The following is a 57,671-nucleotide window of genomic DNA, read 5'->3' on the forward strand; positions in this document are numbered from 1 at the left end:
CACCAAAAGGCATATTCCCAAGCATTACTCACCCGTCCGCCGCTCGTCAGCAAAGTAGCAAGCTACTCTCTGTTACCGCTCGACTTGCATGTGTTAGGCCTGCCGCCAGCGTTCAATCTGAGCCATGATCAAACTCTTCAATTAAAAGTTTTTTCTGTTCTCATCCAATAAAGAATGAAGAACCTGCTCAATGAATTCTGAATTTATTTAATATCTTTCGATATTGAATTGACTGTGCCGAATAATTACCGAAATAACTATTCTGTTGGTCACTCAGTTTCTCTTTCGAGAAATCACATTGAGACTCTAAATTTTTTGCCTTGCTTACCTCTCTAAAAAGAAAGTTAAGTTCGGCTGTTAGAACTCAATCTGTACGAGTGCCCACACAGATGATTGCTTTATATTGTTAAAGAACGTTGCGATTAAAGTTAAACTTTATCTCGCTAGGGCTGCGCATACTACGCTTTCCTATTTTTTTGTCAATACTTAAATTTAAACTTTATAAAAATTCAAACTCAAGTTTTACTCGACTCACTGATTAACTCTTGCCCCGCTAAGCGTTGCTGTCTGCCTTCTCAGTGGGGTCGCATTATAGGGCGCGGCTGATTTTACGCAAGCGTTTTTTAAAGAAAACTTGAAATAAAGTACTGTTCGTTCGGTTTACGAGCTAAACACCTTGAAAGTGCTAGTTTAGTGAGCAACATAGATCCATACTGGCCATTTTATTAGCTCTGCTGCTATCATCAGATTCAATCACTTTCATTTTATTAGGTGTTTTTATGACTATCCGTTCTTATAAGGGAATAACCCCTACTTTTAATCAATCTGTTTATATTGATGAGTCCGCTGTTTTAGTTGGTAATATAACGCTAGGTAAAGATAGTAGTGTATGGCCATTAGTCGCAGCACGTGGAGACGTTAACTATATATGTATTGGTGAACGTACTAATGTACAAGATGGCAGTGTGCTACACCTTACTCGTCCAAGTAAAAGTAACCCTGATGGTTATCCGCTTATCATTGGTGACGATGTTACTGTTGGCCATAAAGTAATGCTGCACGGGTGTCGGTTAGGTAATCGTATTTTAGTCGGTATGGGCGCTATTGTAATGGATAACGCGATAGTTGAAGACGATGTGATTATTGGAGGCGGTTCATTAGTCCCACCAAACAAACGTTTAGAGTCTGGTTTCCTCTATGTTGGCAGCCCAGTAAAACAAGCCCGCCCTTTAACAGAGCAAGAGCTGAGCTTTTTAAAAGTGTCAGCCATCAATTATGTTGAGCTCAAAGATGAGTACCTAGCTGAAGGTTAATTCAGCACTGCAACAACAATCTCTCCCGCCGAGTTATACTCTTCATCTTCGATTAGTTGCTCGGCAATATCTTCATAGTCAAAACGTACAGCTTCAAAGTGCGCCTTAGCCGCTTGCTGATCTGCCAATGCTAGACTTTGCGTATCAATAACACATTTAACCATTAAGCCACTTACTTGGGCAAAAAACGTTAACTGCTGGCTTTGCACATTAAATTCAAATCGATCTATAAATTGAATTGCTTGATTCATATCAATTCTCCAGCTTTTAATGATCGCACAATAGGGAGTATTGCTGGCATTTTATCACGCCAAACAAAGTAAGCTTGTGCTGCTTGCCCAACGAGCATACCGCTACCATCGAGTACGCTAATATCGGCTTTGTAATCCTGTGCCCATTGCATAAACAGAGTGTTTTGTAGTGAATAAAACATATCATATACACATTTACAATTATTAAGGTGCTTTTTGTCGAGTGCTGGCAACTCACCCAACATACTACTAGATGTAGAGTTTACAATTAGTGAGTAATCACCTTCAGGTAAATCATCAAATCCATAGCCTGTCACTGCGCCATATTGAGCAAACAGCTGTGCTAATGCTTTGGCTTTTGCCGCGGTGCGATTGACGATGATGATTTCACTCGGCTGCTGTGCCAGTAATGGCAATACAACCCCTCGCGCCGCACCACCAGCACCAATCAGTAAAATACGTTTACCTTTAATAGAAACTTTATTTGCGAGCAAGTCATTAACAAAGCCAACACCATCGGTGTTATCACCTAATAAGCGGCCATCATCTAGCAGCTTTATTGTATTCACAGCACCGACAATGGTGGCAAGCTCAGTTCGCTCATCAACTAATTCATATGCTTGCTCTTTAAATGGCATAGTTACGTTGGCACCATTACCACCAGCAGCAAAAAAATCAGCAACCGCTATTTTAAAGCCATCTATTGGTGCTAGTATTGCCCGATAATCGATTTTCTCGCCCAATGAGGTTGCAAATTGCTTATGTATCGCAGGGGATTTTGAGTGTTTAATGGGATTTCCAAAAACTGCATATTTGTCCATATTCGAGCAACCTCTTTGTTTAGTAATATTACAGAGTAACTTACTGCTAATTAACGATGATAAAACTATGATTAAACGACTCTTTTCTAAATCGAAACAACCTGAGCCACAGCAAGCACCTACTCCCGAAAAAACGCCTTATCAAATGATGGGTGGAGAAGCTGGCGCATTTGCACTTGCAAATAGATTCTACGACATTATGGCCACCGATGATTACGCTAAACCGTTATATGATATGCATCCTCAACCATTAGATCGTATTCGCCAAGTATTTTTTGAGTTTTTATCCGGTTGGTTAGGCGGCCCTGATTTGTTTGTAGAAAAACATGGTCACCCTATGCTGCGTAAACGCCATATGCCTTTTCCTATCGATCAAGATTTACGCGATCAATGGATGTATTGTATGGATAAAGCGTTAGATGCTGAAATTGATAATCCTTTATTACGAGAAGGGTTACGAAAATCATTGGCGCAGCTTGCCAGTCACATGATCAACCAGCACTAAAGCGATTTTAATCTTTTAAGTTTGCGCTATATCAATGTCGTACTCTTCTAAATACAGATAATAACGCTATCTTGTTTAGAAGAGTATTATGCGCGTGAAATCCATCCAACATAAAATTTATGCATTACTGGCAATCACCGGCGTGCTAGTACTTTTTGCAAGTATTTTCAGTAGTTCAAATCAGCAACATACCCTTGCCCAGGAAACAATTGCCAGCAACATTAAGCTACTTGCTGATAATTACTTTGATTCCATCAATACCATGATGCTCACTGGCACAATGGCGAATCGAGAAATACTAAGCAGCAAATTACGTAATCACCCAAATATTGAAGATGCCCATATAATCCGTAGCCCCATTGTAAACAAACTTTATGGCCCAGGCGCTGCAAACCAAGCGCCAAGTAACGACGCAGAGATTGCAGCACTTAATGGAAAAGAAGACCTTTTCATTGAACAGCAGCAAAGTACGCGTTATATGACCTATTTAAAGCCGATGCTTGCAAGCAGTGATCATAAAGGAACGAATTGCCTTGGTTGCCATCAGGCGCAAGAAGGTGATGTATTAGGGGTTGTAAAAATTAGTTATTCACTCGCAGATATTGAAACAAAAGTAACGCGAAATACACTTATCAATACAGCCCTGCTATCTACGCTTTTTGTAACTGCTTTTTTATTATTGGGTTTACTCTTTAGAAGAATATTCATTAAACGCCTCAATAACATTGATCGCATGATGCACCTAGCCACTAGCAATAATGATTTAAGCCTCAAAATTGAGGATAACAATAACGATGAGTTAAGCTCCTTAGCAAATAGCTTTAATCAGATGATAAGTGCCTTTAAAGAAAATATTGCGCAAGTGTCACATTCATCAAAAGTGTTGATTCATTCTGCCGAAGCCATTTATGCCTCTGTCGATGCGACTGAACAATCAATATTAAGCCAAAAACAAGGAACAGACTCTGTTGCGGCTGCAATTAATGAACTGGAAAGCTCATCTAACGAAGTTAAAAATACCACTCACTTTGCTTCAGAAAAATCGGAGAGTAGTAATGTGCTTGCACAACAGAGCTTACGCGTTGCTGAGCATACGCAGGTAAGCATAAATCAACTCGCTGACGATGTTCGTAGCGCAGCCCAGCAAGTAAGTCAGCTACAAGCTCAAACCTTAGAAGTGGGAAAAGTACTTGAAGTGATCAGTAGCATTGCTGAACAAACTAATTTACTCGCGTTAAATGCTGCAATAGAAGCAGCAAGAGCGGGAGAAGCTGGTCGAGGCTTTGCTGTTGTCGCCGATGAAGTTCGCACTTTAGCAACACGCACTCATGATTCAACAGACGAGATTAAACGCACAATAGATAAGCTACAATCAGAAGCCTCGCAAACCGTCACTATGATGAGTAACTCGTGTGAAGAAGCTGATGATAGAGCGCTACAAGTCAAAAAAGTTGCACAGGCTTTAAAAGATATTTCCTCTCAGATGAGCGAAATTAATCAGCTAAATGTACAAATTGCTGATGCAACAGAACAGCAAAGCTTAGCTGCTGAAGAAATTAATCAAAGTGTTGTGGCAATCAGTGATAATGCGGAGCGCTCATTAGTCGATGCCAACGACAATCAAAAAATAAGTGAAGAACTATTATCGCTAGCTCGCTCGTTGGATGAGCAGGTCAGACGTTTTAAATTAAATTAAGGTGCGGCGCTAAATCAATTAGCGCCAACTCGGTATTATAATTGCCAGTCTCGGGCAACTAATTGCTCCGGTTCACTACTTAGCCATGCTTGTGGCCTCAAGTAGAATTGGTAAAGCTGCGCTTCAGGACTTTCAGCCCCTGGCGTATAATTATATTCCCAGCGCGCAAGTGGCGGCATAGACATTAAAATAGATTCTGTACGGCCACCTGTTTGCAAACCAAACAACGTACCGCGATCCCACACTAAATTAAACTCAACATAACGACCTCGGCGATAAAGCTGGAAGTCACGTTGTTGCTGTGTGTACTCGTCGCTTTTACGACGTTCTATAATCGGCACATAAGCATCGAGAAAGCCATTACCAACAGCTTGCATAAAAGCAAAGCTTTGCTCAAAGCCATGCTCATTCAAGTCATCAAAAAACAAGCCACCCACACCACGAGTTTCATTACGATGCTTGATATAAAAATATTCATCGCACCACTTTTTATAGCGAGGATACACGTCATCGCCAAAAGGAGCGCACAGATCATGCGCCACTTGGTGCCAATGCTTAACATCATCAAATACAGGATAAAAAGGTGTTAAATCGAACCCGCCACCAAACCACCAAATAGGTTCTTCGCCTTCTTTTTCTGCAATAAAAAATCGCACGTTTGCATGGCTAGTTGGTATATGCGGGTTTTTAGGGTGAATAACTAACGACACCCCACAAGCATGAAAACTACGTCCAGCGAGTTCTGGCCTATGTGCGGTAGCAGATGCAGGCATTGATGCACCAAACACATGAGAGTAGTTAACGCCGCCTTGTTCTATGATATTTCCATCACGAATGACGCGCGTTCGCCCTCCGCCCCCCTCTGCACGTTGCCAGCTATCTTCAACAAACTTAGCGTTCGCATCAGCGCGCTCTAAGCCTTCGCAAATAGTGTCTTGCAAAGCCATTAAATACGTTTTTACTTGTTCAAGCAGATTACTGTGCATGTTCATCCTCTAAATATTTTACCGGTCATTACGTCTTTAATAGTGCTTGGCTGAGTTCGGCCACCTAATGGCTCATCAACATAAAACGCAACCTGTTGATCAAATTCACTCTTCGCCATTTCAATGCTGGTTACTGTATCTTGCCCTGATAAATTAGCACTTGTCGACACTAAAGGCTTACCAAGTTCTTGGCATAAACGCTTAACCGTTGGGTGATTTGTTACACGTACCGCAATGGTATCAAACTGCCCTGTTAACCATTTTGGTGTATTTTTAGCTGCAGGCATTACCCACGTAATCGCCCCTGGCCAACTAGAAAAAATATCAGCGCGTTTATCCATAGGAATTTTTGCGTCATCAACATATTTTAGTAACTGACCATAATTATCAGCAATTAAAATTAAGCCCTTTTCGACTGGGCGTTGCTTGATCGCTAATAATTTTTCAACGGCGTGTTGGTCGTCTGGGTCGCAACCTAACCCATATACTGCTTCAGTTGGATAAACAATAACACCTCCTTGCTGCAAAGCAGTAAGGGCGGTTTTAGGCACAGAGGTTGAATCGGCCACAGGAATTCTCCACATACAAAAAGTTAAAGCTGCTAATTAGTCGCTCACCGTCAATTTATGCGAGCAATTTTTCTGGGGGCATTGTAGCACATCACTGTTCGCCATCTTCTTTTGTGTCATCACTGGCCACTGGCATTGTGGGCAAGTGTGTTCAATAGGTTTGTGATTTAAAGTGTACTTACAACTTGGGTAGCTGTTACATGAGTAAAAGATTTTTCCAAATTTATTACTACGTGCAACTAGCTGCCCTTTAGTACATTTAGGACATGCAGGTAATACGTCTTCATTTTCTTTAGGCTCGTCATGGGCAATATAATGACATTCAGGGTAGCCTGTACAACCAATAAACATGCCATAGCGACCATTTTTAACCACCAGCGGGTTTGCACATTCAGGGCAAGGGCTATCTTCTAGAACCTTGATTTGCTGAGTATCATGCTGTACTAAAGAGCGAATAAAGTCACATTTAGGGTAACTTGCACAGCCAAGAAAAGGACCTGACTTGCTATTACGAATAACTAACTCAGAACCACATTGAGGGCACACTTCGTACTCTTTTTCTAAGGCGTGTTGGTTTGCAGAGAAAAGTGAATGATCAATTTTGCTCATGTGTTTCCAAAGCGGTTGGTTAATTTTCGCCTAATATACCCAAACTAATTTAAGATACAAGCATACCCACCTAAATCCTCTAAAAGCACACGTATTGAAAAAGTCGATGTTTAATGTAAAACCTCAGCGGGCTCATTAAAAATAATTTTTTCCATTTGAGAATAAGCAAACTCGGAACCAGGCACATTAAATAGCACCATTAGTATTACCCATTTTAAATCATCAATCGTTATAAAAGGTTTATCTAAAGCACGTAAGCGATCCACGACCATTTCACGAACCGCACTATTTATAACCCCAATCTGCTCTATAAACATTAAAAAACCACGGCACTCAACACAAAGCATCTCACATTCACTCTCTGTAAAAATACGTACCGCATGTTGTGGATAAGCATTGAGATAAGGAATTTCATCACTGTGCTGTAGTTCAGCTAATTGCTCTAGCCAATTCAATGCTTTGTATATTTCGGGCTTATTGAAGCCCGCACGTAATAACTCATCTGTGAGTTCATTATGCTCAGCATAAATTTCAGCTTCACTATGAATATAATTTTCAAAGAGGTACATGAGGATATCGAACATGTTACTTCCCTTATATAAGTATCTATAATCTAGCGAACTCGGATATAGCCATCTAATACCCGCTCGACCCGGTCTTCAAGCTCAAGATCAAGTAAACGTGCTTGTACTTTATCTATCGGCCATTGGCTACGCTGAACAATTACATCGACTGCAGTCACTTCAAAACCTACACTACAAAGTACTTCGCATGTGGGTTCGTTAGTCGGCGCTTTCTCTATATTATATAGACTGTTTTGACAGGAAAAGCTTACTTCATCTAAAATATCACTGACATTTTCGACTAATTTTGCCCCTTGCTTTATTAAAAAGTGACTTGCTTCTGATAGCGGGTTTTTAATTGAACCTGGCACAGCAAACACTTCTTTATTTTGTTCCAGTGCATAGCGTACTGTAATGAGTGAGCCGCTTTTAATTTGCGCCTCGACAATTAATACACCGAGTGATAAACCCGATATTATGCGATTTCGGCGCGGAAAATTATTACCATTAGCGGCTGTGCCAGGTAAAAACTCACTCACTAATAAGCCATGTTCACATACTTTATCTGTAAGCAGCTTATGCCGTTTGGGATAATACACATCAACTCCTGTGCCAAGTACTGCAATCGTTTTACCGTTGCCCGCAAGCGCTCCTTTGTGGGCTGCACCATCAATGCCAAGTGCCATTCCTGAGGTAACAGTTAACCCTGCAAGAGTAAGCTGATGCGCAAACTCAGCCGCTATTTCTAGCCCTGATGGTGTAGCATGACGACTGCCAACAATCGCTATTTGTGGACTATTCAGTAGTTCTAAATTACCGCGGCAAAATAATAACAAGGGTGCACTAGCCACTTCTTTTAATAACGGGGGATATAAGGGGGAATCAAAATAATTAATTGCAGTTATATCTGACTGAGCAATTAATGTCTGATAGTAATCGACTTGCCGCCAATCAGTAGCAAGTAAGTTGCTAGCGATTTGTGAACTAAGGCCGCACTCTACTAACTGCTCGTGGTTAAGTTCAAATAAACACTCTAATGGCTGGTTTTGCGCTAGAGCCAGTAAAGTTTTAACACCCAAGCCTTTACATAAATAAAAGGCAAGCCAGTGTGCAAGCTTGCCTGAAGAATTTTCCATGCTCTCTCCTTAGAGCACTCAAACCTGATTTAATTTATAACTGCAAAATCACCGATGCGGATTGGGTGCTGGTTTTTTACGATTAAAGCGTAGCTAACTTTTTCATGTACTTTAAATACCATTAGCTCGCCAACTTTTTCTTTTGGCATATGCCACACTGTAGAGTTTTTATCTGGCTCAACCCCAAAAAATTCATCGCTCTTTTTCATGAATTTTTCAAGGCTATTAGAATCTTCTTCATAGCGAGGGCCATTACGTCCATCAAACACTGTAGGTGATTGACGTTCAATATCTAAAATATGGCCTGCTTTAATATTCTGCTCTAAACCTAAGTTTAGCACTACAATATCCATTGTGCTGAATTCTCTTAATCTACTTGTTGCTGCAATAATGTTACCTGTAATCGGCTCATCTGGGCGCTGCATTTTAAAATAAGCAGGTAATGTCTGCCCTTGCATTGCTGGCATTAAGAAATCAGTGGCTCTGATCTCCTGTTTAGCCTCAGTCACTTTAACAGAGGAAGGCACTCCTTGTGATAAATCACCTTCTCTGAATACGCGCCCTATACCCACTAATTGTGATTTATATGCCAGTGCTTTATTCGTCTCAGGATCAATATACGCTTTGCCTTTACGATAAATCGCATAAGCTTCATGCAATTTAAGCTCGCCTTTAACATACACAATATGACCTTCGGTGTTCATTTTAGTGTTTACATTAGCACCTAAAATATAAGGTTTTTCCGCTATCTCTTTTCTACTTAGCGCTTGCTCATAAGTCAAATAAGGGCGTAATAGCTCTAGTGGCAAAGTTGGGATTGCATTACGACCTTTTGGTGTAATTCGTCCATGTGGCGACAATTTTTTATAACCTGAATTAATCACTAAGCGTGGATTTCCGTGCTCATCATAAATCAAAGAAAGGGCATCGCCGGGATAAATAAGGTGTGGGTTATCAATTTGCGGATTCATTTGCCAAAGCTCAGGCCACAACCACGGCTTATTTAGATAGATAGCTGAAATATCCCAAAGCGTATCACCTTTTTTTACAACATACTGTTTTGGCGCATCTTTTTTTATATTTAATACATCGGCTACCGATGGAAATGCAGTACTTAGTGCCAACACTGCTGCGAATAATGGGTATTTCATTGAGCTTCCTTGTGGTGTTTTTTCATTATTATCAACCAAAACCTGTTAAAGGTGAACGCGAATGGCTAAAATAAGAGCATACAATACCCTAAATTAAGCACAAGTGAAAAAGGTTACTATGGCTAGGTTAGAAGTTTTAAGATTTCCAGATGAACGTTTACGTACAATTGCAAAAGAAGTAACGCATGTTGACGACCAAATTCGTCAAATTGTAAAAGACATGCTAGAGACTATGTACGACGAGAACGGCATTGGATTAGCCGCAACCCAAGTTGACATTCATCAACGCATTGTCGTCATTGATGTATCAGAAGAACGCAATGAACCCTTGGTGTTGATCAACCCAACGATTATAACCCAAGCGGGTGAAACAGTCAGTGAAGAAGGTTGTTTATCTGTACCGTATTCTTACGCAAAAGTTGATCGCGCAGAAACAGTATCTGTAAAAGCCCTTAATGAGAAAGGTGAAGAGTTCACTTTAGATGCTGATGAACTTTTAGCTATTTGCATCCAACACGAGCTTGATCACTTAATTGGTAAGTTATTCATTGATTACTTATCCCCGTTAAAGCGTCAACGTATTCGTAAAAAACTTGAAAAAGAAGCCAAGCTTGCAGCGCAATAAGTACCTTAGAATTAATTAGGAAGTTCAGTGACACAACCATTACGCATTATTTTTGCCGGTACGCCCGATTTTGCTGCGCGCCATTTACAAGCTCTTATCGATTCAGAGCATCAAATTGTTGGCGTATACAGCCAACCTGATCGCCCTGCTGGTCGCGGAAAAAAACTCAAAGCCAGTGAAGTAAAAGAACTTGCGCTGGCGCATGAATTACCTGTTTTTCAACCGTCCTCATTAAAAAGTGACGACGCACTCACTGAGCTAAACAACCTTAATGCCGACATTATGATTGTTGTTGCATATGGACTGCTGTTACCTAAAGCTATTTTAGATGCACCTCGCTTAGGCTGCTTAAACGTACATGGTTCAATTTTGCCACGCTGGCGCGGTGCTGCACCAATACAGCGTGCTATTTGGGCCGGGGATACTGAGACTGGCGTCACTATTATGCAAATGGATGAAGGCCTAGATACCGGCGACATGCTGCATATTAGCCGTTGCCCTATTGATGCGACTGAGACCAGTGCCAGCCTATACAATAAGCTTGCTGATTTAGGCCCAAGCGCACTCATCAACACCATCACTCAATTGGCTAATGGTGAAATTACACCACAAGTACAAGATGATGAACTGGCTAACTATGCTAAAAAGCTCTCTAAAGAAGAGGCAAACATTGATTGGACAATGGACGCTGCACAGATTGAACGTAACATTCGTTCATTCAATCCGTGGCCAGTGTGTTTTACCCAAATGGGCGAAAACACTGTAAAAGTATACCAAGCCAATGTTGTTGAACAAACAGGCCCTACAGGCACTGTTTTACAAAGCGATAAACACGGCATTGTGATTGCCTGTGGCACTAACGCACTTAATATCACGCAAGTACAACCACAAGGCAAAAAGCCAATGGCCATTACTGACTTTTTAAACGGCCGAGCAGACTGGGTAACTCCTGGTACAATATTAGGCGAAAACAATGAGTAAAGCTCCCAACGTACGCGCGCTTGCCGCCGAAACTTTATATAACGTCGTAGATAAAGGCGCATCTCTAAATCAAGAGCTGCCTTTTGCAAGCCAAGGTTTACCCCCTAAAGATAAAGCCTTATTACAGCAAATTTGTTACGGTGTACTGCGTTATTTGCCAAGCTTAGAGAATTATTGTCAGCATTTAGTTGAACAACCTCTCAAGGGAAAGCGCCGTATATTCCAGTTTTTGCTGTATGTTGGCATTTACCAACTACAACATATGCGTGTTCCACCTCATGCAGCTATCAGTGAAACAGTAAATGCTTTAGAGCAGCTAAGAGCTCTGGGTCTAAAAGGTTTGATCAACGCTATATTACGCAGCTTTCAGCGCCAGCAAGAAGAGCTAGAAGAAAAAGCCAAACAAATTCCGGTCTGTTTATACAACCACCCAAACTGGTTTATCAAACAAGTTACCGAAGCGTACCCTGACTCTTGGCAAGCACTGTTAGAAGCCAACCAACAGCAAGCACCAATGTGGTTACGTGTTAATCAAGCGCAATATAACACAGCTGAATATAGCGAGATGCTTACAGCCAATGATATCGCACACACATTAAATGCTGACTTTCCTGATGGCATTAAGCTAGATAAACCACGAGATGTTTTCTCATTACCCGAATTCGACACCGGCGCATGTTCAGTACAAGATGCTGCAGCACAATTAGCGGCACGCTTTTTAGATCCAAAAGCTGAAGAGCACATTTTAGATGCGTGTGCTGCCCCTGGTGGTAAAACATGTCATATTTTAGAGCTTGCTGATGCCGACGTACTTGCTCTTGATTGCGACGAAACACGCCTTGAGCGCGTAAAACAAAACCTTGTCCGTATTGGTCTAGGTGCTGATTTACAATGTGCTGATGCTTCTCAACCACACAAATGGTGGGACGAACAACAGTTTGATCGCATTTTATTAGATGTCCCTTGCTCCGCAACAGGCGTGATCCGCCGCCACCCTGACATAAAATGGTTGCGCCGTGCCTCTGATATCAATGATCTTGCAACATTACAAGGTGATATTCTAAATAACATTTGGCCGTTACTTAAGCCCGGTGGTACCTTAATTTATGCAACGTGCTCGGTATTACCACAAGAAAACCAATTACAAGTTGCTAAGTTTTTAGCAAACAACAATGACGTTGAGCATATTCCGCTACATGATAACGACACGCCAGCAAACCCAGGTCTGCAATTGCTGCCCGGTGAAAGCGACGGTTTCTATTATGCCAAACTTGTAAAAAAACACTCATAAGAAGCTCAAGTAAACCATGAAAATAATCATACTCGGTGCTGGACAAGTAGGCGGAACGCTCGCTGAAAACCTCGTAGGTGAACAAAACGAAATCACGGTTGTTGATATTGATGGCAACCGTTTACGTGAGTTGCAAGATAAGTACGACCTGCAAGGTGTGACAGGACACAGTGCACACCCAGACGTACTACGCCGCGCCGGTGCGGAAGACGCCGATATGATAATAGCAGTGACCAGTTCAGATGAAGTGAACATGGTCGCTTGCCAAGTTGCTTACAGTATATTTAAAACGCCCACTAAAATTGCACGTATTCGCTCAGAGCAATACCTAAAGTACCGTGAAAAGTTATTTCAAAATGATGATTTACCGGTTGATCACTACATTGCACCCGAGCAATTGGTCACCAAGTATATTCGTCGCTTGATTGACTACCCAGGGGCTTTACAGGTTTTGCAGTTTGGTGATGGCATGCTCTCGTTAGTGGCTGTTAAAGCATACTACGGTGGCTTATTGGTTGGTTATGCGCTATCAGCCTTAAAAGAGCATATTCCTAACGTTGAAACGCGTGTTGCTGCCATTTATCGCCAAGGTAAAGCAATAAAGCCACTCGGCACCACCGTTATTGAAGCAGATGATGAAGTATTCTTCCTCGCTGCAACTAAGCACATTCGAGCAGTAATGAATGAGCTACAGAAGCTCGAGCGTTCATACAAAAAAATTATGATCGCAGGTGGCGGTAATATCGGTGCAGGGCTTGCCCGTTCACTTGAAAAAAATCACAGTGTGAAATTACTCGAACGCAGTAAAGAGCGTGCCGAGCAGCTGTCTGAAATGCTCGATAACACAGTGGTGTTTTGTGGGGATGCATCCGATCAAGAGCTGCTATCGGAAGAGCACATAGAACAAGTTGATGTGTTTATTGCGGTGACTAATGACGATGAAGCAAACATCATGTCGGCCATGCTTGCCAAACGCATGGGTGCACAAAAAACCATGGTGCTTATTCAGCGCGGTGCGTATGTTGATTTAGTGCAAGGCGGTGAAATTGATATCGCCATTTCACCGCAACAAGCAACAATTTCAGCGCTGCTTACTCATGTTCGCCGTGGTGACATTGTAAATGTGTATTCTTTACGTAAAGGTGCGGCAGAAGCGATTGAGGCTGTTGCCCATGGCGACGAAAACACATCAAAGGTTGTAGGGCGTGCAATTGCTGATATCAAGCTTCCTGCAGGGACTACTATTGGTGCAATCGTTCGTAACGATGATGTATTAATTGCGCACGACGACACGGTTATTCACTCTGGTGATCACGTTATCATGTTTTTAATTGATAAAAAGCATATCAACGTCGTTGAAAAACTATTCCAAGTAAGTGCGATTTTCTTATAAGAAAATATGCTTTATGTACCGGTTCAATTAAAAAAGCAGCTTAAGTTAAGCTGCTTTTTACGTATATGAAGTGAAGTGTTCATTTTATTTTCCGCTAAGGAAAGCTTATTGTGCCTTGGCGAATTCTTCTTTTGATAACTCACCGTTTTGATCAGTATCTAAGTCTGCAAATATCTCTACAAGGCGTGTATTTACCGATGCCTCTTCTTTGGAAATAGCACCATTACCATCGGTATCAAATGATTCAAAGGTAACCGCAGCAAATGCTGCTGATGAAGCTGCAAGGGCCAAAATAGCAAATGTTGTATTAATATGTTTCATCGTTTTATTCCTCATAAATAAAAAGTAGTATTTTTACTTTTCATTATATTGGTATCGAAAATCTCTTTAAGAAATCACTTTATAAAAATTAAGCTTTTGCAAACTCTTCTACAGAAAGCTCACCATTCCCATCGGTATCTAGTTCAGAGAATAAGCTCATTAGCTCTGCATCCACTGATGCTTCGCTTTGGCTGATTGCGCCACTGCCATCAACATCTAACGTGTCAAAGTCGGTTGCAGCGAATGCTGCTGAAGATGATGCTAATGCGATAAGTGCTAATGTTTTATTTAATGTATTCATAGTTATATTCCTTCAAATTTACAATGCTTGGTTTCAAGCTCGCCAGCTAAACGCTGGAACTAAGGTTAACGTTACGCGTTCGAGAACTCTTCTTTTGAAAGCTCACCGTTACCGTCGGTATCTAATTCGGCAAATTTGCTCATTAAATCTGCATCCACTGATGCTTCGCTTTGGCTGATTGCGCCACTGCCATCAACATCTAACGTGTCAAAGTCGGTTGCAGCGAATGCTGCTGAAGATGATGCTAATGCGATAAGTGCTAATGTTTTATTTAATGTATTCATCGTTATATTCCTTCAATATTTATGTTTACGAACGCTATATAAACTACCGAGGGCAATCTCATTTCGTTCAATACAAGCTAACTACTACAACTTCGGTGCCAACTCTAAATAGTTGTTTAAAATCATGATGTTGACAGCTAAATAGGAAGGATAAAAAGGTTTAACCACTCTTTTTTGTGGCCAATTAGCAACAAGTCACTTTACATAAAAATTAAATCAATAATAATCAATGCTTTAGGTTTTTAATAAATGACACAGTTTTATCTTTCATACGCTTTTTTAGCTCACTTTTAGAGTGTCTAAAATCGTATTGCAACTGAATAGCCATAGTTTAAAAAATAAACCTGTAAAACAACAAGCTTAAGCCTTTGATTTTAATTGATTTAAAAATATATTTTAACAGAAAAGAAAATAACGGAGCTGGTTTTTGCTTAAAAGTGTGGTTTGTTGCCATTGTGCGAAATCACAATGGCAAAGCGGTTAAATTTTGCTTATAACCGAGTGTCTTCAAGATAGACAATGTCAGTGACTATTTTAGTTTTTACTGAGTTGGCAATAAAACACAATTCATGTGCTTGGTGATGAAAAGATTCCAGTTGTTCAAAGCTCAACGCTTGCCCCTCTGACGGTGTAACCTTCGGCTTTAATGTAACCAGTGTCATAGCGACTTTACCCGTATCGTCTTTTTCCATCACGCCGACAGCATTATCAATATAGCTATCAATTTTAATTTTATGTTTTGCAGCAATCGATAAAAAGAACAACATATGGCAGCTCGACAACGAAGCGATAAATGCCTCCTCTGGATCGACATTTTCAGCAACCGAATACGGTAGTGGCACTATATGCGGAGAAGATGATGCCGCCACGCTTAGACCACCATCAAACTCCCACTGATGAGATCGACTGTATTTGTTATCTATAAACAATTCATCTGCTTTACGCGTCCAGTCAATTTTCACTAGATACTCTGACATTTCAATTCCTCTTATTTAGATCACCCACGAAAATGCACTTAGCCACAATAGCTGAATACCATAAGATACACGCTGATAAACCCCTGCGTGCTTTCTTGCCTTAAACGCTTTAGCCAACAACACTAAAAAGTAAATTGTAAATCCGGCCGACACCGCTGAAAACCACCGAAAAATAACCGACACACTCTCACTAAAAACCACCAACAACGGCGCAATTAGCAATGAAAGTAACATAATAAAACCAGCCCAAGAGTGGATATTACAACTCACAGTTGGCGTTTTTATATAAGGATCTGCATCCATAGGGAAATAACCAGCCACCCAAGTTCCTATACCATGAACAATGACTAGCCAAGCAACTAGATTAATGAGAATAGATGCATCATCAAATGCAAGAACATGCCAGCCAAATAGGCAAAAAAGTATGCCTAGTGGGTAATTGTTTATAAGGGGAGATAATTTTTCTGTAGGGCTACCAGTGGCACCAAGCTCACTGCAAAATTGTTTTCTATGACTGTAATTTGGGTAAAACCGACCAGCCACATAAACACCTACCACAATCCATATACTGGCTATAATTGCGGCGTACGAAGAAATTAGCGATAACATTATTCACCTCCATGTATGAATTAACACCTTGATAATAAACTTATTTTCAAAACATGTATACCCAAGCCACCTCAATATGCGAGCGTCGCTTTTAAACTAACCCTCTGGGCGTTTCATAGGCGCTTACTCTCTACGTTGTTACTTCTTAAAAGGGACGACCATTATTGCAAAGTAACGCCTTGATATTAAGCCCCTGTGGAACGCTGAATTCTGCATCTTGAGGTGGTTTGGGTATAAACGTTCGATAAACAAACAAAAAAGCAGCCAGGAGGGTGGCTGCTTTAGAGTAAAATGATCAGGGAAGAATCAATTTTAAAAAATCATATTATGCTTTAGAGAACTCTTCTTTTGATAACTCACCGTTTTGGTCAATATCAAGCTCTGTAAATTTCCCCATAAGTTCGGCATCAACTGATGCTTCGCTTTGGCTTATTGCGCCATTGCCATCAACATCTAGCGTGTCAAAGTCGGTTGCAGCGAATGCTACTGAAGACGATGCTAGTGCGATAAGTGCTAATGCTTTATTTAATGTGTTCATAATTAATATTCCTTCAATGTACTATCAAAAAATTGGTTTCAATACTGGTTAAAGCCGTCCTTGCTATCCTTTATCATAGGTTCCTTTCCCATTTAGGTTGTCTTTGGCAACTCAGGATAAACTAAGTATTCAGGTATTAAGCTTGTGAAAACTCTTCTTTTGATAACTCACCGTTTTGGTCAGTATCAAGTTCTGCAAACTTTGCAGAAATAGTCGCATCAACTGATGCTTCCTGCTGGCTAACCACGCCATTACCATCAACATCTAGCGTGTCAAAGTCGGTTGCTGCAAATGCTGCTGAAGACGATGCGAATGCGATAAGTGCTAATGTTTTATTTAATGTGTTCATAATAAATATTCCTTGTAGATAAATTAAGAATGGAAGTCCTTTTCAGAGATCCCTTTAGTAAAAGAATGCCTATATTACGACTTTGAGAACTCGTCTTTAGACAACTCACCGTTACCGTCTGTATCTAGTTCAGCAAACTTTGCCATAAGCTCTGCATCAACTGACGCTTCGCTTTGGCTGATTGCGCCGCTACCATCAACATCTAACGTATCAAAGTCGGTTGCAGCAAATGCTGCTGAAGATGATGCTAATGCGATAAGTGCTAGTGTTTTATTTAATGTATTCATAATAAATATTCCTTCAATGTTTATGGTTTAGAACAAAGTAGTAATCATGTTTTCGTTCAGTACAACTAGACTATTACAACTTCGATGCCAACATTTATAAGCTCAACAAAATCAAAACCTTAAAGAGTTTAGCGCGGAATTTAGAGGTGTTTGTTGTGTTTTTTGTTGCTAAATAGCAACAAAATAAAGGAGGGTAAAATTAAAACTTAATTTATCAGTGACTTACGTAAAATGAAAAAGACACAAAACAGCATCAAAACGAAAAATCATTCTCTATGAGCATCTTTTGAAACACGGAAAAGCTTAATGTATATACAGATAGCTTGAAGTTAAATTTAATTTTAAAAATAAGCCATTGATAAGTAATGACTATTAAAATAATTAAACCGATTTTAAGAAGAGTTACATGATTTTCGCCATTTTGTTGCAAAATAGCGAAAATCATCAAATTTAAACAAGCGGCTCTAGGGCGTGTTGACCTTTGTGAATTGAAATTTGTTCGATCTAGGGGCGATTTAATCGCGGCGCGAGGTTTGTAACCTAGCGGGCTAAGCAAAAACCGAGCAAAGCTTCCGCGTCCTGCTCACACCCCTTACCTACATCCGTGTAGGTAACAAAGAGTTAATCGCCCCTAGGAAGAACCCTTTGGGCAGCGCATGTTTGGCATTTATACTGCTGAAAAATCAATCACGAAAGGTCAACACGCTCGAGCACTGAGAGGTCAATAAAGTGATCCTTCATGAAGGATTTCATTTCCTCTTCACTTGCCGTTAACTGAATACCAAACTGTGAGCCTGTAGCATGGGTTTTGATACTGCATATTTGTCCACTAAACTCTGTGACGCCTTTGTTATTTTTATCTAATACTATATTGCATTGTGTGTTCTTTAATTTAGTCAGGTCATCTTTGCCTTTTACATCAAACATCACACCCGTCACTGAGATATCCTTAATCACCCCATGTAATTCTCGCTCATCGCTGAGCTTTATTGTTGCAGGTAGTAATGTCGGAATACGCGTTTGTGAGCGTAACCTAAATAGCTGAACTTGGGTTGGGAAGTTTAAATAAATAAGTCGTGCTGGGTGCGATGATACCGACAGTATCTGTTGACGAAAAGCAATAACCTGCCCACCACCGCTTTCGAGCACAGCCCTAACAATGACAACAACACCGTCTTTTAAGTATTCACCAGCATTACTTAAACGCTTGGGCGAGGGATAATTTAATATAACGAATCTATCATTTAAAAAACCGACAAACTCCGTTTTAATACGCTTACTTGTGGTGGGTGTTAAAACCTCTACATCGACAATACTGCCAGCCGTTATGTGCGCTAAATTCTCTAAATTTAATTGTTGTTTTGTTTTTGGCATATCCTTTCCAACTACATATCAATGTTCTAATGCAACAAATGGCCTGAATACTTTTCAAGTCATAACTGATTAACCGCGCCAAAAGGTCGGGGTAAATAATACTAACAAGGTGAATATCTCTAAGCGCCCAAACACCATCGCAATCGTTAATAACCACTTGGCACCATCACTGATCGCGCCATAATGGGCAGCAACATCCCCCAAACCTGGGCCTAAATTATTTAAACATGCAGCCGTAGCTGAAAACGCCGTAATGTTATCCATACCAGTGCCCATTAAGGCTAACATGATTATTACGAACACTAGCGCATACGCAGAGAAAAACCCCCATACGGCCTCAACAACCTTATCAGGCAAGGCTTTACGACCCAGCTTGATAGAATAAATAGCCCGAGGATGAACCAAACGGTTTAACTCTCGCACGCCTTGCAGATAGAGTAAAAAGACTCTCACAACCTTCATACCGCCACCGGTCGAGCCTGCACAGCCACCAATAAAACTCGAAAAAACCAACAATATTGGCAAAAATAATGGCCACGCAGAGAAATTGTCCGTGGCAAACCCCGCGGTAGTACTAATCGACACTGCTTGAAAAAGTGCCTGATCGAGTGTTTCATCACCGTTAGCATAAACATTATTTGAAGACAGTACCGTAAAGCACACAACCACTAGCGCTAACTGTATAAATAAAAACACTTTAAACTCAGGGTCACGTAAATATACGTTGAGATTACGACTCGATACCGCAGCGTAGTGCAACGTAAAGTTAACAGCTGCGATAATTAAAAACACCACGCAGATAAAGTTAATTAATGGACTATCAAAGTGCCCCATAGACGCGTCATAAGTAGAAAATCCACCTATCGCAATTGTAGAGAAAGCATGACAAATCGCATCAAACCATTCCATGCCAGCGGCCCAATAAGCAAGCGTACAGGCAACTGTTAACGCGACATAAATATACCAAAGATGCTTGGCTGTATCGGCTATTCGCGGCGTCATTTTTGAATCTTTAACAGGCCCAGGTGTTTCAGCGCGATACAGCTGCATACCACCAACGCCAAGCATAGGTAAAACAGCCACTGCAAGTACGATTATCCCCATACCGCCCAACCACTGCAGCTGTTGGCGATAAAACAAAACTGATTTAGGAAGGTACTCAATACCAGTAAGCACAGTTGCCCCAGTTGTCGTTAGACCTGAGAATGCTTCAAACACAGCATCTGCTAAAGATAAATTTGGCTCTTGTAAAAAGATTAGCGGCAAGGATGCAAACGCACCTAGTACCAACCAAAATAGCACCACGATTAAAAAGCCTTCGCGGGCTTTTAAATCCCCTTGCTCATGTCTATTTGGGTAGTACGCAAGTAAGCCAATAACAACACTAAATATAAAAGCGAGAACAAATGGCACACCGCCACCATCTTTATAAATAAGCGATACAATTGCCGGCGGCACCATGGTGATACTAAACAGTACAACGAGTTGGCCGAGAATTTTAATGATGGTACGAAATTGCATTGAGCGATCGCTTTTTATAGGGTAATGGTTAGTGAGTAATGGTTATTGTCTTACTCTTTAATACTTAACTCAACCGCACCATGGCTCAAATCATAAATATCTTTTATGGCTTGCTTAGCTTGGCGGCTATCAATAGTAATAACCCATTCAATATTAGCAGTAAATTGTTTTTCGATATTAAGTACTTGGTACTGTGTTTTCAGCAACTGCTCTATCGCTCCTTGCGCACTGTAATCACTATAACCAATCAGCTCCACACTGGGGACTTTTAAGGTTGTTGTTAAATGCGCCAACGCATTATTGAGTGATCCACCATAGGCTCGCACTAAACCACCGGTTCCTAACTTTATACCACCAAAGTAGCGCGTAACCACAGCTGTGATCTCCCCTAAACCAGATCCTACCAGCACATTTAGCATTGGCTTACCCGCCGTGCCGTTAGGCTCGCCATCATCAGAAAATCCATACACATGACTACCGCCCGGGTTACCTGCTACATGTGCCCAACAGTTATGACGCGCATCACTGTACTTTTCTTCAATACTTTTAATGAATGCTTTTGCACAGGCTAAATCGGGCGTATGTGCAATGTGCACAATAAAGGTGCTTTTTTTAATTTCTTCTTGATGAAACACATCCGCTGCGGGGTATTTATATTCTGACATACTTTAGTTAACCAATATTCAACCAAAAAAATGGGGCCATATGGCCCCAATCATTCAAACTTAGAGAATTAAGCTAAGTTTAGATCACGCGTCATATTTTCTAAGCTGTCTTCGTGTACGATAATGTTATCTTCGATACGAATACCACCAAATGGTTTAAACGCTTCAACTTTTTCCCAGTTAATAAACTGTTTGTTGTCGGTTTGCGCTAAATCACCTAATAGTGAATCTATGAAATATAAACCAGGCTCAATGGTGAACACTTGGTTTTTCTCAATCAAACGAGTACAACGTAAGAAAGGATGCCCTTCTGGCGGCGCTTGATGCGCACCACTTTCATCAGCCATAAAGCCGCCCATGTCATGTACTTGCAAACCAAGATGATGGCCAAGTCCATGCGGGAAGAAAGTAGATGTAATGCCGCGCTCAACAATTTCAGCTGCGGGTAGTTTAACAATATTAAAGTCACTCAGTACTTGCGCTACACGCTGGTGGCAATCTAAGTGAAGCTCGCCATATAGCATACCCGGCTTTAACGCTTTCCCTAATGCAACTTGATGATCAGTCATTACATTGATTAAATCAGCAAATTCACCTGATTTTTTAAAATCGTAGGTACGGGTAATATCAGCGGCATAACCGTTAAAATTAGCACCAGCATCAATTAAGAATGAATGATGTGCGTGTGGCGCTTTAGGATCAAAATGCGTGTAATGCAAAATAGCGCAGTTTTCGTTAAGTGCCACAATATTGCCGTACGGCATTTCATTTTCACTTTGACGTGTAGCGATTAAGTAAGCTTGTTGAATATCAAACTCTGAGCCACCATTAAAGAAGGTGTCGCGCGCTGCTTTATGACCATCAACTGCAATACGGTTTGCTTGGCGTAAACATTCAAGCTCATATTGAGTTTTATACGCACGATGATAGTTAAAGTAATTAAGTACTGGCTCAGGGTTCATAATATTAAAACCGAGCGCTTGTGCAACTTCTAAGTACTCACCAATATAAGCATAATTTGCTTTATCGTACGGTAATAGCTTTTCAACTTGATCAGGCTTAAGTAACAGCTCAATATCAAAGTAGTCAGCCCAAAAATCACGCGGCTCATCAGGTACTTTATGCCAGAAATCAACAGGGCGATAAAATATTAACTTTGGCTTATCAGTCCCATTTATAACTATCCAACAATGTGGGTTATCGATTACAGGTAACCAAGCTTTAAAATGCGGGTTAACTTTAAACGGATAATACATGTCATCTAAAAATTGGCGCTTAGCTTGTCCTGAGTGGATCACTAAACCTTCTAATCCTTCACGCTCAACAATAGTTTGAGTACGCTGCTGCAGTGTTGCAATATGTTCGGCGTATAAAACGGCTAATTTATCCATAGTAAACCCATCTGTTAAATTTAACTTGCACTGAGTCTATCATAGACTCATATATCCCCAAACCACCAGCAGATGCGCTAAAGCATCTGAGGGGATCTTTACCCACCCATTTTCATTTCTAAAATAGGCGCTAATATATTCCCCTCACGCCCCAAACGCGTGTGGTAAACCTGTCTATAAGCGAATACATTCTTAACATAGTCGCGTGTTTCTCGATACGGAATAAGCTCTACCCATAACTCCGCAGGCATCGCCTCTTTTGGCAACCAACGCTTTATGCGATGATACCCTGCATTATATGACGCTGTTGCAAGCACCTCGTTACCTTTATTTTTCTTTTTTAGATACTCTAAATACTCAGTACCTAAGCGAATATTGGTTTTGGGTTGATTTAAACGACTTCCTGACACTCTACTCTTATTTACATATTTAGCGGTACTAGGCAATAATTGCATTAACCCTCGTGCATTGGCATGCGAACGTGCGTCGGGCGCAAAGGAACTTTCTCGACGAGAAATCGCAATACTCCAGGTCACATCAATGTGGTTACGTTTACTGTAGCGCTCAAATAAATCTTGAAAGGCAAATGGAAAACGCAGCTCCACATAATCCCACGCTTTAATTTGCGCTAAGGTGTAAATAGTACTGTCGTACCAATCAAGTTCGGCAGCCAATTTTGACGCTGCCAATTTCTCTTCTTCACTTGATGTATTCGTTAAATAATTCCACTCTCGTCGTGCTGAAGTAAAGCGTTTTAACTCATACAACGCTTTTGCCCGTTTAAAACCTGGTGCATTAGCAACATTAAGCATCAACTTGTCACTCACTAGTAAAGGTTGATTATTCAACTGCACGGGTAATCCCAAGCGCGCAGCTGCTAAAAAGCCATAATAATCTCGCTCTTGCGCAACTCCCTGCCAAATTGTATTTGCTCTTTCCTTATCACCACGTTGTTCTAAACTATAGGCCAACCAATATTGCTGACCGAGGCTGAGATTTTCTTTACCAGTAAAAAACGCCACAATGCCCGACCAATCTTGAGTTTTGAGCATATTACCCAATTGCCATTGCATCAATTTACGGTCTTGGCGCTCTTTAGGTACTTTACTTAACCAAAAACGTGCTTCTTCATGGCCACTTGAAGCAAGCGCTAACGCAAATGTATAATAAACATCAGCTTTTTGCTCATCGGTGTAATCAAACATCGCGTCTAGTTTTTCCCACGCTTTAAGTGCTAAAGCCTTATCACGCCAAATTAGTCGCTTAATACCATAATGGGCTATTTCACCTTCTTTAACTGACTTGTGCTTATAACGATATAAACCCGCCGCAGAACTTGGATCACTGCGTACTTTACTGTACAGATCGGCCAAATATTGTTCTTTACGAGGCAACAACGTCTTTAAATAAGGTAATAAGCTACGCGTACCTCCTTGAGCAGACAAAGTTATACGTTGCCACACTAACTTTTCACTCATATAACCTTGCTTGCGCCATAAGCTAAATAATGAATCACACTCTTTGGGCTGTGACTTACCTACCACCCATAAATCGGTGACCTGATTAAAAATTGCTTTTTTTGGGGCACCCAAATCCAGCTGGTATTTTAGATAAGTACAAGTCAGCTCATTATTTCTAGTGGTACGGTAATTTTGTATATATGCAGCTTTACGATTATGCTTTTGTAAATGCTGTAACCATGCTTTACGTACTGGCCACTCCAATGGTGTGTGTTCGTAAATTGATAAATAATTTTCTATCTCAGATTGACGCTCAATACTTGGGTTTCGTTGCCAATACATTTTTTCAACGTACGGCTTAAGTGGATGATCGAGCTGTATTGCTGCTTCCTTAAACTCTTGATAACTTCCATTTTTAGCTATTTTTTCAGCGCTTAAAAATGCCTTATGGGCAGAATCGGCTTGGGCAGAAAAAAAAGGAAAGAGTAATGCAGCTGCCGTAAAACCTAACAATTGTTTTTTCATGATGACCTTAAATATTCAAAGGTAAATAAAAGACAAACACTTCACCTACACCTTAGCATCAAACAAGCTATATTTTAACCAGTAGAAAGTCCGCTTAGTAAATTTTTCGTTGCATTTTTAATTTAAAGCAAGCACACTGATTGAAATGCAAACTCATCGTACCAGTCTTAGTTCACTAACTAGGGAGAATAATAATGTTATATAAAAGCGATTCCTTTGAAGTTGCTTTCATCAAGGATAATATCGCCGAGTTCAAATTTTGTGTTGCAGGTTCTGTAAACACCTTGTCTCAGCAAACCTTGAAAGATTGCGCTTACGCATTAAAAGAATTAGCCGCCAACAGCGACATCAAAGGCATGATTTTTACCAGTGATAAAGACCACTTTATTATTGGTGCCGATATTTTCGAATTTTTACCGACATTCACTAAGCCAGAAGCTGAATTAGTTACCTGGATTAAAGATGCCACTGATGTTTTTGATGCGGTAGAAGATTTACCATTCCCAACTCTAAGCGCCATAAACGGCTTAGCACTTGGCGGTGGTTGTGAGTGGGTACTCGCTACCGATTATCGTGTTGCTAGTACAACCGCAAAAATTGGCTTACCAGAAGTTAAACTTGGCATAATGCCAGGATTTGGTGGCACAGTGCGCTTACCGCGCATTGTTGGCGCCGATAACGCCATGCTTTGGATCACCGCCGGTTCTGAAAATCGTGCAGCTGACGCCCTCAAAGTAGGCGCTGTTGACGCGGTAGTTAGTGCTGACAAACTTTTAGAGTCAAGTATATCAACACTTGAATTAGCAATTGCTGGCAAGCTAGATTGGCAAGCAAAGCGTAATGTAAAACTCCAACCGCTTAAATTAAACCGCGTTGAGCAAGGCATGAGCTTTGCAATGGCAGAAGGTATGGTAATGGGTAAAACCAAAGGCCACTATCCTGCTCCTATCATGGCGGTTCGTACTATTAAAGCAGCTGCTAACTGTGAACGCGCCGAAGCAATGGCAATTGAAAATGCCAACTTTGCTAAATTAGCTCGTACACCAGAAGCTGCGGCGCAAACAGGTATATTCTTAGCTGATCAATACATCAAAGGTAAAGCGCGCAAACAAGCTAAAGCCAGTGATGTAGCCATTAAACAAGCAGCTGTACTTGGTGCTGGTATTATGGGCGGTGGTATTGCTTACCAATCGGCTTATAAAGGCACGCCAATCATAATGAAAGACATCCAGCAGGATGCGCTTGATTTAGGTATGACCGAAGCATCTAAGTTTTTAGGCCAAAAAGTTCAACGTGGTCATATGACGATGGACAAAATGGTTGCGACGTTAGGTAAAATCAAACCAACTCTTAACGATAGCGATTTACAAAGCGCTAATATCGTAGTTGAAGCCGTTGTTGAAAACCCTAAAGTTAAACAAGCGGTGCTTGCAGGTCTTGAAAAAGATATGCCAGCAGGTACGATTCTAACCTCAAACACATCAACAATTCGTATTGATGAGTTAGCGACTGCCCTTGAAAAGCCTGAAAACTTCTGTGGTATGCACTTCTTTAACCCTGTGCCTAAAATGCCATTAGTTGAGATTATCCGCGGCGAGAAAACCTCGGAAAAAACCATTAATGCCGTCGTTGATTACGCCTTAAAACTAGGTAAATCTCCAATTGTTGTAAATGACTGCCCAGGTTTCTTTGTAAACCGCGTTTTATTCCCATACTTTGCAGGCTTTAGTAAATTAGTTGTCGAAGGCGCTAACTTTGCCAAAGTAGATAAAGTAATGGAAAACGTGTTTGGTTGGCCAATGGGCCCGGCATACTTACTTGATGTTGTAGGTATTGATACTGCATATCATTGTACAGGTGTTATGGCTGATGGTTTCCCTGAGCGCATGTCACGAGCAGAAAAAGATCCAGTTTCAGTATTCGCTAACGAAAAACGTTTTGGTCAAAAGAACAAAGCGGGTTTCTACCAATATGCGCCAGATCGTCGTGGCCGCTTGAAAAAAGCCCAAGATCCACAATCAGTTGAGCTACTGAGTTCAATCACTGATGCACCAAAAGAGTTTGATAAACAAGAAATTATCGATCGCTGTATGGTGCCAATGATCAACGAAGTGCTACTTTGTTTACAAGAAAACATTGTTGCTTCTCCACAAGAAGCTGACATGGCACTTATTTACGGCATCGGTTTCCCTCCATTTAGAGGCGGTGCGTTCCGTTACTTAGATCAAACTGGGCTAGCTAACTTTGTTGCAACCGCAGACAAATACGCTCACCTAGGTGCGATTTACCAAGTATCTGAGCAAACTCGCAAATGGGCTGAAGAAGGCCGTATTTTCTATAAGGTGGAAGGATAAGACCATGAATACTCCAGTAATTGTAGATTGTATTCGCACGCCAATGGGCCGTTCTAAAAACGGTGTATTTAAACACAAGCGTGCCGAAGATTTAAGTGCTCACCTAATGAAGGGTTTACTTGATCGCAACCCAGCCGTTGATCCAGCATCGATTGACGATATCTATTGGGGTTGCGTACAACAAACTTTAGAGCAAGGTTTTAACGTTGCACGTAATGCATCATTGCTTGCAGGCATTCCGCATTCTGTTCCTGCAACAACGGTGAATCGTTTATGTGGTTCATCAATGCAGGCATTACATGACGCTGCTCGCGCAATTATGACTGGCGCGGGTGACACCTACCTAATTGGTGGTGTTGAGCACATGGGTCACGTACCAATGACTCACGGTAATGATTTCCATCCAGGTCTTGCAACTTCAATCGCGCAAGCATCTGGTTCAATGGGTTTAACAGCAGAATACCTAGCAACAATTCACGGCATTAGCCGTGAGCAGCAAGACCAATTTGCATATCGTTCGCATCAGCGTGCTCATGCAGCAACAGTTGAAGGTCGTTTCCGTCGCGAAATCCTCGCAATGGAAGGTCATGATGATAATGGCTCACTGATTTTAGTTGAAGATGACGAAGTAATTCGCCCAGAAACAACAGTAGAAGGCTTATCACAGCTTCGCCCTGTGTTTAATCCTGCATCGGGCTCAGTAACTGCCGGTACGTCTTCAGCTCTTTCTGATGGTGCATCTGCGATGTTAGTAATGAGCGAAGAAAAAGCGAAAGCTCTTGGCCTGCCAATTCGTGCACGCGTAAAAGCGATGGCGGTTGCGGGTTGCGATCCATCAATTATGGGTTACGGCCCAGTACCAGCGAGTAAAAAAGCACTTGCACAAGCTGGTATCACTATTGATGACATCGACGTAGCTGAACTTAACGAAGCATTTGCCGCGCAATCACTACCGGTATTAAAAGACTTAGGTCTTGCTGATGTAGTTGATGAAAAAGTGAACCTAAACGGCGGTGCTATCGCTCTTGGTCACCCTCTGGGTTGTTCAGGCTCGCGTATTAGCACATCGCTTATTCACTTAATGGAAGATAAAAACGCAAGATACGGTTTAGCGACCATGTGTATTGGTTTAGGCCAAGGCATCGCGACTATATTTGAACGTGTTCAAGACTAATTAGTTTGAACACGTAAACCATCTCTTGGTGATTAAAAGCCGTACTGATTAATTCAGTACGGCTTTTTTATGATTCGTTTCCCAGATTGGCCTTGATATGTATCATTGAAGTGGCTTTATTTATCGCGCTCAGGTCGTTAAACTAGCAGCCTTAAATTAACCATTAAATGCGACCGCATACGCTAAGGTAAATCAACCATGAGTTTTGATAACCCCGATCACCAATTAGACGCCATCGGCCTACGCTGCCCAGAGCCTGTCATGATGATCAGAAGCGCGGTACGCAAAATGGAAAATGGCGAAACCTTATTAATCACCGCAGACGACCCCTCCACTACCCGCGACATCCCCAGCTTCTGCATGTTTATGGATCACACCCTAATAGCTAAAGAAGTAGATGCCGTACCGTATAGGTATTTAGTGAAGAAAGGGCTGTAAAAGCTATCAGCTATCAGCTATCAGCTATCAGCTATCAGCTATCAGCTATCAGCTATCAGCTATCAGCTATCAGCTATCAGAAAACTTATTAGTTAAGCTTATTAAACTCAAGTAATAATCGAAGGTTGCTAGGTTTATTCCAAATAAAGTCATATATGCTTGTAATAATTGAGAGTCGCTAATATCACCACGACTATCGTAATCAAATGTATGCACAAACCCCGGATTTCGTATATTGCCCTCGCGCCTTAAAACTTCATTAAAGCACTCTATGTAAGCTAAGATATCTATATTAGGGAAACCTCTGCTATAACGCAGTAGCTTCTGTTTCTCGTGATCAGGTATTTTTAATACTTGTTTTATATCGCTATTACCGTCACCGGTTAAGGTCATCTCTTCTAATGTTTTTTGTAGGTTAAGTTTTTCATCTGATAATATTAAAGTTGTTGCCTTGGAATCAAAATAAAAATACTCAGCAACAAGAGTAGAATGAAAATAATCAAACTCTGATTTATTAAACATATAAAGGCATATCAATACAGATAGAACAACAATATCCACTGTTTTTTCGTTCTCTATTAACTCAATGGATGTTAATAACCTATCAGCTAACTGCATTGCAGATCTTGGTGGCAACTTTTTCCAATGAGCAATTTTTACAATTAGTAATGATACTTTCTGTTTAAGATCTTCATCATTTGTAGAGAGGAATGGGAAAAGCAAAATACTACGCTCTTTTAATTTGTCGTAATTTCAGATTGATAGATCACAATTAGCCTCTAACAGGGAAGGTGAAACATTCACTTCAAGGTGATATTTAGTATCGAAAATATGTTTTATTGCTTCTAGCATTTCTACTGCATATGTTGGGCGGCAGCGGTCTAACTCATCAATGAATATGAATGCAGGGTAATCAGGAGCTGTTGCTCGCAGTCCATTTTTAGGTTTTTCAATGGCGTATTTAACTAACTCTTTAATTGTTGTTTTTAGTTCTTTTACACCTTTTTTATAATCACTATGCTCTTTGAATGCTTGGGTCGTCATAGCTTCCATTGCTGCTGATAAATCTAATGACTTATTGTTTTGTGTTGATGGTGTAGCATCTGTGTCAGAGCTTTCTTCAACAAATAAATCATCAATATCAAATCCACCATAGCGTTTAACTAACGCAGCTAGAATTTTAGGTAGTATTGATATGCCAATATTCTTAAAGCTTTTTCTTTTGGCTTGAGTTAAATGACTTTTGTTAATTGTTTCTAAAAGTTGCTCTTGTATTTCAGCAAGAACGGTAATAATGGGTGAATCCATAAAGTCATTTGACCAAGCATCTATATACACTACAGGGTGCTCGTGCTTTAAGTCTTCAGCCCAACGTTTTACGAAATAAGTTTTACCTGCGCCCCATTCAGCATTAACGTTAATTACATAAGAAGATTTATTAGGCTTTTCTCTATTCGAGTTTGAGCGACGAACAAGAATCTTAGTCAGAAGTTCAGCATCTTGCTTTCTATTTAACTGATCAGCAGGATAAGTAACACCATTAATATTTACTTCTTCATTCCACTGCTTAATACTCATTCTAACGTCCTTGTCACAAATCTAAAAATTCACTCGGGCAACTGAAAGCTGACGGCTTAAAGCTGACAGCTATTTTTTAGTTATCGTCACTTTCGGTTGATCATAGTCACTATAATCAATACTGACGATATAACTGCCTTTAATTGCTGGTGTGAAGCTTAAGTAGTTATAGGTAGTATCGCAATCGGCTAAAACGCTTTGCCCTAGCGTTAGTGCTTGACCCGTTGGGTCTTGTTCACTGAATCCGCAATTATAACCTGCGCTCCAATCCATATCGGCAATTTTAAATTCGTACACTTTACCTGGCGTTGAGAATTTCACGTTCGCTTGATAAAGCGCAGGCGCGACTTGAGTAAATGCATATTGCGTTTCTGCGTCCCATAAATTGAAGTCACCCCGTAAGTACATAGTACGGTCAAGCTCTTTACTTGGTAGTACATCGCTAATATCAGGCATTTGTATTTGGCTTGAACATGCGGTTAATAAGCTTGCGAGCGCAAGCGTAATAATTCGTTTCATTAGTTAACCTCTTATACAAAAAAGCCAGCATAGCTGCTGGCTTTTTAATCTACGCTTAATTTACTTCTGCAGTACAGAAATATCAGCAATATCTAAAAATAGACCGCTAAGTTGACTTAGTAATGCTAAACGATTTTGCTTAACGGCTTCATCGTCTGCCATTACCATTACGTTATCAAAGAAGTTATCAACACTTTCACGGATACCCGCAAGTTGTGCTAATGCTTCTTGATAATCGCCCGCAGCATAAAGCGGAGCAAGGTCAGTGGCAAATTTTGCGACTTGTGCTGCAAGCGCTTTTTCAGCGTCGTCGCTTAATAAACTCTCATCAACAGTGCCTTGTGCTGTAATGTTATTCTTAGCAAGAATATTACTTACACGTTTATTTGCTGCTGCAAGCGCTTCTGCCGCGTCTAACGTACGGAAGTGGCTTACGGCTTTAACACGACGGTCAAAATCAACTGGTTTAGTTGGACGGCGTACTAACACAGCTTGAATAACATCAACTTCAATGCCTTCGTCTTGATACCAAGCGCGGAAGCGCCCTAGCATAAATTCAAATACATCGTTTGATACATTTGCGTTTGTTAGCTTTTCGCCAAACAAACTTTGCGACTTAGCAACCAGATCAAGAATGTCTAATGACAACTCTTTCTCAACCATAATACGTAGTGCACCAATAGCAGCACGACGAAGAGCAAATGGGTCTTTATCGCCTTTTGGCGCTTGGCCAATACCAAATATACCCACCAGCGTGTCAAACTTATCTGCAATCGCAACAGCGCAACTGATCAAGTTTGTTGGTAAGCTATCGCCGGCAAAGCGTGGCATGTACTGCTCGTTTTGTGCCATGGCTACATCTTCAGCTTCACCGTCATGACGTGCATAGTGCATCCCCATAACACCTTGAACGTCAGTAAACTCCATGACCATTTCAGTCATTAGGTCAGTTTTACTTAACAAACCAGCGCGCTCTGCAAGGGCTTTATCTGCACCAAGTTGTTCAGCGATATAACCGGCAAGTTGTGCAATACGCTCAGACTTGTCTTTAAGCGTGCCCAATTGCTTTTGGAACAATACGCTATCAAGTGATTCTAGGCGGCTTTCAAGTGTTTTCTTTTTATCTGTTTCAAAAAAGAACTGCGCATCAGCCAAACGTGGGCGCACTACTTTTTCATTACCAGAAATTACAACGGCTGGGTTTTTACTTTCAATGTTTGACACAAACAAAAACTTGTTAAGTAATTTACCATCTTGATCTAGTAACGGGAAATATTTTTGATCGTCTTTCATGGTGTAGATCAGCGCTTCGGCTGGTACATCTAAAAATGCTTCTTCAAATGTTGCGGTCAAGGTAACTGGCCATTCAACAAGTGAAGTTACTTCTTCAAGTAAATCTTCATCCATTGCAACAACGGCATTAACTGCTTTTGCTGCCGCTTCAATTTGGCTACGTATTTGCGCTTTGCGCTCCTCGTAATCAGCAACAACATGTGCAGACTTAAGCACCTCAAAAACATCATCAGCATGGTTAATGCTAATTTTTTCTGGGTGATGAAAACGATGGCCTTGTAGTTGGTTGCTAATTACTTTACCAAGCACTTCGCCTTCGATTAATTGATCACCAAACAAAATAGTTGCAGTATGAACCGGACGAATAAATTGAGTTTTATTCGAGCCCCAGCGCATTGGTTTCGGTATAGGTAATTTAGCCAATGCTTTATTTACTACATCATTCATTAACGCAGTAGTGTCTTTACCTGCAACTTTGGCAATATGTAGTAACCATGCGCCTTTATCGGTTTCAAGTGTTTGTGCTTCACTTACTTCGATACCACAACCACGAGCCCAACCCATTGCCGCTTTAGTTGGGTTACCTTCTGCATCAAATGCAGCTTTAGTTGCAGGGCCGCGTTTTTCAACTTCTTTGTCTTGTTGCTTAGCTTCTAATGCTGTTACTTGTAAACCTAAACGACGAGGCGATGCATACCAACTAACACCTTGGTGAGTAAGCTCTAAGCTCGCAAGTTCAGCGGTTAAGTTTACAGAAAATGCTTCTGCAAGTTTACGCAGTGATTTTGGTGGCAACTCTTCAGTGCCAATTTCGACTAATAAATTTTGTGCTGACATGCTACTTATCCTTACACAGCGGGAAACCAAGCGCTTCGCGTGCATCATAATAACTTTGTGCACATGCTTTAGATAACGCTCGAACGCGTAAAATATAACGTTGGCGCTCTGTCACTGAAATTGCATGACGTGCATCAAGCAAGTTAAATGCATGCGATGCTTTCATTACCTGCTCATACGCTGGTAATGGTAAGCCAGCTTCAATTAGCTTTTGGCTTTGCGCTTCACATTTATCAAACTGTGCAAACTGATCTTCAACGTTAGCATGTTCAAAATTATACTTTGATTGCTCAACTTCGTTTTGGTGAAAAACATCGCCATAGGTAACACGACCCATTGGACCATCAGCCCAAACAAGATCGTAAATACTGTCAACGCCTTGAATGTACATTGCTAGGCGCTCAAGTCCGTAGGTGATTTCACCCGTTACAGGAGAGCACTCTAAGCCACCCACTTGTTGAAAGTAAGTAAACTGTGTTACTTCCATGCCGTTTAACCAAATCTCCCAACCAAGACCCCATGCACCTAATGTAGGTGACTCCCAGTTGTCTTCTACAAAGCGAACTTCGTCAGTAAGTGTATCAATGCCTACAGCGGCTAAAGAGCCTAAATAAAGCTCTTGAATATTCTCTGGTGATGGTTTTAATACCACTTGGAATTGATAGTAATGCTGTAAGCGATTTGGATTTTCACCATAACGGCCATCGGTAGGACGGCGACATGGTTGTACATACGCGCTCGACATTGGCTCTGGACCAATAGATTTTAAGAATGTTTGCGGGTGAAATGTCCCTGCGCCTACTTCCATATCGAGTGGCTGAATAATGACACAGCCTTGCTGTGCCCAGTAATCCTGTAAAGCCAGGATCAAACCTTGAAAGGTTTTAACGTCATATTTTTGCATATTTGGCTTTTAGTATCTGCTGTGATGTAGCGTGAAAATTACACTCAGTATACCTTGTGCGAAGTCAGGTTTTAAGCAGTTTGTGCAATTGCGGTCAATAAAAAAGGAGCCCTTGGGCTCCTTTTTTGATTCTCAAAGAGAATTAAACATCGAGGTTAACTACGCGTAATGCGTTCGTTTCGATAAACTCACGGCGCGGTTCAACTTGGTCACCCATTAACGTAGCGAATAATTGGTCTGCACCAACGGCATCTTCAATGGTTACTTGCAGCATACGACGAGCTGAAGGATCCATAGTAGTTTCCCATAGTTGACTTGGATTCATTTCACCCAGTCCTTTATAGCGTTGGATGTATAAACCACGCTTAGACTCAGTGATTAACCACTCTAATGCATCTACAAAGTTATCTACGGCTAGGGTCTTCTCACCACGTTGAATATAAGCACCTTCACTTAGGATATTGGCAATGTTAGTGCCCGTCACTGCGATGCGCTTATAATCACGTGAAGAGATAAAGTCATGGCTTAGTACATGTGCTTTATCAACACCATGTTGGCGAATATTGATCACTGGGTAATACAAGTTACGCTCAGTATCGTGCTCAGTTGCAGCAGCAAAGATTGTCGCATCTTCATCACGCTCAACTAAATCGGCGACAAGGGTATTAGTCCATGCAATGACTTTGGCTTCGTCAGACAAATCAGCTTCGTTTAGTTCTGTTTGATAAATTAAACGTTCCATCACTGTGTTCGGGTATTTACGCTTTAAGCGCTCAATAACTTTTACAGTATTTTGGTAATCATGAACAATCGATTCTAAAGCCTCACCTTCAAGTGCCGATGCATCTGCGCTGGTATACAGTGCAGCACCATTTAATGCTAATGAAGTTAGGTATTCGACAAGCGCTGGATCATCTTTAATATAACGCTCTTGTTTACCTTTTTTCACTTTATAAAGTGGTGGTTGTGCAATATAAATATAACCGCGTTCTACGATTTCTGGCATTTGACGATAGAAGAAGGTCAATAGTAGCGTACGAATGTGCGAACCATCGACGTCAGCATCGGTCATGATAATAATACGATGATAGCGTAACTTTTCAGGGTTATACTCATCACGGCCAATACCACAACCAAGTGCAGTGATAAGGGTTGCTACTTCTTGTGAAGAAAGCATCTTATCAAAACGCGCTTTTTCTACGTTTAGTATTTTACCTTTAAGCGGAAGAATCGCTTGATTCTTACGGTTACGACCCTGCTTGGCTGATCCGCCAGCAGAGTCCCCTTCCACTATATATAGTTCAGACTGTGCTGGATCTTTTTCTTGGCAATCTGCTAACTTACCTGGTAAACCAGCTAAATCCATAGCGCCTTTGCGACGAGTCATTTCACGGGCTTTACGCGCGGCTTCACGAGCACGCGAAGCATCAATGATCTTACCAACAACTATCTTCGCATCCACTGGATTCTCTAGTAAGAATTCAGTGAATTTTTCAGCCATTGCTTGTTCTACCGCGGATTTAACTTCGCTCGAAACTAGCTTATCTTTCGTTTGTGATGAGAACTTAGGATCAGGAACTTTAACGCTTACAACTGCAGTCAAGCCTTCACGGGCATCATCACCGGTGGCATTACTGGTTGTTTTAGCTTTTTTGTTAAAGCCTTCTTTTTCCATATAGTTGTTAAGTGTACGTGTTAGCGCAGATCTGAAACCGGCTAAATGAGTACCACCATCACGTTGTGGAATGTTATTTGTAAAACAGTAAATGTTTTCTTGGTAAGCATCATTCCACTGCATTGACACTTCAACGCTAATTCCATCTTCTTCACGTTCGTGGGTAAAGTGGAATACACCTTTATGGATAGGTGTTTTGTTACGATTTAAGTATTCTACAAACGCTTGAATACCCCCTTCATATTTGAAGTGGTCACTTTTATTCTCTTCGCGTTCATCATTTAAAATAATACTCACACCTGAATTCAGGAATGATAATTCGCGTAAACGCTTAGCTAGAATATCGTAATGAAAATCTAAGTTAGTAAATGTTTCAGCACTTGGCCAAAAACGCAGTTCAGTACCTGTTGTTTCTGAATCGCCAATTACAGCTAATGGCGCGTCAGGAACACCCATTGTATAAAACTGCTCATGCAATTTGCCTTCGCGGCGAACTGTTAACTTTAATTTTTCTGAAAGCGCATTAACTACTGAAACACCAACACCGTGCAAGCCACCTGATACTTTATATGAGTTATCATCAAACTTACCACCAGCATGCAGTACTGTCATAATTACTTCAGCAGCTGATACACCTTCTTCTTCATGAATAGACGTTGGAATACCACGGCCGTTATCTCGAACAGAGACTGAACCATCTAAATGAATTGTCACATAGATGTCATCACAATGACCTGCTAAGGCTTCATCGATAGAGTTATCAACGACCTCAAACACCATGTGGTGTAAGCCTGTGCCATCATCGGTGTCCCCTATATACATTCCAGGACGCTTTCTTACTGCGTCTAATCCTTTTAGTACTTTAATACTCGACGAATCGTAATTCTCAGACATGGTTAATCCCACTTATCTTGTTATTAGGTTGCCATGTTTCACGTGGAACATTTGTAGTTCTCGTTGCATGGGTTCCACCACAGCAGAAATACTTTCGGATTCAATAGCAGAGATAAATATTTGAGAGCGACAGTGCGACAGTAATTGGCCGACCTTCTCTTTCGTATCTTCCCCTAACTCCGAAGGTAAATCATCTATTAGCAATATTGATTGCTTTTCTGTCTCTGACTCAATCAAACTATTTTGCGTTACTTTTAACGCATAAAGCAATAGTTTGAGTTGACCGCGTGAGAATGTATTCTCAACACTGTTGCCAGCGACACTAAAACTAAAATCAGCTTTATGTGGCCCTTTATTTGTAAAGCCTTGGCGACTATCGCGCTCAAAACTTTGCTCAAGAGCATCGGCTAGAGATTCACTCTCTTTCCATCCAGCATAAAAGCTTATTTCTAAATCGCGTATAAGCGTTAATTCTGCACACATTTTACCAAAAAACTGCTGCTTAAACCTACTTATATACGCAATTCGTAAATTATTTATTTGTTCTGCCAGTCTAACAAATTCTTTATCCCAAAACTTGATTTGGTCAAAATAATTCTTAGGCTTACTTTTCAGTAGTGCATTACGTTGTTTCAATACTTTATTGAACGATTGCCAGAGATAAAAAAAGTCTTGTTCCACGTGGAACAATCCTAAATCTAAAAACTTTCTCCGTTCTTTAGGTCCGCCAAAAAACAGTGAATAGCTTTCAGGAGTAATTACCTGCACAGGCATTAACTGAGCAAGTTCAGACACTCGACGGCTAGATTTACCCTGTATTTTTAATTCTGTTTCACCACTGAGTGTTTTACTAATACCAATTGGTATCGATAAATTGTAAAGAGACTTACGACCATGAATGGTAAATTTTTCTTGATGGTGAGTAATGATACTTCGGTGTTTAGGCGTGCGAAATGATTTGCCATGAGAAAGGAAATATATCGCCTCTAAAAGGCTCGTTTTACCACTACCGTTTTCACCATATATTACATTTATTCCATCAATTGGCTCTAATGTGAGAGCCTCAATATTACGAAAATGACTGAGGCTCAAATGACTTAAACTCATAAGTGACTATAAGCGCATAGGCATAACAACGTACATGGCTTCTTCATCACCCGCACCTTCGATCAATGCACTACTATTCGAATCGGCAAGCGTAAATAATACATCTTCTGTTTTAAGTGTATTCAATACATCAAGCACATAGGAAACGTTAAAGCCTATTTCTAAATCATCACCTTGATACCCAACTTCAACAATTTCTTCTGCTTGCTCTTGCTCTGGGTTATTGGCTGTAATTTTTAATAGCCCATTCGATAAGTTTAAACGTACGCCTCTAAACTTTTCGTTCGACAATATTGATACTCGTTGAAACGCACTGCGTAACCACTCGCGGTTTGCAGTAATCACTTTATCTCCGCCACGAGGTAAAACACGACGGTAATCAGGAAAGCGTCCATCAACTAATTTACTGGTAAAAGTAAATTCAGTGTCAATAATACGAATGTGGTTAGCACCAAACTGAATTGTTACTAACTCATCATCAGCAACCATCAATCGCATAATTTCTTGCACGCCTTTACGCGGAATAATTAACTGGCGCTGAGTATTTAATGACTGCGGCAACTGCTTTTGTGCGATTGCTAAACGGTGACCATCTGTTGCGACTGTTTTAATGTCTGCATTATCTACTTCAAACGACATGCCATTTAAGTAATAACGTACATCTTGGTTTGCCATTGAGAAATGGGTGCTTTCAAGTAATTTTCGCAGCTCAAGTCGGGTTAGCTGAAACTCAACCTCGCCGTCCCACTGCTCTAAATTAGGGAAGTCTTCAGCAGCAAGCGTTGTTAATGAAAAACGACTTTTACCACTGGTCAGTAGTAACTGATGATCTTGACTTGCTAATGTCAGCTCTGAACCGTCTGGCAAGCTTTTACAAATATCGAGTAATTTTTTAGCTGGCAAAGTCAATTTTGTATCATCAACATCGTCGCCAACAAACACGTTTGCGACGAGCTCAATTTCTAGGTCTGTACCTGTCATTGAAAGCAGACCATCTTCAACCTCTAACAAAACGTTAGATAGAATCGGCAAAGTATGTTTGCGCTCGATTGCACCCGATACTTGCACTAAAGGTTTTAAGAATTGATCTCTTGATATGGTTATTTGCATAATAAAGTCAGCCTTAAGATGACAATGTTCTTATTAGGTTTTGATAATCTTCTTTCACTTCGTGGCTTTCGTCACGTAGTGATTTAATTTTACGACATGCATGTAACACAGTCGTGTGATCACGCCCGCCAAATGCATCGCCAATCTCCGGTAAGCTGTGATTAGTCAACTCTTTAGACAATGCCATTGCTACTTGGCGAGGCCTCGCTATAGAACGACTACGGCGCTTTGACAGAAGATCTGAAATTCGAATACGGTAATACTCTGCAACTGTGCGTTGAATATTATCTATTGTTACTAGCTTGTCCTGCAAGGCGAGTAAATCACGTAATGCTTCTTTTACAAAATCGATAGAAATTGGACGACCAGTAAAGTTTGCATTGGCAATAACACGGTTAAGTGCCCCTTCTAATTCACGTACATTTGAACGTAATTTTTTTGCGATAAAAAAGGCAACTTCATGCGGTAAATTAATTTTACTCTGCTGCGCTTTTTTCATCAAAATTGCAACTCGCGTCTCAAGCTCTGGCGGCTCTATTGCGATAGTTAAACCCCAACCAAAACGCGATTTAAGGCGATCTTCAACCCCTTCAATCTCTTTTGGATAACGATCAGAGGTTAAAATAATTTGTTGATTACCTTCAAGTAACGCATTGAAAGTATGGAAAAATTCTTCCTGTGAACGCTCTTTATTAGCAAAAAACTGAATATCATCGATCATTAAAGCATCAACGCTACGATAATAACGTTTAAATTCTTCGATAGCGTTATTTTGCAGTGCTTTAACCATATCTTGCACAAAACGTTCTGAGTGCATGTAAACAATTTTTGCATCTGGCTTATTTGCCAAAATACCATTACCAACCGCATGTAATAAATGCGTTTTACCTAAGCCAGTGCCACCGTATATAAATACAGGGTTAAAAGCAGCGCCTGGATTATCGGCTACTTGCGTTGCCGCAGCTTTAGCTAACTGATTAGATTTACCTTCTACAAAGCTGTCAAAAGTATAGTTTTCTTTAATATTCGATTTATAAGCAGATTTAGGCGCAGGCTCTACAACAGCTTTAGCTTCTTTAGGTTGCTGACGACTTGCTGGTTGCGAAAAAGTAACCGATGAATTATCAACTACAGGTGCAGTCGCTGCCTGAGTATTCAAAATTGGTTTACTGCCTACATCAAAACGTAACTCTGGTGCTTCGTCTTTACAGATTTCTACAAGTAGTTCATTAATCCGGTTTAAATATTTTTCTCTCACCCAATCAAGAACAAAACGATTAGGCGCATAAATCGTCAGGGTATCTTCGGTACTTTCTGCTTGAAGTGGTCTTACCCACATACTGAACTGCTGCGAAGGCAGTTCATCTTGCAATACATATAAACAACTTTGCCAAACCGACAGATACACAGTTAAACTCCCAAAGATTCAGTTTCATTCCCGGTCATCAATAATGATGGAAAATTAAACATTTACGACTACAAATTAGGCATTTATTTCACCCAAGACCGAGTATTATGAAGGGACTTTATCCACAAGTACAAGATTGATTTCTTTTAAAAAGATGATCTCTGCACAAAAAACATTTAAAACACTGATTTTAAATGAATATTATTTTCCCAACCAAAGGATGATCATAACAAAAAACACGTTAGATCGCGATTAAAACCTACGATCTATTTTAGTTACCCCAAGCTTTTATGCACTTTTTATACAGTGGCTGTGGAAAACTTCTTTATTATAAGGATCCTAATAGATCCCCAGCTTAGATCTATTATACCTTTATACTATTAATGTAATTATGATTGACTTTATGGGCCTTCATCTATAATATCTCGCGCTCGCAATGGCACCTGTGCCAGGATCGCGACCTGCATAGGATGTTTTAACCTTTAACCGATCGGATGGAATTGTTATGAAGAGAACTTTTCAACCTAGCGTTTTAAAACGCAAACGTGCACACGGTTTCCGTGCTCGCATGGCAACTGTAAATGGCCGTAAAGTATTAGCTCGTCGCCGCGCTAAAGGCCGTAAAGTTCTTTCTGCTTAATATATAAGTGGAAGACTTTAACTTTGGCAGGGAGTTACGTCTGTTAACTCCCTCGCATTACTCTCGCATCTTTAATGAACCCGCTCGGGCCGCAACTCCTTTTTTTACCTTATTAGCAAAACCCAATGACCAAGCAAAACCTCGCTTAGGACTCACTGTCGCTAAAAAACGGGTTAAAAAAGCTTGCCAACGAAACCGTATTAAACGTCTTGCTCGCGAAAGTTTTCGTTTAAACCAACACACTATTGATAATATCGATATTGTTTTGATGGTTAAAAGTGGTATTGATGAACAGTCAAATGAAGAGCTAACTAAACAACTCGGTAAGTTATGGCGTAAAATTAATGAACGCTGTAAACCTGATGCGCCTAAACCACCACCCTTTAAAAAACGCCCTAACAAATCGGCTAAATCCAATAAACAAAGCCAATAGCAATAGAATTATAGGGTTAATTAAGGTATCTTTAGCTCACCTTTTAATCATGCATTTAAAATTCCATTTAGGGTGTTTAAATTCATGGTATCCACCCACTAAATATTACGCAGAGGCATGAACATCATGAGGTTAATCAAACCACTTGTTGCTTTTCCAAAGCGCTGTTTAGTGTTATTAATTCGGGGTTATCAAAAGTGGATTAGTCCGCTATTAGGTCCGCATTGTCGCTTTAATCCAACCTGCTCCACTTATGCTATTCAAGCAATTAATTTGCATGGATTAATAAAAGGGGGTTGGTTAGCGATTAAACGCATATTAAAATGCCATCCTTTACATTCAGGCGGGGATGATCCCGTGCCTGAAAAAATAACCCATATTAACCACCAACACGAGAAATAAGAGCTGTTATGGAATCGCAACGCACGTTTTTATTCATCGGCTTGATGCTTGTATCATTTTTATTATTCCAAGAATGGAATAGTGATTACAATGCACCAAAAGTCGATCCTAGTGCCAACACACAAACACTAAAATCTAATTCGCTTAATTCTGATGATTATATTCCATCATCAGCAGATGGTGAGTTACCAACTGCAGCAACCAGTGCAAAACGCTCTGTAATCGAAGTTACAACTGACGTATTCACTGTAAAAATTGATACCCGCGGTGGTGATATTGTTGAATCAGACCTACTCCAATATGAAGAAGTAAAAGGTGAAGAAACACCATTTATGCTTTTAGGTGAGTTTGATGGCAACCAATACTTCTCGCAAAGTGGTTTAGCAGGTTTAAATGGCCCAGATGCTTCAACAGAAGGTCGCCCTGTTTATAGCACCGAACAAAAAAGCTTTACCTTAAAGGGTGATGAACTTCGCGTTCCTTTAACATTTACTGATAGCAACGGTGTGACGTTTACTAAAACCTATGTATTCAAAAAAGGCCAATATGATGTTGCCCTTGAGTACACTGTTAACAACGTAACTAACTCACCTATTCAAGTACAACTTTACACACAAGTAGAACGTACAATACAAGAAAAAGGCAGCTTAGTTGATCAAAACTACCTTGGTGCCGCTTACGGTAGTGCCGATGAACCATATGAAAAATACAGCTTTTCAGATATGGCAGATAAAAACCTCAGCATTAATACGACTGGTGGTTACATTGCCTTTATTCAGCATTACTTTGTAAGTGCCTGGGTGCCTGCACAAGACCAACAAAATACCCTTTACAGCGTAATAAAAAATGGCACCGCAGCCATTATTGGTACTAAAGCAGAACCTGTTAATATTCAAGCTGGTACGCAAGCTAAAATTAGTGCTACTTATTATATGGGCCCGAAAGAGTCTGATAAATTAGAAGCGCTTCACCCAAATTTAGATTTAACAGTCGATTACGGTTGGTTATTTTTTATCTCACAGCCTTTATTCGAACTACTTAAATTTTTATACTCGGGTGAAGGTTCGTTTTTTGGATTATTTGATATCAGCATTGGTGGTTTAGGTAACTGGGGACTGGCTATTATCGCCATTACTATTATTGTTAAATCATTAATGTACCCACTAACTAAAGCGCAATACACGTCAATGGCGAAGATGCGTGCTCTACAACCTAAAATGGCTGCATTAAAAGAAAAATATGGTGACGACCGTCAAAAGTTCGGCCAAGCGACCATGGAAATGTACAAAAAAGAGAAAGTAAACCCAATGGGTGGCTGCTTCCCTATTTTGCTACAAATGCCAATCTTCTTAGCGTTGTTTTATGTATTTTTAGAATCTACAGAACTTCGCCATGCTGAGTTTTTCTTATGGTTAACTGACTTATCAGCGAAAGACCCATACTACGTATTACCAATCTTGTTTGGTGCGAGTATGTTTATAACGCAGAAGCTACAACCAATGACGGTTACCGATCCAATGCAACAAAAGATGATGACCTTTATGCCGGTTATCTTCTCAGTGTTCTTCCTTTGGTTCCCATCAGGTCTAGTACTTTACTGGTTAGTATCAAACCTTATCTCTATCGCACAAATGCTCTATATTTATCGCGGTATGGAAAAACAAGGAATAAAAGTAAGGGGCTAATTGCTCGTTTACTTAGATAAAGGCGACTTAGGTCGCCTTTTTTATTGCCTGCTTATCTCTTTAACTATTCTAGCGAGTTAAAAAAGGTGCAAACAGCGCTAGAAAACATTCATTTAGGGCGTGCTAAAGCAGGAGCAAAAAGTAAATCAGGTACTGTGCGAACACTAAAACTGACACTGGTCACAATCACAGAAGCTACAACCAATACTGTGGCAGCACCACCGGCAACGCCTAACCATTTAGCTTAACTCTAAGCCAGCTCATATACATGCCAGTGGCACTAATAAAGCTCATAGCCAAACCAAAAATAGTCCAAATTAATTTTGTGCCAATTCCTGCAAAATTACCAAAGTGAAGAGGATCGGCCGTATCTTTAATACGCGCAATGATTGGTAGGTTTTCTCCTTTTTGAATCCCGAGTACAACTCCTGTTGTTGGATGTAAATAAACTCGATTAGCACGGAGCCTAAGTAATATATCATTATTATACCCTCTAACTTCTACAGCTTGATTTGCCTTTTTCCCGTAGCGAATATAACGAATATCCAAACTTGAAAAAGCTTGCAGCGCTTTGTGCGTTAAGGTAGCTACGTGTAATGGGGCACTTGACTCTTGAACAGGCACTTTTCGCAAATTACGCAATGCGCTGGGTTCGGCTACATAATGATCAATTCTAGCCGTTTGCAAGCCATGTTCAATCAAGTACCATGTGCCTGTTATCGACATTACAGCGATAAACCACAAACTCCATAGCCCGAGTAACTTATGCCAATCAGCCCAACTGCTGCGCTTGGTTTTTAATAGCTGACTTGGCTTTTTAAAGAACCCAAGCCACCACTGACGGTAAACATAAAAGCTAGATATAAATAAAACCAACAATAGCAAACTTAAAGAGGTGACAATTAACTTACCGATCCAGCCTAATGAAAGGTTCATGTGCCAATTGCGCAAAAAACGCGATACACGTGCCCATTTCCCCTCTCCTAACCACGCACCTGTCGCACCATCAAGGTAAACAAATAAAAATTCATCATGATATTTTAAAGCAACTTCAGTAGCTAAATAATCTTGCTTATGTCTGTGAATATAGAGAATTTGCGCACTGGGGTATGTCTTATTTAATGTGTGCTCAATAGCTATATAATTGGTTTCACCCGAATTGCTAATTGCCCGAAATTTTTTATCACTTAAGTACTCTATCTCATGACTTAACGTTGCTAATGTTCCTGAAAAACAAATAACAAAAAGCAGAACCCCTACAAAGAGTCCTGCCCAGGAGTGTAAATTAAACCAACTTTTTGCTTTCACACAGCACGATTAAAAGTTGTATTTAGCGCTCAAATAAATACGACGTGGCTCACCAGGAAAATGCCCTGTACGTTCAATAAACCCACTTGACGCATATTCTTTATCAAACAGGTTTTTAACTGATAATTGCCATTGCCAATTATCTATGGTGGTTTGCCATGCCATATTATAAACAGTGTATGATTTAACCGCTTGCCCGCCTAAACTTAATTGTTCATCTACATAGTTTAAACCAGCAGAAATAGAAGAATATAAGGTCGGTAGCTCATAACGAGTCCAGATACCTGTCGTATTTTGTGGTGCGTTAGCAAACTTGTCACTGTTAGGTATTTGATTACGAATACTATCGTTTGCTTCGGTAATACGGGTATCATTATAAGCATAATTGGCAGTTACAACCCAATATTCTGTAATATCACCCACCACTTCAACTTCAAAACCTTTACTTTGCACTTCACCAATAGCGACTAAATCGTCAACGCCATCTTTAGCTACATCACCTAATAAGCTTGGTTGAAGAATATTCTCACGAACAATATCGTAAACAGCCATATTTACGGCAAGGCTATCATTCAGCAATTTAGTGCGTAGGCCTAGCTCGTTAATGCGACTTTCTTCCGGTGAAAAAGGGCCGCCTTTAGCGGTATCTTGATTACTGGCACTTTGAGGGACAAACCCAGTTCCATGCAATGCATATGGAAAAAAGACATCGTTAATATTGTAGCTAGTACCAATGCGGTAAGTTACGTCACTGTCTGAAAACTCAGTTTGATTAAGCTCATCCTTATCTTCAAAGCGATCGTATCTTAAGCCCGCAGTAATACTCCAGTTATCCGTTACATCTAATTGATCTTGGGTATAAAAGCCTAAACGAGAGCTATTTGTGCGGCCAAGTCTGGGAGTAATGGTATCGAGTGCATAATCAGCCCCTGAGGTTAAACCGTACTCAGAATTAAGTAAGCTTAAACCAGTAACTGGGCCGCCTCGACTTTGTTGCGTTGCAGTGCGATAGGTACTATTAAAATCATGCTCATAAAAATCACTGCCAAATAACATTTGATGCTGCATATCAGCAAGTTCAAATTCAACAACAGCATTGGCTGTTAAGCTAAAACCCTTATTTTCCCTAACTTGATCTCGAAACTCACGGTGAGTCCAATCAACAACACCATCTTAGTCAGTATCTACTAAGCCCCTAGGCTCATGGTAGTTTTGCACTTCTTCATTATCAAAATAACGTGCAGTTATATCGGTACGCCAAATATCATTAATTTCATGTTTAAGTGTTGCTTGGTAAACATGAGCTTCTACATTTTGAAAATCGGTTGCTTCATTATGATTCCAACTTATATCGGCAAGAAAATTACCTTCATCATCCGCAGGTACACCACGTAAACGGGCCCCACCTAATTCTTGTTCTATGTAAGTGTACTGCGCCGTCAACTCTGTAGCACCACTAATTAACCAGGTATAACCAAGATCAACAATGGTATTGTCACTACTTGTATTATTGCGAAACGGCTTTTCTGAGTCACGATAAAGGCCGACACGATAAGCATGATTATCTAAATTATCGTTAAGCGTGCCTGTGCTTTCTAATGCGCCACTAAAAAAGTCATCATTGCCAACTTCAAACTCAATACTATGCTTATCGGTAAATTTTGGTTTTTTAGTTACATAATTGATGATTCCACCTGGATTACCACTACCATAAACGGCCCCTGCAGGGCCTTTTAATACCGCGATTTGTTCAATATTAAATAACTGAGGAACAGCAAAACCATTAAATGGATCACCTTTTACACCATCATATAAAATTTCATCTTGGCGAAAACCACGAAACGTCACGCCTGAGTAACTAAATGCATTTACACCGGCTATATTGCTATATAAATCGGTAATTTGACGGGCTGCCTGATCATTTATTAACTCTTGCGGAAGTATTTGAATAGATTGTGGGATCTTTTCAATCTCTGTGTTTGTTCGAGTGCCAAAACTTGAATCCATAGGCCGATATAAAGAAAATGCTCGCCCGATAACAGAGATTTTTTCAATATCTGTTATTTTTTCTTGTTCTGTTGTTGTTTGTTCTGAAGCAATAGATGAAGCTGAAAAACCTGTAATTATAGCCAGTACTAAAGGTGATAAACGCATAAAATAATAATGATGAAGTGATAATTAACACATGATAATAAATGCGATTATCATTTGCAATGAGGTTGCTATGTCTTAAATTTAAATAAATATAAACCTTACACAGCGTTTAAGTTTCTACCACCAAGAAGTTTTAACCGATTCTTTAATTGGCTTTTTATTGCCCTGCTATTCGCATGCTATAAAGCCATAGGTTACAATACGCACATATCGTTATTCATAAAATTGGCAAATTATTAGCATGATCAATCAAGACACTATTGCAGCACAGGCGACCGCCCCCGGAAGAGGTGGCGTAGGTATTATTCGCGTTTCTGGCAGTTTAGTAAAAACCGTTGCTGAAAAAATCATTGGTCGTTGTCCTAAAGTACGTTATGCCGATTATGTACCCTTTAAAAACCTTGCTGGCGAACAACTTGATCAGGGAATTGCAATTTACTTTGCGGGCCCTAACTCATTCACAGGCGAAGACGTACTTGAACTACAAGGCCACGGCGGCCCTGTTGTGCTTGATATGCTACTAAAAGAGATAAGCCAAATAGAAGGTGTGCGATTAGCCAAGCCTGGTGAGTTTTCTGAACGTGCATTTATGAACGATAAAATGGATTTAACTCAAGCAGAAGCCATCGCCGACTTAATCAATGCCACCAGCGAACAAGCCGCTAAAAGCGCCCTGCACTCGCTACAAGGTGAGTTTTCTAAGCGTATAGACACTTTGGTAGAAAAAGTCATTCATTTGCGTATGTACGTAGAAGCTGCCATTGACTTTCCAGATGAAGAAATCGATTTTTTATCTGATGGTAAAGTCTCTGGTGATTTAAACGGCATTATTGAACAGTTAAATAACGTCACTAATCAAGCCAAGCAGGGCAGTATCATGCGAGAAGGTATGCGTGTCGTTATTGCTGGTCGCCCTAATGCGGGGAAATCTAGCTTGCTCAATGCCCTTGCTGGACGTGAAGCCGCCATCGTAACTGAGATAGCAGGCACCACCCGTGATGTACTACGTGAACATATCCATATTGATGGCATGCCGCTGCATATTATTGATACAGCAGGCCTGCGCGAAAGCCCTGATAAAGTTGAGCAAATAGGTATTGAGCGCGCATGGGATGAAATAAAACAAGCCGATCGCGTGTTGTTTATGCTTGATGGCACTGATACGAAAGACACCGACCCGCATACTATTTGGCCTGAATTTATGGCTAAGCTTCCTGAGGGCATGGGCGTTACAGTGATCAGAAATAAAGCCGATTTATCTGGCGATACGGTTGGTATGGCAGAAGAACAACAATATCCAGTGATCAGCTTAAGCGCTAAAAATGCTGATGGTATAGAGTTAGTTCGTACTCACTTAAAGGCATGTATAGGCTTTCAAGGCGCAACAGAAGGTGGTTTTATGGCACGCCGTCGTCATTTAGATGCTTTAGAAAGCGCGGCACATCATTTGCACGTAGGTAAAGATCAATTAGAAATGCACATAGCCGGAGAAATACTCGCTGAAGAACTACGTTTAACACAAAATTATTTAAACGAGATCACCGGAGAGTTTACCTCTGACGACTTACTTGGAAAGATATTTAGCTCATTTTGTATCGGTAAGTAAAAGCCTAATAAACGTAAATGGAGTGTATTTTCACTCTATTTACGTTCAGTTTTTGATTCCATCAGCCATATACCCAAGCCACCTCAAGATGCGAGCGTCGTTGGAATTAAAAGCGATTTAGGCATCACTATTATACTAACCAACGCCATTTTATTACTTATTTCAGCTGAGGTTCGCGGATAATACAATACCAAACAATGTTACTTTTCTTCGTCTATAAACCAATTAACTTTCCTATTAATGCGGTAAAAAATCAATATCACGTCACTATACCAATCGTGTTAAGTTAATGACCATTTATAGCGAAAGATAAATGCAGTGATAACAGGCAGAAACTTTGACATGTAGTTGCTCTCGGCAATTGCTCTACCTCCTTTATTAGAGTCAATCATTTCTCGAGCATGGCATTCTGTAATAGCCTTTTGGTGATGTGCTAATAGACCAATGGATTGATGCAGGCAAGCCATAAATTAAACATTGCAGTCACTGTAATCTATATATTTAGCTCAGCATATGATCATTGCGTAATGACAAAAGCCCTTTAGTATTGTTAAAACCCCCTTATATTAATCAATAAATGCTGGTGGCTGGCTTGGAAAAATAACTATTCCTTATCAATAAAACAGGTATTGATCACAAATTTATGTCAAAAAAAGCACTTTAATTAAGCCTACTTTTATCTATTAAATCCTACTTAACCACAGTAATCGATTTAAAAATCCCCTTCCCTCACTCATAAACCTAACGGTTATCCGTGAAGATTTACTGTAGTAATAGGCAAATATTTAAAAACTGTCATCAATATCACTTCTCAATTATTCAAAATTTAGATTTTAAATTTATAAGTTATCCACAATCACTATTTTTTTGGACATTTCTCCAAATTAATCGCTAGAAATATAACGATCCCTTGGAAATAATTTGCAGGATCATCTAATTTCTAGCCCTTTTTTACTGCTTTTTATAAAAATTTATAGAAATAGATCTACCTAACCGATAAAGATCGAAAAATTATAAATATTTATTAACCCTAAACGATCGTTATCAACAGGAGATCTATCCACAATCAGATCTCCTGTGTTAAATCATTTTTATAATCGCAGAACACACTGTATAAAATTTTATGATCAATAACTTAGCTACAAACGATGAATTAACCTATGCATTCAACCATAGCTTTCCCACTATTTATCAACAACTTGATCAGATGATTACAATTTGGAATAAGTTATTATATTCACTAAAAACAAAAACTTAAATTAATAAAATGATATTGGAATAAAAAAGTAGCAAAAATACTTATACAAAGATCCATTCTGTACTTTACTGATGAGTAAACTCAGTTATCATAAACGGTATCTTAATAAGTAGGCGATCATCAAAAGTTATGGATTCAGTTAATATCATTATTGGCAGTCAGATGGGATCTGCAGAGTACGTGGGCGAACAACTTGCAGAGCAATTAATAAGCCAAGGGATCGATACTGAAGTTCATGATCAACCTAACTTTTCTAGTATAAATAAAGAAAACACGATCTGGTTACTTTGCACTTCAACTTATGGCGCAGGTGACTACCCTGAAAACCTGCTAGCTTTCATTGATAATGTAAATCAAGCAGCTGATTTAAAAGGCTTAAAGTTTAGTGTTATTGGTTTAGGCGATACAAGTTATGACACTTACAACCTTGCGGGACGTAATTTAGAGCAGCTTTTACTCAGTAAAGGTGCTAACTGTGTTGCAGAACGCCTAGAGCTCAATATCCTTGATGAAGAATTACCAGAAGATACTGCTTTGGCTTGGTTACCAAGCTGGATCGATAAATGCGGTATTGCTAAATAGCCGATCTTAATAATGATCATAAATATAAAGTTACCCACAATTTACTGAGAATTTAGATCGGATTGTGGATAAGCTATGATCTAACTGCGTTTTAAAGGTATGTTATCCATGGGATAAGATCTATTCGATCACCCCCTGTGCATAAAGTGCCTTTTTGATCAGAGCTTATACGGAGCTTGATCCGATCATATAAACACCTTTAGATCCGATCTAACTTTATGTTTTTAATTATAAACTAGACCTTATCAACAGAAATAGCGATCAGTAGTAGTAATAGTAATAAAAGATCTCTTTAAAAGATCCTTTATATTATTAGAGATCACTTACTTAGATCTTGAGCACAGTTTAATCATTTATCTTCTGTAAATTTATAGGTAGAATACGCTCCCCTTGGAAGTTTGCTGGTTGATTTAAGTAGGATCCCTAAATGATTTTTCACGAAAGTTTTGATGTTATCGTTGTTGGTGGTGGCCATGCAGGTACTGAAGCCGCATTAGCTGCTGCTCGAATGGGTATGAATACCCTACTGCTGACTCACAACATGGATACCCTTGGTCAAATGTCATGCAACCCAGCAATTGGCGGTATTGGCAAAGGCCACTTAGTAAAAGAAATAGACGCGCTAGGTGGTGCAATGGCACAAGCCATCGATAAAGGCGGGATCCAGTTTCGTACTCTAAATTCTTCAAAAGGCCCAGCAGTTCGTGCAACTCGTGCACAAGCAGATCGCGCACTTTACAAAGCAGCAATTCAAGACATTTTACAAAAACAAGATAACTTAAAAATCTTCCAACAATCATGTGATGATCTTGTGGTTGAAAATAATCAAGTAATCGGTGTTGTTACCCAAATGGGTTTACGCTTCAGTGCACCTTCAGTTGTATTAACCGTTGGTACTTTTTTGGGTGGCCAAATCCATATAGGCTTAGAAAACTTTAAAGGTGGCCGTGCTGGTGATCCACCTTCTATTGCATTAGCAAATCGTTTACGTGAATTACCATTTCGTGTTGATCGTTTAAAAACAGGCACACCTCCACGTATTGATGCCCGGACTGTTGATTTTAGTAAAATGGAAGCGCAGCCGGGAGATACTGCTACGCCTGTATTTTCATTTATGGGTAATGAGTCAGATCATCCACAACAAATAGCGTGTTATATTACATATACAAATGAAAAAACCCATGAAGTGATCCGTAATAACCTACACCGCTCTCCAATGTACTCTGGTGTTATTGAAGGGATAGGCCCACGTTATTGCCCTTCTATTGAAGATAAAATTGTACGTTTTGCTGACAAAGACAAGCATCAAATATTTGTAGAGCCTGAAGGCCTAACCTCTTATGAGCTTTACCCTAATGGTATTTCAACAAGTCTACCTTTTGATGTGCAGTTAGAAATAGTGCAGTCAATCACTGGTTTTGAAAATGCCCATATTTGTCGTCCTGGTTACGCTATAGAATATGATTACTTTGATCCACGTGATTTAAAGAAATCATTAGAAACTAAATTTATTGATGGTTTGTTCTTTGCTGGACAAATCAATGGTACTACAGGTTATGAAGAAGCTGGCGCTCAAGGCTTAATTGCAGGTATGAATGCTGCATTACAAGTACAGGGTAAAGAACCTTGGACACCGCGCCGTGATGAAGCCTATGTAGGCGTATTAATCGACGATTTAACCACGTTAGGTACTAAAGAGCCGTACCGTATGTTTACGAGTCGTGCTGAATACCGTTTATTATTACGTGAAGATAATGCGGATATTCGCTTAACTGCAAAAGGTCGTGAACTTGGTTTAGTTAACGATGATCGTTGGCAAGCATTTAATGAAAAAATGGATATCATTGCAAAAGAATCTCAACGGATCAAAGAAACGTGGATCCATAAAGATCACGTAGCTATTGATCAAGTTAATGGGTTACTAAAAACACCATTAACTCGAGAAGCAAGTTTAGAAGAATTGTTACGCCGACCTGAGATCCGCTATAACGATCTAATGGCGATCGAAGGGTTGGGATCTGAATTTGATCACGCAACTGCATTAGAGCAAGTTGAGATCCATACTAAGTACGCAGGGTATATTGCTCGTCAACAAGATGAGATCAATAAGCAACTTCGTCATGAGTTAACTATTTTGCCTAAAGATTATGATTACTCGACAGTTTCGGGTTTATCAAATGAAGTGGTTGCTAAATTAACCGAGGCGCGTCCAGATACAATCGGTCAAGCATCGCGTATTTCAGGTATCACGCCAGCAGCGATTTCGCTATTATTAGTTTATCTGAAGAAGCAAGGCCTACTACGTAAAATTGCGTAGCTATTAAGGAATACTGTGTTACAGCAACAATTAACTACTTTGTTAGCGCAAACTGATATTGCGCTAACCGAAAAACAACAGCAACAATTGGTTCAGTATGTTGAGTTACTCAATAAATGGAACAAAGCTTATAATTTAACCTCAGTGCGTTTACCTGAGGATATGATGATTAAGCATATTATGGATAGTTTAGTTGTTGCACCTCACCTACCCGGTCATCATTATATTGATGTGGGTACGGGTCCTGGCCTTCCGGGTATCGTATTGGCTATTGCATTACCTAATACTCAATTTACTTTATTGGATAGTTTAGGCAAGCGAGTGCGTTTTTTAATGCAGGTAAAGCATGAGCTTGGACTTGATAATGTGACCCCTGTGCAGTCTAGAGTTGAAGATTATCAACCAAGTGTTAAATTAGATGGTGTATTAAGCCGAGCTTTTGCATCTTTACAAGATATGGTTGACTGGTGTTCGCACTTAATTGATCATTCAGGTAAATTTATAGCCTTAAAAGGCGTATTTCCAAGTGACGAGCTAGAATCTTTACCTAAAGGTATTAAGTTCGAAGAAAAAATAGCCTTGGAAGTACCAAAGTTAGATGCTCAAAGGCATTTAATTATTCTATCTAAAGACTAGGGATCAGAAACACTGTGGCAAAAGTCATTGCAATAGCAAACCAAAAAGGTGGTGTGGGTAAAACCACCACAGCGGTAAATCTCGCAGCATCAATGGCAGCAACAAAACGTAAAGTGCTGCTTATTGATCTGGATCCGCAAGGCAATGCGACAATGGGCAGCGGTGTAGATAAATACAGCGATGTAGCAACAATTTATGATCTTTTAATAGAAGATAAACCGATTGAAGAAGTGGTTACTAAAGAAACATCAGGTGAATATCATTTAATTGCCGCCAATGGTGATGTTACCGCCGCCGAAGTTAAATTAATGGAGCTTTTTGCTCGCGAAGTTAGACTTCGTAATGCGCTTGAAAAAATATCAGATCAATATGAATTTATTTTTATTGATTGTCCACCATCACTGAATATGTTGACTGTTAATGCAATGGCGGCCGCAGACTCAATTTTAGTGCCTATGCAATGTGAGTATTATGCGCTTGAAGGCTTAACTGCATTGATGGACACAATTACCCAACTCGCTAAACTGGTTAACCCTAAATTACAAATTGAAGGGATTTTACGTACTATGTACGATCCGCGTAATCGTTTGGCTAATGATGTATCAGAACAACTAAAGCAACATTTTGGTGATAAAGTGTACCGCACTGTGATCCCGCGAAATGTTCGTCTAGCTGAGGCGCCTAGTTTTGGTGCGCCAGCAATGTACTATGACCGGACATCAAGTGGCGCAAAAGCGTATTTAGCACTTGCTGGTGAAATGTTGCGCAGAAAAGAAAAAACATCCCCAATCGTCGCCTAAATTTGAGGTAAAAATAACATGTCTGCAAAAAAACGCGGTTTAGGCCGAGGGCTTGATGCATTATTAAGCTCATCAAAACCAGCACCTAGTGCAATGCAAGTGCAAGCGGATAGCACACATATTTTGCAGGTAGAAGAAACGCAATTAGATAATACAAGTGAACTACAAAAGTTACCGATTGAATTTCTTCAATCGGGTAAATATCAGCCACGTAAAGACATGTCTGAAGAAGCCCTTGAAGAACTTGCCAGTTCTATTCGTTCACAAGGCATTATTCAACCAATTGTTGTTCGCCCTATAGGTGAAAAAAGTTATGAAATTATCGCAGGTGAACGTCGTTGGCGAGCAGCTCAATTAGCTAAGCTTGATACTGTTCCTTGTATCATAAAAAATGTTGCTGATGAAGCTGCTGTTGCTATTGCGTTGATTGAGAATATACAACGTGAAGATTTAAATGCGATGGAAGAAGCGGTTGCGTTAAATCGTTTATTAACTGAATTTGAATTAACACATCAACAAGTCGCGGATGCGGTGGGTAAATCACGTACTACTGTAACAAATTTATTGCGTCTGAATAATTTAAATGACGATGTTAAAATTTTGTTAGAACATGGCGATATTGAAATGGGCCATGCACGTTGTTTATTAGCTCTTGAAGGCGAGGCGCAATCAGATGCTGCACGTCTTGCTGTCGCAAAGGCATTAACCGTACGAGAAACTGAAAAGTTAGTACGGTCGATTCTAGAGCCTGTACCAAAAAAAGAGACTGCAGAAAAAGATCCTGATGTCAAGCAGTTAGAGCAACAACTGGCTGATAATTTAGGCGCGAAAGTCGAAATTAATTACAACAAAAAAGGTAAAGGAAATTTGGTTATTTCCTACACTAACTTAGATGAATTGGACGGGATTTTAAACCGTATAAACCAAGACTATTCCCAGCATTAATTAATATCATGTCTAAAACGAGACATTTATAGCGATTTTGCACCACAAAGCACCGACTCAAGTTGCAAAACTGGCAGGATTAAGTATAATTTCGCCAGTTTTCATGCCATGACAAATAGAATGCCAGTAAGGTTAACTAAACGTGAATAATAAGTTAGCAGCACCTTATCAATTGGCTGCATTTAAATTAATCTGTTTGCAAGGTAGTGTAGCCTTAGTAGCTGCCATAATTGTTTTTTTAGGTTGGGGAGTAAGTGCCGGTCTCTCAGCATTAGCTGGAGGCGTTGTAGCCGTACTTCCTCACTGTGTATTTGCCGTTTATGCATTTCGTTATATGGGTGCAAGCCGAGCAAATCAAGCGTATACCTCGTTAAAGCGCGGTAACGGATTAAAATTTATGCTTACAATCATATTGTTTGCGCTAGTGCTAAAGCATTTTCCGGTAATTTTGTTACCTTTCTTTAGTAGTTATGTACTGGCGTTATTTACTGGATTGTTTGCACCCGTTTTTTTTAAACATTAACTTTTGGGATATAACATGGCTGCAGAAGAAGTTACTCTATCTAGCCATATTCAGCACCACTTGACCAATGCGAAGATGTGCTCGACCGATACCGGTCTTGCCTTCAATAAAGCATGTGCGGACAGTGGATTCTGGACATGGCATGTGGATACCCTCGCATGGTCTATCGGTTTAGGTCTTTTATTTTTATGGATCTTCCGTAGTGCCGCTAAAAAATCAACACTGGGTGTACCTGGTAAGTTTCAGTGCTTTATTGAAATGATCGTTGAGTTCGTTGGTGATAATGTACGCGATACCTTCCATGGTAAAAGCAAACTAATAGCACCTCTAGCCCTAACAATTTTTGTTTGGGTGTTCTTGATGAACTTAATGGATTTAATACCGGTTGATTTCTTACCTGCATTTGCTGGTTTAGTTGGTGAAACTGCCTTCGGTATGGATTCACACGACGTGTACATGAAAATTGTACCTACTACTGATATCAACTTAACCGCTGCGCTTGCGATTGGTGTATTTTTATTGATGATCGGTTACTCAATCAAAATTAAAGGTGTGCTTGGCTTTGTTAAAGAGCTTACGCTTCACCCATTTAGTTCAAATAACACATTGGTTCAAATTCTTTTGATTCCATTTAACCTGTTACTTGAATTAATAGCATTAGTTGCTAAGCCTTTCTCGTTAGCGCTACGTTTATTCGGTAATTTATACGCTGGTGAGTTGATTTTCATCTTGATCGGCGCGGTAGGTTTAATGCAGTTACCACTGCACTTTATTTGGGCTGTATTCCATATCTTGGTAATCGTACTACAAGCATTCGTATTTATGATGCTGACAGTTGTATACCTAAGCATGGCAAGCTCGGATAATCATTAATTTTTATATTTACAATTTTACTTTTAACTTTAATTTACAATTGAAACTTTGGAGAAAAAAATGGAACTAGTATTAGGTCTTAAGTACATCGCAGTAGCTTTACTTATCGGCTTTGGTGCAATCGGCACAGCGATCGGTTTTGGTAACATGGGTGGTAAATTCCTTGAAGCATGTGCGCGTCAACCTGAGCTTGCACCTTCACTACAAGTTAAGATGTTCATCCTAGCTGGTCTAATCGATGCTGTAGCAATGATTGGTGTTGGTATCGCGATGGTATTGTTGTTCGTACTTTAATTTTATTTTTTGAACAGCTTACTATTTAAGGAGGAGCGGTTGTGAACTTAAACGCCACTCTTATCGGTGAATTAATTGCATTTACGGTGTTCGTATTATTTTGTATGAAATACGTATGGCCACCACTAAACGGTGCAATTGAAGCTCGCCAGAAAAAAATCGAAGATGGTTTAGCTGCCTCTGATAGAGCCGAAAAAGACTTAGAACTAGCGCAAAAGAAAGCTGCAGAACAGCTTAAAGATGCAAAAGTTCAAGCGGCAGATATCATTGAACAAGCTAAAAAGCGTGCAGTGCTAATTGTTGACGAAGAAACAGTTCGTGGTCAGCAAGAGCGTGAAAAAATTATTGCTCAAGGGCATTCTGAAATTGAATCTGAGCGTAACCGTGTAACAGAAGAGCTACGTAAGCAAGTAGCTACTCTTGCAGTGGTTGGCGCAGAACGAATTTTAGAGCGCGAAATCAATCAAGCCACACATAGTGACATCGTTGAAAAACTTGTCGCTGAGCTGTAACTAGGAGGGTATGAGCATGTCTGAATTGACTACTATCGCTCGCCCATACGCTAAAGCGGCTTTTGAACTTGCCGTTGAAAAAGGCACTATTGACAGTTGGAATGAGATGCTGTTTTTTGCTGGCCACGTTGCCAGTGATGAACAAGCATCTGCTATTTTAGCTGGGTTGCCTAATGCTACTGCACAAGCTGAGTTATTTATTAAAATTTGTGCAGAGCAGCTCAACGAACAAGGTCAGAACCTAGTGAAGGTGATGGCTGAAAATGGACGTTTAGTCGCTTTACCAGCGGTTGCTAAGTTATTTGCTAATTTTAAAGCAGAGTACGAAAAAGAAATCGAAGTAGATGTGATTTCGGCAACCCCTCTTGTTGCAGCGCAGCAAGAGACATTGGTAGCGGCACTTGAAAAACGTTTCGCACGCAAAGTTAAGCTGAATTGTAGTGAAGACGCTGCAGTGGTTGGTGGTCTTATCATTAAGGCTGGTGACACTGTAATCGACGGCTCAGTTCGCGGTAAATTAAACCGCTTAGCCACAACACTACAATCGTAATTGGGAAAAAGAGCATGCAACTTAATTCCACTGAAATTTCAGATCTGATCAAACAACGTATTGAGAAGTTCGAAGTTGTAAGTGAAGCTCGTAACGAAGGTACTATCGTATCTGTTACTGACGGTATCATCCGCATCCACGGTCTAGCTGACTGTATGCAAGGTGAGATGATTGAGCTTCCAGGCAACCGTTATGCTATCGCACTAAACCTTGAGCGCGACTCAATTGGTGCAGTAGTAATGGGTCCGTACGCGGATCTTACTGAAGGCGTAAAAGTATACACAACTGGTCGTATCCTAGAAGTTCCTGTTGGTGCTGGTTTACTTGGTCGTGTTGTAAACACACTAGGTGCACCTATCGATGGTAAAGG

General features: G+C 40.2%; 58 protein-coding genes, 1 rRNA gene and 2 pseudogenes (1 of these 61 running past the window's edge). 27 read left to right on the forward strand and 34 right to left on the reverse strand.

The window, feature by feature from the left end:
• Positions 1–144, reverse strand: a 16S ribosomal RNA gene (locus ADS77_RS18775); the annotation flags it as partial.
• Positions 145–779: 635 nt separating this feature from the next.
• Between ADS77_RS18775 and ADS77_RS18780 the strand changes: the two genes are divergently transcribed.
• On the forward strand, positions 780–1,313 hold the full coding sequence (locus ADS77_RS18780; RefSeq protein ID WP_054206552.1) for a gamma carbonic anhydrase family protein: 534 nt from the start codon (positions 780–782) through the stop codon (positions 1,311–1,313).
• On the opposite strand, the gene ADS77_RS18785 is transcribed toward ADS77_RS18780, so the two are convergent.
• Together ADS77_RS18785 and aroE are read right to left on the reverse strand one after the other, a co-directional pair.
• Positions 1,310–1,564 (reverse strand): DUF1488 domain-containing protein, encoded by a 255-nt coding sequence (locus tag ADS77_RS18785; RefSeq protein ID WP_054206553.1) that lies wholly within the window; start codon positions 1,562–1,564, stop codon positions 1,310–1,312. The two genes, ADS77_RS18780 and ADS77_RS18785, sit on opposite strands and share 4 nt — an antisense overlap.
• On the reverse strand, positions 1,561–2,385 hold the full coding sequence (aroE, locus tag ADS77_RS18790; protein WP_054455812.1) for a shikimate dehydrogenase: 825 nt from the start codon (positions 2,383–2,385) through the stop codon (positions 1,561–1,563). Before aroE ends, ADS77_RS18785 begins: the two co-directional genes overlap by 4 nt.
• A 67-nt stretch (positions 2,386–2,452) precedes the next feature.
• On the opposite strand from aroE, the gene ADS77_RS18795 reads away from it, so the two are divergent.
• Together ADS77_RS18795 and ADS77_RS18800 are read left to right on the forward strand one after the other, a co-directional pair.
• A complete protein-coding gene (locus ADS77_RS18795) occupies positions 2,453–2,890 on the forward strand; it encodes a group II truncated hemoglobin (RefSeq protein WP_054206555.1) in 438 nt (145 codons plus the stop codon).
• An 88-nt stretch (positions 2,891–2,978) separates the two neighbouring features.
• Complete coding sequence (locus ADS77_RS18800) at positions 2,979–4,586, forward strand: methyl-accepting chemotaxis protein (RefSeq protein WP_054206556.1); 1,608 nt, start codon at positions 2,979–2,981, stop codon at positions 4,584–4,586.
• A 35-nt stretch (positions 4,587–4,621) separates the two neighbouring features.
• On the opposite strand, the gene hemF is transcribed toward ADS77_RS18800, so the two are convergent.
• The 6 genes from hemF to ADS77_RS18830 form a co-directional block, all read right to left on the reverse strand.
• Positions 4,622–5,572 (reverse strand): oxygen-dependent coproporphyrinogen oxidase, encoded by a 951-nt coding sequence (gene hemF / locus ADS77_RS18805; protein WP_054455814.1) that lies wholly within the window; start codon positions 5,570–5,572, stop codon positions 4,622–4,624.
• A 2-nt stretch (positions 5,573–5,574) separates the two neighbouring features.
• The gene (locus ADS77_RS18810; RefSeq protein WP_054206558.1) at positions 5,575–6,156 is read right to left on the reverse strand and encodes an L-threonylcarbamoyladenylate synthase; all 582 of its coding nucleotides are present in this window, start codon (positions 6,154–6,156) and stop codon (positions 5,575–5,577) included.
• Between the two features lie 21 nt (positions 6,157–6,177).
• Positions 6,178–6,750 (reverse strand): type I DNA topoisomerase, encoded by a 573-nt coding sequence (locus ADS77_RS18815; protein ID WP_054206559.1) that lies wholly within the window; start codon positions 6,748–6,750, stop codon positions 6,178–6,180.
• Between the two features lie 110 nt (positions 6,751–6,860).
• Positions 6,861–7,334 carry a DUF494 family protein gene (locus tag ADS77_RS18820; protein ID WP_054206560.1) on the reverse strand — a complete coding sequence of 158 codons (474 nt, stop codon included), beginning with the start codon at positions 7,332–7,334 and terminating at the stop codon, positions 6,861–6,863.
• Positions 7,335–7,363: 29 nt separating this feature from the next.
• Positions 7,364–8,449: a DNA-processing protein DprA gene (dprA, locus tag ADS77_RS18825; protein ID WP_054206561.1), complete on the reverse strand. Its 1,086-nt coding sequence runs from the start codon at positions 8,447–8,449 to the stop codon at positions 7,364–7,366.
• Between the two features lie 29 nt (positions 8,450–8,478).
• Entirely contained in the window at positions 8,479–9,600 is a 1,122-nt protein-coding gene (locus tag ADS77_RS18830; RefSeq protein ID WP_054206562.1) for a LysM peptidoglycan-binding domain-containing protein, read from the reverse strand.
• A 118-nt stretch (positions 9,601–9,718) separates the two neighbouring features.
• On the opposite strand from ADS77_RS18830, the gene def reads away from it, so the two are divergent.
• Genes def through trkA form a run of 4 tightly spaced genes read left to right on the forward strand, consistent with a single transcriptional unit; the run spans position 9,719 to position 13,890 of the window.
• A complete protein-coding gene (gene def / locus ADS77_RS18835; RefSeq protein ID WP_054455816.1) occupies positions 9,719–10,225 on the forward strand; it encodes a peptide deformylase in 507 nt (168 codons plus the stop codon).
• Positions 10,226–10,252: 27 nt separating this feature from the next.
• The gene (gene fmt / locus ADS77_RS18840; protein WP_054206564.1) at positions 10,253–11,206 is read left to right on the forward strand and encodes a methionyl-tRNA formyltransferase; all 954 of its coding nucleotides are present in this window, start codon (positions 10,253–10,255) and stop codon (positions 11,204–11,206) included.
• Positions 11,199–12,497, forward strand: a complete 1,299-nt coding sequence (gene rsmB / locus ADS77_RS18845; protein WP_054206565.1) for a 16S rRNA (cytosine(967)-C(5))-methyltransferase RsmB — start codon at positions 11,199–11,201, stop codon at positions 12,495–12,497. The genes fmt and rsmB overlap by 8 nt, the downstream gene beginning before the upstream one ends.
• Positions 12,498–12,513: 16 nt before the next feature.
• Positions 12,514–13,890 (forward strand): Trk system potassium transporter TrkA, encoded by a 1,377-nt coding sequence (gene trkA / locus ADS77_RS18850; protein WP_054206566.1) that lies wholly within the window; start codon positions 12,514–12,516, stop codon positions 13,888–13,890.
• 105 nt (positions 13,891–13,995) lie between these two features.
• On the opposite strand, the gene ADS77_RS18855 is transcribed toward trkA, so the two are convergent.
• From ADS77_RS18855 to ADS77_RS18920, 13 genes are all read right to left on the reverse strand, one after another.
• Positions 13,996–14,211 (reverse strand): EF-hand domain-containing protein, encoded by a 216-nt coding sequence (locus ADS77_RS18855; protein ID WP_054206567.1) that lies wholly within the window; start codon positions 14,209–14,211, stop codon positions 13,996–13,998.
• A gap of 88 nt (positions 14,212–14,299) precedes the next feature.
• A complete protein-coding gene (locus tag ADS77_RS18860; protein WP_054206568.1) occupies positions 14,300–14,512 on the reverse strand; it encodes an EF-hand domain-containing protein in 213 nt (70 codons plus the stop codon).
• 71 nt (positions 14,513–14,583) lie between these two features.
• Entirely contained in the window at positions 14,584–14,796 is a 213-nt protein-coding gene (locus ADS77_RS18865) for a calmodulin (protein WP_054206569.1), read from the reverse strand.
• 491 nt (positions 14,797–15,287) lie between these two features.
• The gene (locus tag ADS77_RS18870; RefSeq protein WP_054455819.1) at positions 15,288–15,773 is read right to left on the reverse strand and encodes an OsmC family protein; all 486 of its coding nucleotides are present in this window, start codon (positions 15,771–15,773) and stop codon (positions 15,288–15,290) included.
• A 15-nt stretch (positions 15,774–15,788) separates the two neighbouring features.
• Positions 15,789–16,382 (reverse strand): DUF998 domain-containing protein, encoded by a 594-nt coding sequence (locus tag ADS77_RS18875; RefSeq protein WP_054206571.1) that lies wholly within the window; start codon positions 16,380–16,382, stop codon positions 15,789–15,791.
• Between the two features lie 325 nt (positions 16,383–16,707).
• Positions 16,708–16,920 carry a calmodulin gene (locus tag ADS77_RS18880; protein WP_054206572.1) on the reverse strand — a complete coding sequence of 71 codons (213 nt, stop codon included), beginning with the start codon at positions 16,918–16,920 and terminating at the stop codon, positions 16,708–16,710.
• A gap of 136 nt (positions 16,921–17,056) precedes the next feature.
• Positions 17,057–17,269, reverse strand: coding sequence for a calmodulin (locus tag ADS77_RS18885; RefSeq protein WP_054455822.1), 213 nt, complete (start codon positions 17,267–17,269; stop codon positions 17,057–17,059).
• A gap of 74 nt (positions 17,270–17,343) precedes the next feature.
• Positions 17,344–17,556 carry a calmodulin gene (locus ADS77_RS18890; RefSeq protein WP_054455827.1) on the reverse strand — a complete coding sequence of 71 codons (213 nt, stop codon included), beginning with the start codon at positions 17,554–17,556 and terminating at the stop codon, positions 17,344–17,346.
• 687 nt (positions 17,557–18,243) lie between these two features.
• Entirely contained in the window at positions 18,244–18,930 is a 687-nt protein-coding gene (locus ADS77_RS18900) for a flagellar brake protein (RefSeq protein WP_054455830.1), read from the reverse strand.
• A 69-nt stretch (positions 18,931–18,999) separates the two neighbouring features.
• Entirely contained in the window at positions 19,000–20,451 is a 1,452-nt protein-coding gene (locus ADS77_RS18905) for a TrkH family potassium uptake protein (protein WP_054206576.1), read from the reverse strand.
• 50 nt (positions 20,452–20,501) lie between these two features.
• A complete protein-coding gene (locus ADS77_RS18910) occupies positions 20,502–21,116 on the reverse strand; it encodes a YigZ family protein (RefSeq protein ID WP_054206577.1) in 615 nt (204 codons plus the stop codon).
• Positions 21,117–21,184: 68 nt separating this feature from the next.
• Positions 21,185–22,507: a Xaa-Pro dipeptidase gene (pepQ, locus tag ADS77_RS18915; RefSeq protein WP_054455833.1), complete on the reverse strand. Its 1,323-nt coding sequence runs from the start codon at positions 22,505–22,507 to the stop codon at positions 21,185–21,187.
• A gap of 98 nt (positions 22,508–22,605) precedes the next feature.
• On the reverse strand, positions 22,606–24,492 hold the full coding sequence (locus ADS77_RS18920) for a transglycosylase SLT domain-containing protein (RefSeq protein WP_054455835.1): 1,887 nt from the start codon (positions 24,490–24,492) through the stop codon (positions 22,606–22,608).
• A 194-nt stretch (positions 24,493–24,686) separates the two neighbouring features.
• On the opposite strand from ADS77_RS18920, the gene fadB reads away from it, so the two are divergent.
• The 3 genes from fadB to tusA all read left to right on the forward strand — a co-directional run bounded on the left by fadB (position 24,687) and on the right by tusA (position 28,458).
• Positions 24,687–26,846 (forward strand): fatty acid oxidation complex subunit alpha FadB, encoded by a 2,160-nt coding sequence (fadB, locus tag ADS77_RS18925; RefSeq protein WP_054455837.1) that lies wholly within the window; start codon positions 24,687–24,689, stop codon positions 26,844–26,846.
• Between the two features lie 4 nt (positions 26,847–26,850).
• Positions 26,851–28,020: an acetyl-CoA C-acyltransferase FadA gene (gene fadA, locus ADS77_RS18930; protein WP_054206581.1), complete on the forward strand. Its 1,170-nt coding sequence runs from the start codon at positions 26,851–26,853 to the stop codon at positions 28,018–28,020.
• Positions 28,021–28,218: 198 nt separating this feature from the next.
• Entirely contained in the window at positions 28,219–28,458 is a 240-nt protein-coding gene (gene tusA, locus ADS77_RS18935) for a sulfurtransferase TusA (RefSeq protein WP_054206582.1), read from the forward strand.
• A gap of 69 nt (positions 28,459–28,527) precedes the next feature.
• Here tusA and ADS77_RS22775 read toward each other — a convergent pair whose 3' ends face one another.
• The 9 genes and pseudogenes from ADS77_RS22775 to dnaA all read right to left on the reverse strand — a co-directional run bounded on the left by ADS77_RS22775 (position 28,528) and on the right by dnaA (position 39,783).
• Positions 28,528–29,181 (reverse strand): hypothetical protein, encoded by a 654-nt coding sequence (locus ADS77_RS22775; RefSeq protein ID WP_235575810.1) that lies wholly within the window; start codon positions 29,179–29,181, stop codon positions 28,528–28,530.
• A gap of 99 nt (positions 29,182–29,280) precedes the next feature.
• A pseudogene (locus tag ADS77_RS22780) lies at positions 29,281–30,036 on the reverse strand (P-loop NTPase fold protein); the annotation flags it as partial.
• A gap of 69 nt (positions 30,037–30,105) precedes the next feature.
• On the reverse strand, positions 30,106–30,555 hold the full coding sequence (locus ADS77_RS18945; RefSeq protein WP_054455838.1) for a hypothetical protein: 450 nt from the start codon (positions 30,553–30,555) through the stop codon (positions 30,106–30,108).
• 60 nt (positions 30,556–30,615) lie between these two features.
• A complete protein-coding gene (gene glyS, locus ADS77_RS18950; RefSeq protein ID WP_054455840.1) occupies positions 30,616–32,685 on the reverse strand; it encodes a glycine--tRNA ligase subunit beta in 2,070 nt (689 codons plus the stop codon).
• Between the two features lies 1 nt (position 32,686).
• Positions 32,687–33,589 carry a glycine--tRNA ligase subunit alpha gene (glyQ, locus tag ADS77_RS18955; RefSeq protein WP_054206587.1) on the reverse strand — a complete coding sequence of 301 codons (903 nt, stop codon included), beginning with the start codon at positions 33,587–33,589 and terminating at the stop codon, positions 32,687–32,689.
• Between the two features lie 142 nt (positions 33,590–33,731).
• Entirely contained in the window at positions 33,732–36,158 is a 2,427-nt protein-coding gene (gene gyrB / locus ADS77_RS18960) for a DNA topoisomerase (ATP-hydrolyzing) subunit B (protein ID WP_054455841.1), read from the reverse strand.
• Positions 36,159–36,170: 12 nt separating this feature from the next.
• The gene (gene recF / locus ADS77_RS18965; protein WP_054206589.1) at positions 36,171–37,265 is read right to left on the reverse strand and encodes a DNA replication/repair protein RecF; all 1,095 of its coding nucleotides are present in this window, start codon (positions 37,263–37,265) and stop codon (positions 36,171–36,173) included.
• Between the two features lie 6 nt (positions 37,266–37,271).
• The gene (gene dnaN / locus ADS77_RS18970; protein WP_054206590.1) at positions 37,272–38,375 is read right to left on the reverse strand and encodes a DNA polymerase III subunit beta; all 1,104 of its coding nucleotides are present in this window, start codon (positions 38,373–38,375) and stop codon (positions 37,272–37,274) included.
• A 13-nt stretch (positions 38,376–38,388) separates the two neighbouring features.
• Positions 38,389–39,783: a chromosomal replication initiator protein DnaA gene (dnaA, locus tag ADS77_RS18975; RefSeq protein WP_054206591.1), complete on the reverse strand. Its 1,395-nt coding sequence runs from the start codon at positions 39,781–39,783 to the stop codon at positions 38,389–38,391.
• 505 nt (positions 39,784–40,288) lie between these two features.
• Between dnaA and rpmH the strand changes: the two genes are divergently transcribed.
• From rpmH to ADS77_RS22785, 5 genes are all read left to right on the forward strand, one after another.
• Complete coding sequence (rpmH, locus tag ADS77_RS18980; protein WP_004335215.1) at positions 40,289–40,423, forward strand: 50S ribosomal protein L34; 135 nt, start codon at positions 40,289–40,291, stop codon at positions 40,421–40,423.
• 7 nt (positions 40,424–40,430) lie between these two features.
• Positions 40,431–40,856 (forward strand): ribonuclease P protein component, encoded by a 426-nt coding sequence (rnpA, locus tag ADS77_RS18985; RefSeq protein WP_054206592.1) that lies wholly within the window; start codon positions 40,431–40,433, stop codon positions 40,854–40,856.
• Positions 40,857–40,982: 126 nt separating this feature from the next.
• Positions 40,983–41,258, forward strand: coding sequence for a membrane protein insertion efficiency factor YidD (yidD, locus tag ADS77_RS18990; RefSeq protein ID WP_054206593.1), 276 nt, complete (start codon positions 40,983–40,985; stop codon positions 41,256–41,258).
• An 8-nt stretch (positions 41,259–41,266) separates the two neighbouring features.
• Positions 41,267–42,943 carry a membrane protein insertase YidC gene (gene yidC, locus ADS77_RS18995; protein ID WP_054206594.1) on the forward strand — a complete coding sequence of 559 codons (1,677 nt, stop codon included), beginning with the start codon at positions 41,267–41,269 and terminating at the stop codon, positions 42,941–42,943.
• Between the two features lie 86 nt (positions 42,944–43,029).
• A complete protein-coding gene (locus ADS77_RS22785; protein WP_235575812.1) occupies positions 43,030–43,191 on the forward strand; it encodes a hypothetical protein in 162 nt (53 codons plus the stop codon).
• Here ADS77_RS22785 and ADS77_RS19000 read toward each other — a convergent pair.
• The 3 genes and pseudogenes from ADS77_RS19000 to ADS77_RS22795 form a co-directional block, all read right to left on the reverse strand.
• The gene (locus tag ADS77_RS19000) at positions 43,175–44,251 is read right to left on the reverse strand and encodes a PepSY-associated TM helix domain-containing protein (RefSeq protein ID WP_235575813.1); all 1,077 of its coding nucleotides are present in this window, start codon (positions 44,249–44,251) and stop codon (positions 43,175–43,177) included. The genes ADS77_RS22785 and ADS77_RS19000 overlap by 17 nt on opposite strands.
• Positions 44,252–44,260: 9 nt before the next feature.
• Positions 44,261–45,379: pseudogene (locus ADS77_RS22790) on the reverse strand (TonB-dependent siderophore receptor); the annotation flags it as partial.
• A gap of 45 nt (positions 45,380–45,424) precedes the next feature.
• Entirely contained in the window at positions 45,425–46,405 is a 981-nt protein-coding gene (locus tag ADS77_RS22795; protein WP_235575814.1) for a TonB-dependent siderophore receptor, read from the reverse strand.
• A gap of 241 nt (positions 46,406–46,646) precedes the next feature.
• Between ADS77_RS22795 and mnmE the strand changes: the two genes are divergently transcribed.
• The 12 genes from mnmE to atpA form a co-directional block, all read left to right on the forward strand.
• Positions 46,647–48,011 (forward strand): tRNA uridine-5-carboxymethylaminomethyl(34) synthesis GTPase MnmE, encoded by a 1,365-nt coding sequence (gene mnmE / locus ADS77_RS19010; RefSeq protein ID WP_054206596.1) that lies wholly within the window; start codon positions 46,647–46,649, stop codon positions 48,009–48,011.
• A gap of 1,387 nt (positions 48,012–49,398) precedes the next feature.
• Complete coding sequence (locus ADS77_RS19015; RefSeq protein ID WP_054455842.1) at positions 49,399–49,851, forward strand: flavodoxin domain-containing protein; 453 nt, start codon at positions 49,399–49,401, stop codon at positions 49,849–49,851.
• A 427-nt stretch (positions 49,852–50,278) separates the two neighbouring features.
• Positions 50,279–52,168, forward strand: coding sequence for a tRNA uridine-5-carboxymethylaminomethyl(34) synthesis enzyme MnmG (mnmG, locus tag ADS77_RS19020; protein ID WP_054206598.1), 1,890 nt, complete (start codon positions 50,279–50,281; stop codon positions 52,166–52,168).
• Positions 52,169–52,183: 15 nt separating this feature from the next.
• Positions 52,184–52,804 (forward strand): 16S rRNA (guanine(527)-N(7))-methyltransferase RsmG, encoded by a 621-nt coding sequence (rsmG, locus tag ADS77_RS19025; protein WP_054206599.1) that lies wholly within the window; start codon positions 52,184–52,186, stop codon positions 52,802–52,804.
• Between the two features lie 14 nt (positions 52,805–52,818).
• A complete protein-coding gene (locus ADS77_RS19030) occupies positions 52,819–53,604 on the forward strand; it encodes a ParA family protein (protein ID WP_054206600.1) in 786 nt (261 codons plus the stop codon).
• Between the two features lie 18 nt (positions 53,605–53,622).
• Positions 53,623–54,549 carry a ParB/RepB/Spo0J family partition protein gene (locus ADS77_RS19035; protein ID WP_054206601.1) on the forward strand — a complete coding sequence of 309 codons (927 nt, stop codon included), beginning with the start codon at positions 53,623–53,625 and terminating at the stop codon, positions 54,547–54,549.
• Positions 54,550–54,691: 142 nt separating this feature from the next.
• On the forward strand, positions 54,692–55,072 hold the full coding sequence (locus tag ADS77_RS19040) for an ATP synthase subunit I (protein ID WP_054206602.1): 381 nt from the start codon (positions 54,692–54,694) through the stop codon (positions 55,070–55,072).
• A gap of 15 nt (positions 55,073–55,087) precedes the next feature.
• Positions 55,088–55,945, forward strand: a complete 858-nt coding sequence (atpB, locus tag ADS77_RS19045) for a F0F1 ATP synthase subunit A (RefSeq protein WP_054455846.1) — start codon at positions 55,088–55,090, stop codon at positions 55,943–55,945.
• A 60-nt stretch (positions 55,946–56,005) separates the two neighbouring features.
• Entirely contained in the window at positions 56,006–56,239 is a 234-nt protein-coding gene (atpE, locus tag ADS77_RS19050; protein WP_004335261.1) for a F0F1 ATP synthase subunit C, read from the forward strand.
• A 41-nt stretch (positions 56,240–56,280) separates the two neighbouring features.
• Positions 56,281–56,751: a F0F1 ATP synthase subunit B gene (atpF, locus tag ADS77_RS19055; RefSeq protein WP_054206605.1), complete on the forward strand. Its 471-nt coding sequence runs from the start codon at positions 56,281–56,283 to the stop codon at positions 56,749–56,751.
• Positions 56,752–56,767: 16 nt separating this feature from the next.
• On the forward strand, positions 56,768–57,301 hold the full coding sequence (gene atpH / locus ADS77_RS19060; RefSeq protein ID WP_054206606.1) for a F0F1 ATP synthase subunit delta: 534 nt from the start codon (positions 56,768–56,770) through the stop codon (positions 57,299–57,301).
• Between the two features lie 14 nt (positions 57,302–57,315).
• On the forward strand, positions 57,316–57,671 hold the beginning of the coding sequence (atpA, locus tag ADS77_RS19065) for a F0F1 ATP synthase subunit alpha (RefSeq protein WP_054206607.1). It continues 1,186 nt past the right edge of the window; the window shows 356 of its 1,542 coding nt (coding positions 1–356); its start codon is at positions 57,316–57,318; the stop codon falls past the right edge of the window.

This window comes from Pseudoalteromonas porphyrae, assembly GCF_001298125.1.
In the GTDB taxonomy this organism is placed as follows: Bacteria; Pseudomonadota; Gammaproteobacteria; order Enterobacterales; family Alteromonadaceae; genus Pseudoalteromonas; species Pseudoalteromonas neustonica.

Excerpts from the sequence above, each read along its gene's own strand:
- ADS77_RS18780 (WP_054206552.1), top strand. The coding sequence starts at position 780 with ATGACTATCCGTTCTTATAAGGGAATAACCCCTACTTTTAATCAATCT.
- ADS77_RS18785 (WP_054206553.1), bottom strand. The coding sequence starts at position 1,564 with ATGAATCAAGCAATTCAATTTATAGATCGATTTGAATTTAATGTGCAA.
- aroE (WP_054455812.1), bottom strand. The coding sequence starts at position 2,385 with ATGGACAAATATGCAGTTTTTGGAAATCCCATTAAACACTCAAAATCC.
- ADS77_RS18795 (WP_054206555.1), top strand. The coding sequence starts at position 2,453 with ATGATTAAACGACTCTTTTCTAAATCGAAACAACCTGAGCCACAGCAA.
- ADS77_RS18800 (WP_054206556.1), top strand. The coding sequence starts at position 2,979 with ATGCGCGTGAAATCCATCCAACATAAAATTTATGCATTACTGGCAATC.
- hemF (WP_054455814.1), bottom strand. The coding sequence starts at position 5,572 with ATGCACAGTAATCTGCTTGAACAAGTAAAAACGTATTTAATGGCTTTG.
- ADS77_RS18810 (WP_054206558.1), bottom strand. The coding sequence starts at position 6,156 with ATGTGGAGAATTCCTGTGGCCGATTCAACCTCTGTGCCTAAAACCGCC.
- ADS77_RS18815 (WP_054206559.1), bottom strand. The coding sequence starts at position 6,750 with ATGAGCAAAATTGATCATTCACTTTTCTCTGCAAACCAACACGCCTTA.
- ADS77_RS18820 (WP_054206560.1), bottom strand. The coding sequence starts at position 7,334 with ATGTTCGATATCCTCATGTACCTCTTTGAAAATTATATTCATAGTGAA.
- dprA (WP_054206561.1), bottom strand. The coding sequence starts at position 8,449 with ATGGAAAATTCTTCAGGCAAGCTTGCACACTGGCTTGCCTTTTATTTA.
- ADS77_RS18830 (WP_054206562.1), bottom strand. The coding sequence starts at position 9,600 with ATGAAATACCCATTATTCGCAGCAGTGTTGGCACTAAGTACTGCATTT.
- def (WP_054455816.1), top strand. The coding sequence starts at position 9,719 with ATGGCTAGGTTAGAAGTTTTAAGATTTCCAGATGAACGTTTACGTACA.
- rsmB (WP_054206565.1), top strand. The coding sequence starts at position 11,199 with ATGAGTAAAGCTCCCAACGTACGCGCGCTTGCCGCCGAAACTTTATAT.
- trkA (WP_054206566.1), top strand. The coding sequence starts at position 12,514 with ATGAAAATAATCATACTCGGTGCTGGACAAGTAGGCGGAACGCTCGCT.
- ADS77_RS18855 (WP_054206567.1), bottom strand. The coding sequence starts at position 14,211 with ATGAAACATATTAATACAACATTTGCTATTTTGGCCCTTGCAGCTTCA.
- ADS77_RS18860 (WP_054206568.1), bottom strand. The coding sequence starts at position 14,512 with ATGAATACATTAAATAAAACATTAGCACTTATCGCATTAGCATCATCT.
- ADS77_RS18865 (WP_054206569.1), bottom strand. The coding sequence starts at position 14,796 with ATGAATACATTAAATAAAACATTAGCACTTATCGCATTAGCATCATCT.
- ADS77_RS18870 (WP_054455819.1), bottom strand. The coding sequence starts at position 15,773 with ATGTCAGAGTATCTAGTGAAAATTGACTGGACGCGTAAAGCAGATGAA.
- ADS77_RS18875 (WP_054206571.1), bottom strand. The coding sequence starts at position 16,382 with ATGTTATCGCTAATTTCTTCGTACGCCGCAATTATAGCCAGTATATGG.
- ADS77_RS18880 (WP_054206572.1), bottom strand. The coding sequence starts at position 16,920 with ATGAACACATTAAATAAAGCATTAGCACTTATCGCACTAGCATCGTCT.
- ADS77_RS18885 (WP_054455822.1), bottom strand. The coding sequence starts at position 17,269 with ATGAACACATTAAATAAAACATTAGCACTTATCGCATTCGCATCGTCT.
- ADS77_RS18890 (WP_054455827.1), bottom strand. The coding sequence starts at position 17,556 with ATGAATACATTAAATAAAACACTAGCACTTATCGCATTAGCATCATCT.
- ADS77_RS18900 (WP_054455830.1), bottom strand. The coding sequence starts at position 18,930 with ATGCCAAAAACAAAACAACAATTAAATTTAGAGAATTTAGCGCACATA.
- ADS77_RS18905 (WP_054206576.1), bottom strand. The coding sequence starts at position 20,451 with ATGCAATTTCGTACCATCATTAAAATTCTCGGCCAACTCGTTGTACTG.
- ADS77_RS18910 (WP_054206577.1), bottom strand. The coding sequence starts at position 21,116 with ATGTCAGAATATAAATACCCCGCAGCGGATGTGTTTCATCAAGAAGAA.
- pepQ (WP_054455833.1), bottom strand. The coding sequence starts at position 22,507 with ATGGATAAATTAGCCGTTTTATACGCCGAACATATTGCAACACTGCAG.
- ADS77_RS18920 (WP_054455835.1), bottom strand. The coding sequence starts at position 24,492 with ATGAAAAAACAATTGTTAGGTTTTACGGCAGCTGCATTACTCTTTCCT.
- fadB (WP_054455837.1), top strand. The coding sequence starts at position 24,687 with ATGTTATATAAAAGCGATTCCTTTGAAGTTGCTTTCATCAAGGATAAT.
- fadA (WP_054206581.1), top strand. The coding sequence starts at position 26,851 with ATGAATACTCCAGTAATTGTAGATTGTATTCGCACGCCAATGGGCCGT.
- tusA (WP_054206582.1), top strand. The coding sequence starts at position 28,219 with ATGAGTTTTGATAACCCCGATCACCAATTAGACGCCATCGGCCTACGC.
- ADS77_RS18945 (WP_054455838.1), bottom strand. The coding sequence starts at position 30,555 with ATGAAACGAATTATTACGCTTGCGCTCGCAAGCTTATTAACCGCATGT.
- glyS (WP_054455840.1), bottom strand. The coding sequence starts at position 32,685 with ATGTCAGCACAAAATTTATTAGTCGAAATTGGCACTGAAGAGTTGCCA.
- glyQ (WP_054206587.1), bottom strand. The coding sequence starts at position 33,589 with ATGCAAAAATATGACGTTAAAACCTTTCAAGGTTTGATCCTGGCTTTA.
- gyrB (WP_054455841.1), bottom strand. The coding sequence starts at position 36,158 with ATGTCTGAGAATTACGATTCGTCGAGTATTAAAGTACTAAAAGGATTA.
- recF (WP_054206589.1), bottom strand. The coding sequence starts at position 37,265 with ATGAGTTTAAGTCATTTGAGCCTCAGTCATTTTCGTAATATTGAGGCT.
- dnaN (WP_054206590.1), bottom strand. The coding sequence starts at position 38,375 with ATGCAAATAACCATATCAAGAGATCAATTCTTAAAACCTTTAGTGCAA.
- rpmH (WP_004335215.1), top strand. The coding sequence starts at position 40,289 with ATGAAGAGAACTTTTCAACCTAGCGTTTTAAAACGCAAACGTGCACAC.
- yidD (WP_054206593.1), top strand. The coding sequence starts at position 40,983 with ATGAGGTTAATCAAACCACTTGTTGCTTTTCCAAAGCGCTGTTTAGTG.
- yidC (WP_054206594.1), top strand. The coding sequence starts at position 41,267 with ATGGAATCGCAACGCACGTTTTTATTCATCGGCTTGATGCTTGTATCA.
- ADS77_RS22795 (WP_235575814.1), bottom strand. The coding sequence starts at position 46,405 with ATGCGTTTATCACCTTTAGTACTGGCTATAATTACAGGTTTTTCAGCT.
- mnmE (WP_054206596.1), top strand. The coding sequence starts at position 46,647 with ATGATCAATCAAGACACTATTGCAGCACAGGCGACCGCCCCCGGAAGA.
- ADS77_RS19015 (WP_054455842.1), top strand. The coding sequence starts at position 49,399 with ATGGATTCAGTTAATATCATTATTGGCAGTCAGATGGGATCTGCAGAG.
- mnmG (WP_054206598.1), top strand. The coding sequence starts at position 50,279 with ATGATTTTTCACGAAAGTTTTGATGTTATCGTTGTTGGTGGTGGCCAT.
- ADS77_RS19035 (WP_054206601.1), top strand. The coding sequence starts at position 53,623 with ATGTCTGCAAAAAAACGCGGTTTAGGCCGAGGGCTTGATGCATTATTA.
- atpB (WP_054455846.1), top strand. The coding sequence starts at position 55,088 with ATGGCTGCAGAAGAAGTTACTCTATCTAGCCATATTCAGCACCACTTG.
- atpE (WP_004335261.1), top strand. The coding sequence starts at position 56,006 with ATGGAACTAGTATTAGGTCTTAAGTACATCGCAGTAGCTTTACTTATC.
- atpH (WP_054206606.1), top strand. The coding sequence starts at position 56,768 with ATGTCTGAATTGACTACTATCGCTCGCCCATACGCTAAAGCGGCTTTT.